This window comes from Acinetobacter sp. UBA3461 (assembly GCF_002381195.1).
GTDB classification, from domain to species: Bacteria; Pseudomonadota; Gammaproteobacteria; order Pseudomonadales; family Moraxellaceae; genus Acinetobacter; species Acinetobacter schindleri.
Map to the genome: position 1 here is coordinate 96,331 of NZ_DFRO01000045.1, position 57,671 is coordinate 154,001.

The following is a 57,671-nucleotide window of genomic DNA, read 5'->3' on the forward strand; positions in this document are numbered from 1 at the left end:
AATAAATATGGTTCTAATAAGAGCCAAAATGATGTCAGTGCTCTTGTGAAGTATCACTTCTAAGAGATGATATCTTAAGAGCAGAACTTCGGTTCTGCTTTTTTATTTCTTTAATTTAATTGATCAATAGGTGCCTCAATGAGTGCAGTTCAGATCCGTGAAGCAAATGTAAACGACCTTGAGAGTATCCGTGATATTTATAATCAGGAAATCCTAAATGGTACTGCGACCTGGAATCATACTGCGATGGCACTGTCGGATATACAGACTTGGTTTAAGGCACTTCAAGATCAGAACAATCCAATACTCGTTGCAGAACATCAACCTACAGGCAAAGTGATTGGCTATGCTAACTATGATGAGTTCCGTAGTATTCAGGGCTTCTATAAAACAATTGAGCATGCTGTCTTTCTACATCATGATTACACTGGCCAAGGAATAGGAAAACAGTTGTTATTACGCTTGATGGAAATTGCCACAAGTCAGGGCATGCATATTATGGTGGCAGCAATTGACTCGGAAAATATAGCTTCAATTTATCTGCATCAAAAACTGGGCTTCATACAAACTGGCTATATGCCGCAGGTTGGAGAAAAATTTGGGCAGTGGCGTGACCTGGTCTTACTTCAACTTAACCTGGATCAAAATTCACTTTAGATTTCCCTATATTCAAAACTGACAGGAATAAGAAAATACAGATATAAAAAAAAAGGGCTTGCGCCCTTCTGCTGATAAATTACCATTATTATTTTATATGCTTATTATCATGAATTTTCATGCAATTTTTAGTCCAAAGGATTGCCAATAATATTACTAATAATACCTTTCATGATATGAGGGCCATTTTCGCGGCGTAATTCTTCATACCATTCCATCGTCACTTCTTTATCTTTCATATGGGTGACATCACAGCGTTTGCGCGCACGAAGCACCAATTCATTCGCACGTTCATTGCGTTTATTCTGATAGCGACGTAACGAGTCCTGCAATCCCAGTGTGTTGATCTGAAGTGCACGAGCCAAATAGATGGCATCTTCCATCGCTTGACATCCACCTTGACCAATATCCGGTGTTGTACTGTGGGCTGCATCACCAACAATGACCACATTGCCTTTATAAAAATCGTCAAATGGTTCAATGTCATGAATCTCGACACGGTTGGTACGCTGCTCATCAATCGCATCAATCAGTTTTTGAACCTGAGGACACCAGCCTTTAAAGTATTCTTTGAGTAGCGTTTTATATTGGCTACGGTCATTTTCCAGACCTACTGGCAACGGCACATCAAAAAAGAAATAGAAACGGTTATTTGCAACCGGCATCAGTGAAGCACGTTTGCCCTCACCGACAAAAGTGGTCCATTGATCAGCAGGGGCTAAATCTTCCGATACCTCAACCAGACCATTCCAGTTCACATAACCGGCATATCGACGCGGTACATTTTCACCAAGCACATAAGCACGGGTCATGGAATGGGTTCCATCGGCACCAACCAGCAAGTCTGTTTGAATTTCTGAACCATCTGCAAAGCTAACGGTGACCTGTTGTCCATCATCATTGAGCGCCACCATTTTTTTACCGAGATGAATATCAGCATGACCAAATTCATCCATCAGCATATTCTGTAATTCGGCACGAGAGACCGGATATGGACGCTGTCCTACTTCTTCAATCAGCGGATAAAGGCTGAACTGGGTCATCACATCGCCAGTCAGACCATCAACATAAGCCAGATTATCCATCTGCCCGCCCAGTTGGGCGACCTGGTCAGTTAAACCTAAATAATTCAGGCATTTCACCCCATTGGACCAGAGAGAAATCGCAGCACCCACGGGCAAAATCTGTTCGGCCTGCTCATAAATGCTGACCTGATGTCCGAACTTCTTTAATGCAATGCCTGTGGTTAAGCCCGCCATCCCGGCGCCAATAATGGTGATATTCATTGTTCCCCCTAAGTTCATAAATGTTGATCCATCTCAGGGAGACAAAGCGAAAAGTGTGCCATTTTCCGAATAGCTTCAAATACCCAGATTTAAGTTGGCACATGCTGTGCATTATTTTTTAAAGTACTGCCTTGTTTTGGGGAGAAAAAAACAGGGCATTGGCTATCTTTAGCCCGTAGAAAATGACAGTTGAATAAATTTAGAATGGAAGATTGATATGGCGACCCTGTTTGCACCTGCTTTTGAAATACCTGCACAGTTACAGCAACTTACTAATCTGGCAGATGAACGTATTGGTGCAAAAGTATTGCAATGTTCAGATGATTTTTTTGCTGAAGCACAGCGCATGCTCCAATTTACAGCACCTATTTTTGTCGAAGATAAGTTCGATGATCATGGCAAATGGATGGATGGTTGGGAAACCCGCCGCAAGCGTCATGCCGGCTATGACTGGGCAATTGTAAAGCTTGGTGTTGCAGGAAAAATTAGTGCACTGGATATTGATACCACTTTTTTTAGTGGCAACTATCCTGCCTCTGCTGCAGTTGAAGCCTGCTATGCACCAGATCAGAACCTGGAGCAGGTTGAATGGCACCAAATTTTACCAAATAGTATATTAGGTCCAAGCCAGCATCATATTTTTCAAATTGCTTCAGAAAACACTTATACCCATTTGCGTTTAAATATCTACCCGGATGGTGGTGTAGCCCGTCTGCGCGTTTATGGAGATGTGCAGATTCAGTTAAAAGACAGCAATGAAACTCTGGATCTGCTGGCACTGGAAAATGGCGGACGTGTGATTGCCTACAGTGATGCGCATTTTGGTCATCCACGTAACCTGATTAACCCAGGCCGTGGCATCAATATGGGCGATGGCTGGGAAACCAAACGTCGCCGTGCTCCAGGTTTTGACTGGTGTATTCTGGCTTTAGGCCAAGCTGGAAAAATTGAAAAAATTGATATTGATACTGCACACTTCAAAGGTAACTATCCAGCAGAAGTCTCCATTCAAGCCGTCTATATAGAAGATGCGACTGATCCGCAACTGATTCCACAAAGTATGTTCTGGCCTTTCCTGCTTGAAGCCCAGCCCATGCAGATGGATCATGTGCATAGCTTTATCAATGAAATTCTGGCACATGAAAAGATTTCACATATCCGTGTGAATATGATTCCTGATGGCGGTATTAGCCGTATCCGTTTATGGGGAAAGGTAGCTGATTAATGCGATTGACCCTCCCTCTCCACAGGATGGTCAATCGAACAGCTGTTTTAACAGATGGCAGTGGACCTGATCTCAGAATCGGGTTCACTGCTAAACTTTATCCATACTTTCTGACAGATCGAATCCGCTCATTTACTTTCTACTCACATTTTCCTCAAAGTATCCTTCTTGTTTACTTAATATACAGGGATAAAATAGCGAGATTAATCAAGAAAGTTTTGTCATAAAAACGCGCGTAAATGGAATGTAAAAGAATGAAAAATACGATTCAGATTCAGCTATTAACCAGTGAAAACTTTGCTCGTTTTGGTGAAGTCATCAGCTGTCAGGGTAATGACTATTTCCATATCAACGATGCACATACCGAGCGTTATCATGCACTGGTGATGACTGAAATTATAGGAGATGCCAAAGCGGGGATCAGTATTTTTAGAAATATTAAAAGTACACAAATTCCTTTTGAAATCTCCATGCTGGAACGACATCCGAATGGTTCTCAAACCTTTATCCCCATGCGGGGACAAAAGTTCCTGATTGTGGTTGCACCAAGTTTGGATACAGATACTCCGGATCTGTCTCAGCTTTGTGCATTTATTACAGATGGGACACAGGGGGTCAATTACCGGGCAGGTACCTGGCATCATCCCCTGCTGACCCTAGAGGCACCCAGTGATTTTGCCGTGGTTGACCGAATTGGTACCGGACATAATTGCGATGTATATCAATTTCCTGAAACTTTCAAAATTGAAGGAAATCTCTTCTAATCACAAGACCAATATTTACTTGAAGTATGCTGTGTGTTTTATTCAGAATAAGAATTAAAACTGAGCAAACCATGTATAAATCTTTAGCTACTATCGCCCTGACTGCTTTGAGTCCTCTTTGTTTTTCAGATACCCCCTTTCAACAGGAATTACGGGCTGGTTGTGCCAAGGTCAAAAGCCATGCAGCCACTGGCAAGCAATTCTATGATCAGAAACAGTATGCTCAGGCCGTTGAACAGTTTGAACAACAGGCAGTATGGTCAAGCTTTTGCAGTATGAATGTAGAAGATGGGGGCATTGCTTTTACCGAGCACGCAATGAGTACTGCGTTTAATAATGTTGGTCTGAGTTATGCCAAACTAGGCAAACCGCAATGGGCACGTGCCTGGTTTTCTGTCTATCCTGACGCTAAAAACAGCCAGTTCAACTTGAAACAGCTTCCTGCCCCAAGGCAAAGTTCTCACCTGTCTGGAAAATATGTACGTTACGCGGGTTTTGGGCAATGGAATACTATTGAAGTGAAACGTACTGCAAAGTCCTATGCAATAGAATTTAATGGCTTATATATGGGAATTCGCAGTCTGATTTATGGACCGAATATCGGTAAATTCCAGACCACCATGCCATTTAATCAAACTCAAACCAGCTATCGTGCAAATGACTGTAAAATTGATTTGGATTTTAAATTTGATTCAAAAGTTGGGCAGCAGCTTCATGTAAAAGAAACTAACATCATGAGTTGTGGTTTTGGTCATAATGTGTCGGCGAGTGGAGTTTATTTGAAAGTTGAATAAATCTTCAATTTTATAAAAATTATCATTTAATATACCGCAGACAATAAAAATAGATTAGAGGGAAACGATGGCAAAATTTTTAAATACCAGCGCAACGAATTTCTTCCTGGAAGAGCTGATTAAGAGTGCAAAAGAACGTTTAATCCTGATTAGTCCATACTTACGTTTGAATGATCGAATTAAAGAGTTATTAGAAGATAAAGATCGGCTAAAAATTGATATTCGCATCGTATATGGGAAGAGCGATCTACATCCAGAAGAGATTAAATGGCTGCAAAAACTTGATTATGTCCGTCTTAGTTTCTGTAAGAACTTACATGCTAAATGCTATCTCAATGAGTCTGAATGTATTATCTCAAGCTTAAATCTCTATGAGTTTAGTCAGGTCAATAATAATGAGATGGGCATTCTGGTTCGCAAATACGAAGATGATATTGTCTTTAAAGAAGCCTACGAGGAAGCTCAGCGGATTATACGTATCAGTGAAGAAGTCCGAATTAGTCTAGATGAAGTGAAAAATGAATCTGTTTCTAAAGAAACTGAGATAGATGAAGAAAGTAATACTTTTTCTAGACTTACCACGTCTAAACTCGCCGCAAAGCACAAAATTAAAACCGCTGATTTACTCGATAAGATGACAGAGAAAGGTTTTCTAAAAATCAATGAAAATGGTAAACACTTTCTAACGGAGCAAGGAAAAGAAATTGGTGGTGAGTTTAGACCAAGTCAGTATGGCGGCTATTTCCTCTGGAATGAAAATACCGAGATCTAAATAAAAATTTTAAGTCCCCTCTCCTTCTAGGAAAGGGTTGGGGTGAGGTCGCAAATCCTCCAAAGATTCCTCTACTAAGGGAAAACTAAGCCACTGCCTGATTCTGACAAGCTGACATGACATGCAATACCGCAGCCGTCCGTGTTTCTACATAGAGCTTTTCAAAGACATGCTCAAGATGCTTGTTCACCGTCCGCGGGCTGAGTTGCAGGATCTCGGCAATATCCCGGTTGGTCTTCCCCATCGTGACCCAATGCATCACTTCTGCTTCACGCGGCGTCAGGTTTGGACAGGCCTGCGCGATTTCCTCTGCGCTCGGCATTTGAGTCTGCTCTTTCAACTGTACCAAAACATGTTTAGAGATATGCCCTGCATACAGTTTGGTGAGCAGGTTAAGTTGTAACTGCTGATGGCCATGACCATACTGACCATGCAGTAAGTGTGCTTGATCTGGCTGCTTGAGCAAGTCCTGTAGCCACTGATTCAAACTGGACTGAAAATGCTGTACATCCACCTGATGATTTTTCAGCAATTCACTGACGATTGGGGTCTGCCAGATAATTTCACCTTCCAGATTCAGCGATAGAATCGCACTGCCGGTTGCATCCAGCATTTGTCGCTGCTGATGCATTAAACGAGCCTGTAACAAATGGGTTTTTACTCGTGCCCGAACTTCATCAATATTTAAAGGCTTAGTGACGTAGTCTACCCCACCGACCTGAAAGCCTTTGAGGATATGTTCGGTTTCTGTCAGCCCGGTCATAAAGATCACTGGAATATGTTCAGTCACTGGACTGGCTTTAAGCTGAGTGCAGGTTTCAAAACCATCCATCTCCGGCATACTGCCATCAAGCAGGATCATGTCAGGCTGAATGCGATGCGCAATTTCAATTGCATCAAATCCATTGGTCGCTACAAGTACCTGATAGCCAGCCTGATCCAGGCTCTCATGCAACAGACTTAGATTTTCAGGTATATCATCCACAATCAAAATACTTTCCAACATGTCCACCTTACCCCTACTTCAGCACATCTGCATGCTCATGAAGTCGCTGAATTGCTCTTTTAAAATCAAATTGTTTTAAATCCTGCTCAATCTGATGCCATATATCGTTATATTGTTCAAAGTGCTGGCCACATTCATGCAGGACATCTTTTGCCCCCCGGATAAAACCAATACTTAAATGCTGTTCCAGCTGAAGGACCGCCTCTGCCACGTTCAACAATGGAATGGATGGGTGCACTTCATTTTTGCTTTCAACCACCACCGTGGGGATCTGGGCTTCCTGATCAGCAGCTTGTTCTTGTTCTGGATTTTGCTCATGCTGATGCAGCCAGCTTAAGCCCAATTTATCACCAATTTTGTTTAATAATAAATTGAGATCGACCGGCTTTACTAAAAAGTCTTCGTTGAGAACATCGGTTTCCGGATTAATCCTCCGCTCATTGGCATCTGCAGAAATAATAATAATCGGTACATTGGTGATTTTATTCTGGCGCAGCAATTTCGCCGTTTCCCAGCCGCCCAGTAAAGGCATACTTAAATCCATCAAAATCAGATCAGGATTAAATTCTGGAACCTGACGCAAACAGGCTAAACCTGATTCTGCCTCTTCTAAAATAAAACCTAAGGGCTTAAGGAAATTCAGAACCAGACCACGGTCAGTCGCTTCATTATCAACAACCAGTATTTTACGGCGTTCTCCGGTATAACCGGTCACGGTATTAGAGGCAACATCCGCGATCGGATGGATCAGGGATTTAGAAGGTAAATACAGTTTTATTTTAAACACTGAACCCTGTTTTAACTGGCTGCTCAGGGTCAGCTCGCCACCGAGAATATCGACTAAGAGCTTCACGATTGGCAGCCCCAAACCCGTGCCAGCAAAGCTGCCCTGTACCACATTACGACCACGCTCAAAAGGCTGGAAGATCCGCTCAACATCCGACTCAGCAATCCCACAACCGGTATCCTGAATTTCAAAATAAGCGGTCTGAAAACGGTAATCGACCTTAAATTTAACTTCCCCCTCCAGAGTAAATTTCAAAGCATTACCCAACAGATTAATCAGTATCTGTTCCAGACGTTTTTTATCAATACGGACATACTGTGGAATCTTGCTACTGATCTCCACATCAAAGTTCAGCTGCTTTTGGGCAAACTGTGGCTCGAATATATGCACGATCTGTTTAAGAAATTTTGGCAGGTCGATATTGGAATTTTCCAAAGAAATCTTGCCAGTTTCAATCCGTGCTAAATCCAGCAGACCATCAATTAGAGAAGTCAGATGCTGACCGCTCCGGCTAATCACGCCCAGGGCAGATTCGCCCTGTTCAGACAGTTTTTCCTGTTTCTGCAGTAGCTGGCTATAACCGAGAATACTGTTCAACGGCGTGCGTAATTCATGACTGATACCAATCACATAACGGCTTTTGGCTTCATTGGCCTTTTCAGCCTGAATGCGGGCATCCTGCAACTGGCGATCAGTAACTTTATGCGCTTCAATCTCATCCATCAGCAATTGAGTCTGGGTATTACTTTCCAGCTGTGCCTGACGTCGGCTTTCATCATTCAGCACTAACCACCAGGCGGCCACACACAGTAGTAAAAACAGTACAGCATAGATTTTGACGAACAGCATTGTCAGCGCATCCTGCTGCTGTGACAAAGCGCCCAAGCTGGCAGATTCCTGTAAATAGATCAGGCTCAGACTGACTGCCAGCACTACGCCTAAGACGAAAATCAGCAGGATATACAGACTCAATCGGGTATTAATATGTTGTACCCAGTATTTCGGCAGGAACCAGGCTGCAAAAACTCTGAGCTGTGAAGACCAGCGTGCATGCGGCTTACACAGGTCATGACAACGTGCTTCAAGCGTGCAGCACAGAGAACAGATCTGACTGCTATAGGCTGGACAACTGGCCATGTCTGCAGTTTCATAATCATGCTCACAGACTACACAGGTTTGGGTTTCGAGCAGCTCCAACTCAGGCTTTTCTTGACGTGCCAAGTAATATTTACCTTTGGTAAACCAAGCAATTAGCGGTACACATAACATCGCCGTACCCAATGCAATAAAACCGGCCAAGGATCGGGCAATCTCTCCAAAAACGCCCCAGTAACACAGCATGGATAAGACCGATGCAATGATCAGGCTACCGACTCCAACCGGATTAATGTCATATAGATAGGCCCGTCGAAATTCAATTCCTTTTGGACTCAATCCCAGTGGTTTACAGATCACCAGATCCGCAACAATGGCACCGATCCAAGCAAGGGCCACATTACTGTACAAGCCAAGTACGCGCTCCACTGCATGGATTACCCCAAGTTCCATCAATAGCAAGGCGATAAAGATATTGAATACCAGCCAGACTACGCGCCCTGGATGGCTATGCGTCAGACGCGCAAAAAAGTTCGACCAGGCCAATGACCCTGCATAGGCATTGGTAACATTAATCTTGATCTGGGCGATGCAGACAAATAAAACCGTCAGAAATAAAGCAATACCGGGATGATTGACCACCTGTTGGTAAGCAATCCAGTACAGATAATTGGGGTTACTCAGTTCAGAATCGGCAACCAGATACTGCATTGCCAGCGCCATAAGTAGCATACCCATGAATATCTTGATAAATCCGCCCAGAATCCAGGCTGGTCCACCTAAAAAGACTGCCCAATTCCATTTACGCTGAATATGTTTTTTATCGGGTAAAAACCGCAGATAATCCGCCTGTTCTCCGATCTGGGTGATCAGGGCAAAGAGCACCGTGCAGGATGCACCAAAAAAAGACAGGTTAAAGGCAGCGCTCTGACTTTTTGCGCCCTCAATCAATGCAAGATTGCTGATCAAATCAGGTTGCTTCACCAACACAAAGCACCATGGTAATAAAAGCAGGAATAACCAGAGTGGTTGGGTGATGGCCTGCACCTTATTGATGAAGCCAATACCTTTGACCACCAATGGCAAAATCACCAGTGCTGAAATCAGGTAGCCAATACTCAGGGGTATCCCTAAGCCTAGCTCCAATGCCAGCGCCATGATGGCGGCTTCAAAGGCGAGAAAGATAAAGGTGAAACTGGCATAAATGACCGAGGTAATGGAGGAGCCAATATAGCCAAATCCGGCACCACGGGTCAGTAAATCAATATCGACATTATAACGGGCAGCATAATAACCAATCGGCCAGCTGGTCAGGAAAATGATAATCGCCACAACCACCAGGGCCCAGAAAGCATTACCGAAACCGTATTGCCAGAGCATGGTGGCTCCAAGTGCCTCCATTGCCAGGAAACTGACGGCCGCAAGCGCCGTATTGGTCACTGTCCATAGTGACCATTTCCGGACGGATTTAGGCGCATAGCGCAGGGCATAATCCTCAATACTTTCATCGACCACCCAGGTATTGTATTTACGCCGGGTATGAATGACGCGCTGCGGTGCCTGACTGGTATTCGCTGTTGGGTCCATACAGATCAAATAAAGCTAAATATCTGCTCTTAAAAGCAATAACTATGCCCAGTCTATCAGTATCTAAAAATAATCCGACTGAATGCTATATACGTAAAGTGACGTATATGCTCATTTTTTAACTCCCCTTAGGCTTAGTTCCATACCAAGCGCAAACCAATCACTAAGCGCATCAGCACATCTAATTCTATAGGGGAACCCGACATGAGCTTGAAATCAAAAGTAAAGACATCTGGATTACTGGCAGGTTTACTTGCTGTTCCATTCCTGCTGGCACCCGCACTGACCAATGCCAGCGTTCCTGCAACAGCAAAGGTCAATACCACCAAACTTAAAGTCGATGACAAGTTTGTGTATGTGGGTCAGTTGCACTCAGCAACCGGCACCATGGCAATTTCTGAAACCGGTTCGATTCAGGCAGAACGTCTGGCCATTGAACAGATCAATAAACAGGGCGGTGTTCTCGGTCGACAAATCAAAATTATTCAGGAAGATGGTGCTTCTGACTGGCCAACCTTTGCAGAAAAAGCACGTAAATTGTCTGAAAAAGACCGTGTTGCTGCAATTTTCGGCTGCTGGACTTCAGCCTCTCGTAAAGCCGTACTGCCGATTATTGAACGCAACAACTCTCTACTTTATTACCCAACCTTCTATGAAGGCTTAGAACAATCTAAAAACGTGATCTACACCGGTCAGGAAGCAACTCAACAGGTACTTGAAGCACTGAACTGGCTGGCAAAAGAGAAAAAAGCCAAAACCTTCTATCTGATTGGTTCTGATTACATCTGGCCACGTACCACCATGAAAATTGCCCGTACCCACATCGAAAAAGTACTGAAAGGTAAAGTGGTTGGTGAAGAATACTATCCATTGGGCCATACACAATTCGGCTCCCTCATCAACAAAACCAAACTGCGTAAACCAGATGCCATCTTTGCAGCAGTTGTGGGCGGTTCGAACGTATCCTTCTACAAACAAATGAAAGCTGCGGGCGTAACAGGCGACAAACAGACACTGCTTACCCTTTCAGTGACTGAAGATGAATTGCTGGGGATTGGCGGCGAAAACATGAAGGGCTTCTACTCTTCAATGAAATATTTCCAAAGCCTGAATAACCCCAATAATGCTGCATTCGTAAAAGCCTTTAAAGCGAAATATGGCCCTAAAGCGGTGGTAGGTGACGTAACACAAGCAGCCTACCTTGGTCCATGGTTATGGAAAGCCGCAGTTGAAAAAGCCGGTAGCTTCGATGTCGCGAAAGTGACTGCCGCATCTAAAGGCCTAGAAATGAAAACTGCACCTGAAGGCTATGTAAAAATTGACCCGAACCACCATTTATGGAGCAAATCACGTATTGGTCAAGTGCAACCAAATGGTCAGTTCAAAGTTGTTTACGAGTCTAAAGGTCTAATCAAACCAAACCCATTCCCTAAAGGTTACTGAGTTAACAGCCACATGATCAGGGGAAGCCATTCTCCTGATCTTTTTATTCCACACAATTTTTTAAAGCTTGGAGGATGATGCGATGGATCTATCATTTGCAGAATTCGGTGCAATATTTGCCATGCAAGGCTTTAATGGTCTCTCTGTGTTCTGTGTGCTGTTATTGATGGCGCTCGGCCTTGCAATTATCTTTGGGCAAATGGGCGTAATTAACATGGCACATGGTGAGTTTCTGACCATTGGTGCATATACGACATTTTTCATTTCCACACTGACTGAAAGTTTTTTCCCTCAACTCCTACCTTACTATTTCCTGATTGCAATCATTGCAGCCTTCCTCACAGCAGGCATTATCGGTTACATGGTGGAACGGCTCATGATCAGCCGGCTCTATCAACGGCCACTCGATACACTTCTTGCAACATGGGGCTTAAGCCTCATCATGCAGCAGCTGTTCCGTTCTATTTTCGGCCCTAAGGAAGTCAGCCCGACTTTACCTGACTGGTTAATGGGTTCTTATCAACCGACGGAAGCCATCGATATTCCAATCAACGGTTTATTCCTGGTGGGCGTCACCCTCTGTGTTACTGCATTTGTCTACTTTCTGATTTACCGTTCACGCTGGGGTTTACAGCTTCGTGCAACCAACCAGAACCGCTTTATGAGTGGTGCTGTCGGGATCAATACCAAACGTGTTGACAGCTTAACCTTTGCCTTGGGTTGTGGGCTTGCAGGTATTGCCGGTGCAGCTTTCACAACCATCGGTTCTACTGGTCCTACAGCCGGTTCGCTGTATATCGTCGATACATTCTTAGTCGTGGTCTTCGGCGGCGCTGCAAGCTTGCTTGGCACCGTTGCCTCCGCATTCAGTATCGCGCAAGCACAATCTATTCTGGAATTCTTCCTTTCTGGTTCTGTCGCTAAAGTCCTCACACTGGCTACAGTCATTATTATCCTGATGCTGCGTCCTCAGGGTCTCTTCTCAATCAAAGTACGTAAATAGGGATTCAGGAGAGATATTATGAAGAATCTAATGAATGCTTTTTTAGGCGGTAAAGAAGGTGCGATTGGTCTGGTGATTCTTGCCGTACTGATCCTGCTGGTCATGCCAATGTTCCTGGATATTTTCCGTCTGAATCTGATGGGTAAATATCTGACTTTTGCTTTTGTCGCAATCGGCCTGGTTCTGTGCTGGGGACACGGTGGTATCTTAAGTTTAGGTCAAGGGATTTTCTTTGGCATTGGCGGCTACTGCATGGCCATGTTCCTGAAACTTGAAGCTTCAGACATGCAATCTACAGCAGCGCAAACCACGCCAGGAATTCCAGACTTTATGGACTGGAACCAGATCACCAGCTTGCCAGGCTTCTGGGAACCTTTCCATAGCTTCGGGTTTACTTTGTTTGCCATCATCATCATTCCAATCTTGCTTGCCTTCATCATCGGTTTCGCGATGTTTACCCGTCGTGTCGGTGATGTGTACTTCTCGATCATCATGCAAGCCATTGTAGCGATCCTGACCATTCTGATTATTGGTCAACAAGGTTTCACTGGCGGCATTAACGGGATTACAGACCTGAAAACCCTGCATGGCTGGGATATCCGTACCGATGAAGCCAAATATGTCCTGTACTACATCAATGCCCTGCTGCTCATTGCAGTGATCATGATCAGCCGTTTTGTCCTCAGTTCTAAACTCGGTCGTCTGCTTTCTGCGATGCGTGACAAAGAAGAACGTGTACGTTTCTCTGGCTATGACGTGGCCATGTACAAAGTCTTCATTTTCTGTTTCGCAGCTGTGGTGTCATCTATTGGTGGTGCGATGTTTACCCTGCAAGTCGGCTTCATGTCACCAACGATTATCGGCATCGTACCTTCGATTGAAATGGTCATTCTGGCTGCAGTCGGTGGTCGTCTGTCACTGATTGGGGCAGTGTATGGTGCTGTTCTGGTGAATCTGGGTAAAACTTACTTCTCTGAAGCCTTCCCTGAAGTATGGCTGTACTTCCTCGGTGCATTGTTCATCGGTGTGGTCATGTTCTTACCGAATGGCTTAGCGGGTCTGTATGAAAAATATGTCCGTCCATTGTTCCTGAAAAAGAAACCGATCGACAGCACTTCGCCACCGCCAAGTAGTGATCCGGATAAAACGATCGATCCAATTGTAGAAGGAGGCGTGAAATGAATAAAGTCGGCGTAGAAATGAATAAACCGGTGCTGGTCATTGAAGATCTCACCGTGTCCTTCGACGGTTTCAAGGCAGTCAGTGATCTCAACTTCTATCTGGATAAAAACGAAGTCCATGTGGTGATCGGTCCCAATGGAGCCGGCAAAACCACAGTGCTGGATCTGATCTGCGGCAAGACCAAAGCAACTTCAGGCACGATCAAATTTAATGATATTGAACTGACCAAACTGAAAGAGTTCGACATTGTCCGTAAAGGGGTTGGGCGTAAATTCCAGAACCCGAATATTTATGAAAATTTGTCGGTCTATGACAACCTGGAAATGTCCTTCCCGCGTGGCCGTAATGTCTTTGGTGCGCTGTTCTTCAGACGCACCAAAGATGTCGATGAGCGTATTCGTGAAGTTGCTGGCAAGATTTTCCTGACCGACCTGCTGGATACCTCCGCCGGTCTGCTCTCTCATGGCCAGAAGCAGTGGCTGGAAATTGGCATGTTACTCATGCAAGACCCAGAGCTGCTCATGCTGGATGAACCTGTCGCAGGGATGAGTGTCTCGGAGCGTGAGCAGACGGCGCAACTGTTGCGGGAGATTAGCAAAGGACGTTCTGTGCTAGTGATTGAACATGACATGGAATTTGTCAAAACCATTGCGGACAAAGTCACGGTACTGCACCAGGGCAAAATTCTGGCAGCAGGCAAAATGGACGATGTGCAAAATGATCCAAAAGTGATTGAAGTTTATCTGGGACACTAAGGAGGCCACTATGAGCGGATTATTAGAAATTAATGCTTTGTGTTCAGGATATAAACAAAGTCAGGTGATTCACGACCTGGAACTGAAGATCCAGCCGAAGGAAATTGTAGCGATCATGGGGCGTAACGGCATGGGTAAAACCACCCTGTTTAAAACCCTGATTGGTGATATTAAAAATACCAAAGGTGAAATCAAGCTGGATGGCAAGAATCTGGAAAAACTGGATCCTTACCAACGTGTAGAAAACGGTGTGGCTTATGTGCCACAAGGCCGGATGATTTTCTCCACCATGTCCGTACTGGAAAATATCCAGACCGGTTTACCGGCTTCTGCCCATGGCAAAGTCCCGGATGACCTGTATGAGCTGTTTCCTGTACTTTGGGATATGCGCAAACGTAAAGGTGGAAACTTATCGGGTGGGCAACAACAGCAATTAGCAATTGCTCGTGCCTTAGCGACTAATCCTAAAGTACTGCTGCTAGATGAACCAACGGAAGGGATTCAGCCCTCTATTATCAAGGACATTGCCAGAACTCTGAAAGAAATTCGTGACCAGCGTGATCTGACCATTGTGGTCTCTGAACAGGTGCTGAGTTTCACCATGGCGATGGCCGATCGCTTCCTGGTGATCGACAAAGGTCGCTTTGCTTATGAAAATGTCCGTGAAAATGTCGATGAGACCACCATCAGTAAATACCTGTCTGTTTAGTCTTCCTGGTTTAATTTGGCTGTAATTTTTCTCTACATCCCCCGATTCGTCGGGGGATTTTTAATTTCTATTTCACTTAATTAATCGGCAGCTGATTTTAATATTTTATTTGATTATTCACATTTAAAAATTCCTTCCAGTCTACGCACCCATATACGCAATTCAACGTATTTTGCTGTAACGCATTTCACGCGACACTCGAATCATAAAGTTGAATTGATAAAAGAGTTGGAGAAATTTGAATGCGTCACGGTGATATCTCAAGCAGCCCAGATACAGTAGGTGTAGCAGTTGTAAACTACAAAATTCCTCGTTTGCATACTAAAGCGGAAGTGCTTGAGAACGCAAAAAAAATTGCTGAGATGCTGAAAGGAATCAAACAGGGTATTCCAGGTATGGACCTGATTGTTTTTCCTGAATACAGCACCATGGGCATTATGTACGACCATGACGAGATGATGGCAACCGCTGCCACCATTCCAGGCGAGGAAACCGCAATTTTCTCGCAAGCCTGTATTGAAGCCAACGTCTGGGGCGTGTTCTCAATTACCGGTGAACAACATGAGGAACATCCAAACAAGGTGCCTTATAACACCTTGATCCTGATTAATAACAAGGGCGAAATCGTTCAGAAATACCGCAAGATTATCCCATGGTGCCCGATTGAAGGCTGGTGCCCAGGTGATACCACCTATGTGACTGAAGGACCGAAGGGCATCAAGATGTCACTGATCATCTGTGATGACGGTAACTATCCAGAAATCTGGCGTGACTGTGCCATGAAAGGCGCTGAACTGGTCGTGCGTTGCCAAGGCTATATGTACCCGGCTGCAGATCAGCAGATCAATATGGCGAAATGCATGGCATGGGCAAATAACGTTTATGTTGCTGTTGCCAACTGTACCGGTTTTGATGGGGTCTACACCTACTTCGGTCACTCAGCAGTAGTCGGCTTCGACGGCCGTACTTTGGGTGAATGTGGTACGGAAGAAAACGGCATCCAATACGCGCAATTGTCACTGCATGAAATTCGTGATGCACGTAAATACGACCAGTCACAAAACCATTTATTTAAATTGCTGCACCGCGGCTATACCGGTGTCTATAACAATGGTGACGGCGATAAAGGCGTTGCGGACTGTCCATTCGACTTCTACAAGACCTGGGTTCTGGATGCTCAAAAAGCGCAAGAGAACGTGGAAAAAATTACCCGCTCTACCATCGGTGTTGCGGAATGCCCAATCGGCAATCTGCCACATGAAGGCTTGGAAAAAGAAGTATCTTAAGTTTGGTCTGAGAGGAGGTATTCGATATGACATTTGCCAGCGACCGCATCAGTGCCAATCAGGAAACCCTGGCCAAACAGCGTTATGAGATGCAGAGCAAAGAACGTATTGCGCGTACCTCTCGCTTTAGCTTTGATCCTGAAAAAGTCATGCAGCATGTCCGTGGTCATATCATTGGGCAGCGTGCCGCACTGGATGAAATTGAAAACATGCTCTTAACCGTCAAGGCAGATTTTAATGCTCCTACCCGGCCACTGGCAGTCACCTTGATGCTCGGACCAACAGGGGTAGGGAAAACTGAAACGGTTCGGCTGATTGCTGAGGCAATCCATGGCAAGCCCGATGCATTCTGCCGGGTCGACATGAACACACTGGCACAGGAACATTATGCTGCAGCACTGACAGGTGCCCCTCCAGGCTATGTCGGCTCTAAAGAAGGCAATACCCTGTTTGATGAAGCCCATATTCAGGGCAGTTTTTCCAAGCCAGGTATTGTGCTGTTTGATGAAATTGAAAAAGCCAGTACCGAAGTCATTCGGGGTCTGCTCAACGTTCTGGAAACCGGAACCTTAAAGCTGACCGCGGGTACCAAAGTATTGGATTTCAAAAACTGCATGATCTTTATGACCAGTAACGTCGGCGCCAAAGATGCTCAGGCACGCTTAAGACAGCTGGCCAAGCTTCCCAAGCCTATTCAGAAACTGGCCCGACTGGCCAAACTGGATGACAGCCAGATTACCGAACGTGCCTTGTACAAGAAATTTGATCCTGAATTTTTGAATCGTATTGAACGTATTCTGCAGTATGAAGCGGTTGAAGCTGATTTCGCGCCAACACTGGTCAGTCTGGAAATCGAGAAACTGAATCAGCGACTCCGTAAGCAGAGCCGCACAGTTGAACTTACACCCGCTGCCACCCAGTTTCTGTCTACCGGACACGATGTTCGCTTCGGTGCACGAGGCTTGAGTCGCCGCTTTCGGGTTCTGGTTGAGCCACAACTCGCCAGGTTTTTTATTCAGCATCCAGAAGCCGGTCAAATCATCATTGATTATGACGGCAAAACGATCCAGGTTCAGTCAGTTCCTGTTGAAAGCGTGATCGAAGATCCGCTGTTCATCATGGATGACACGGGCAATAACATCAAAAACTAGCTTTATTCGACCTCAACACAGGGGATAAAACATGCAACATATTAAAATTAAACCGGGGGTTCCGCTGGCAGAACAGGCGGAAATTGGACATAACCGCTGGCATCCGGATTTGCCATTTCTAACTTCGGTAAAACCGGGTGAAGAAATCCTGATTGAAAGTCTGGATTTCCTGGATGCGCAGATTAAGGATACCGATGACATTTCTGATGTCAAAAATGTCGACCTGACCCGTGCCCATCCATTGACCGGACCTTTCTATGTAGAAGGTGCTGAACCAGGTGACTTGTTGGTAATTGACCTGCTCGACATTCAGCCAATTTCAGATGTCGGTTTCTCTGGCGTATTTGCCAAGGAAAATGGCGGTGGCTTCCTGGCTGACTATTTCCCTGAAGCTGACAAAGCCATCTGGGACTTAAAAGGCTTATTTGCGACTTCACGTCATATTCCGGGCGTGCGTATTGCCGGCTTAAAACACCCAGGTTTAATGGGAACTTTACCTTCTCACGACCTACTCAAAGAATGGAATCGTCGTGAGGCACTACTGGTGCCTAAAGGTCAGGCTAATCCGCCTGATCCACGTACTGCCGTTTTGCGTGGCGTAACAGGTGCTGAATTCGACCGTATGGCAGCTGAAGCGGCACGTACTGTTCCACCGCGTGAACATGGCGGGAATACGGATATTAAAGACCTGGCAGCCGGTAGCCGTATCTATTTCCCTGTTTATCAAAAAGGTGCCGGCTTCTCGATGGGCGATCTGCACTTCTCGCAAGGAGATGGTGAAATCGGTTTCTGTGGCGCGATCGAAATGGATGGTGTTACCCGTGTAGGCTTCGACCTGATCAAGGGCGGTATGGAGAAATATAATATTGATTCTCCAATCTTTGTGCCAAGTAATGTCCGTCCGGCTTATGACCAGTGGCTGACCTTTGAAGGCATCAGCGTTGAAGATGGTGTAAACCATTATCTGGATGCCACTGTGGCATATCGTCAGGCGTGTTTAAAAGCAATCAAATACCTTGAAAACTTCGGCTTTACCGGTTCACAAGCATACATGTTGCTGACTGCGGCACCAGTTGAGGGCCGTATCGGCGGTATCGTGGATATTCCAAATTGTGCATGTACCGTATCTCTGCCAACTTCAATTTTTGAACAGAATATCCTGCCTCAGGGTGCGCTGAACGATGATAAGTTCTGGGGGCATAAACGCTAGATTTTACGATTTATTTTTGTTTTAGCTTCACAACGGGTAGTCATCCAACCTAAAGCCTTCGGCTACCCGTCTTTTTAATTTGAGGCCTTCATGCTACAGGAGTACAGAAATGCCGTTATATGATTTCCGCTGTGAGCATTGCGAGGGAATTTTTGAACAACGTGTTCCAATTGCCCGTATCTCAACCGATACGATTGAATGTAATTATTGCAAACAGCAGACTTTAGCTAAACCGATGATCACCGGTCATCAAAAAATCAATATGAAAAGTAAATGGCGCCCCTCTTCTGGCGCAGAACAACTTGCAGGGTCTCTGGTAGAAGGACCCGGTACCAATAAAAATAGCGCACGTAGCTCGGTTTTACATAATTGCCGCGGCGTTAACTGTTCTTTATGCGATGTCTAATCTTTATTCATAAAAAATCCCGCTCTGGCGGGATTTTTTGATTGCTTAAATTTGATAGTTTAAACCACCAGATCTGCCAGATTACCTTTCTGTTCTAACCAGTCTTTGCGGTCACTGGCACGTTTTTTTGCCAGCAATTTATCCAGTAAACCTGCAGTATGATGAGCATCATCTAAATCTAGTTGCACCAGACGGCGCGTATTTGGATCAAGTGTGGTTTCACGCAACTGGCTGGCATTCATCTCACCCAGTCCCTTGAATCGGGTAATTTGCGGATTCTTGGTTTTGCATTTTTTCAGGATGCTATTCAGCTCGTCTTCATCCAGAGCATAGTGCACATCTTTGTTGTCATCGATTCGGAATAAAGGCGGCATGGCGACATACAGATGCCCTTCTTCGACGAGCGTTGGGAAATGCTTCACAAACAATGCACAAAGCAAAGTCGCGATATGCAGACCATCCGAGTCGGCATCGGCTAGAATACAAATCTTGCCATAGCGCAGTTCAGACAGGTCATCCGAACCCGGATCCACCCCAATCGCAATCGCGATATTATGCACTTCCTGAGACGCCAGCACCTCATCAGAAGAGACCTCCCAGGTATTCAGAATCTTACCTCGAATCGGCATGATGGCCTGGAAGTTCTTATCACGCGCTTGCTTGGCTGAACCGCCTGCAGAATCCCCTTCTACAATAAACAGTTCTGACTGGTCCAGATCATGGCCTACACAGTCGGACAATTTACCCGGCAAAGTTGGACCCGCGACAATTTTCTTACGCTCAACTTTCTTGGCCGCTTTCAGACGGCGTCCTGCTTTGGAAATAGCCATTTCTGCCAGTTGCATGGCGATATCTGAATTCTGGTTCAGCCATAGCGCAAAAGCATCTTTGGCAATATTCTGCACCACCCCGACCGCTTCACGACTCGACAGGCGTTCTTTGGTTTGACCTGAGAATTGCGGTTCCTGGAATTTCAGTGACAGGATATAGTTCACGCCGTCCCAGACATCTTCTGCAGACAGCTTCATATTCCGCGGCAACAGATTACGTAATTCACAGAATTCACGCATCGCATCAGTCACACCCGAACGCAGGCCGTTGACATGCGTACCGCCCTGCGCAGTTGGAATCAGGTTGACGTAGGATTCCTGGATGCTTTCGCCACCTTCAACATTCCAGCAAATGGCAAATTCAGCCCTGGCACGTTCGGCATCACCCGTTGCAACAAAAGCGGGTGCTGGGATGATCTCACGATCTTCCAGCTCATCCATCAGATAGTCGACCAGACCATTTTCAAACTGCCAGGTGATCTTCTCGTCATTAATCTGATCGATATAATTGATCTCTAAACCCGCGGCCAGAACAGCTTTGGCTTTAAGATTATGTTTTAAGGCTTTCAGGGCAAATTTTGGTGAATCGAAGTATTTGGCTTCTGGCCAGAACTGCACCGTAGTCCCAGACGCGCGTTTGGGTGCCTTACCTGCCAGTACTTCAAGTGGTGCAACCGGTTCACCATTTTCAAAGGCCATTTTGTACAGGTTACCCTGACGCTGGACGGCCACTTCGACACGGGTCGACAGCGCATTGACCACTGAAATCCCGACACCATGCAGACCACCAGAGAACTGGTAATTATCGGTACTAAACTTGCCACCGGCATGCAGTTTAGTCAGGATGATTTCAATCCCACTCTGACCATATTCCGGGTGAATATCCACCGGCATACCACGGCCATTGTCTTCGACTGATAACGAGCCATCTTTATAGACTGTCACGGTAATTTTGTTGGCATGTCCAGCCAGTGCCTCATCCACAGCATTGTCAATCACTTCCTGCGCCAGATGGTTTGGACGAGTGGTATCGGTATACATGCCCGGACGACGACGGACCGGGTCCAGACCAGACAGAACTTCAAGAGATTGAGCCGTATATTGAGACACGTTATTCGGTTTCCTTTTTTATGCAGTCCAATAAAAACTGTAACACCAGCGGAATCTTCTCCGCAAAATCATCCATCCCGTGATTGCCATTGGCCTCAGTCATCAGCATCGCCGGAGGATGAGCAGCACTATAATAGCGATGTGCTTCACGATAATCCAAAACTTCATCGCCTTGTTGTAACAGTACCAGTATTTTGTCTGCATCTTGTGCAATTGGCAGTGCTAGTCCTTCCAGCTGGTCAAGATGTGAATCGTCCAGACGCCAGTTCGGATGCACCTGTAACGGCAGCTCATCATCGAACAGTTCGCGGAACAGCTGCCATGGTCGCATGGCCGGATTGATCAGTACAGCCGGCACACTGTACTTGGCGACCAGATGTGTCGCATAAAATCCCCCCAGGCTACTGCCCACCAAGCTTACATTATCCAGTGACTCAATCAGTGCTGACATGTGCTGAATCGTATCCACAGGTGACATGTTCAGATCTGGCAAATGCACCTGAATTTGTGGATTTTTTTCGCAATACTGCCGAAGTAACTGGCCCTTGATCGAGGCAGCGCTGCTTCGAAAGCCGTGTAAGTAAATGACATTCATCAATTATTAATAAAAAACGCCTATATTTTAATCAAAATCTATTTTATATATCAGAGATGGATCATCGTTATCTAATCTGTTTTTGGTGAATTGTCCGACAAAAAACACACCAGTTCTTCACGTTCCTCGGTATTTTAAGAATATTCCCAGAAAAATTAGAAACATCAAAGTTCAGAAGAATTTATACCGCGAACATCTTTAAAAAGAAAGGTCTCAGATATTCGCATTGATGAAAGGAACGGATCCGATGACAAGCTTAACGCCATTGCATGAAACCTATTGCAAGTGGGATCGTACTCCTCCTACCCAGGCAGATGTACTGGAAGGACTTGCTCAGCTTGTTACCATGCGGTTTAATGATGTTGCCCAAGAACTGATCAAGACTATCCAGCGTGAAATCTTATATAGTTTCTTTGGTTTAAGTGAACGTCATTCAGAAAAAATCCAGAACCTGCCTGCCATTGTCCGGCTCTATCAACGTTCCTATGACCTGTTGTTCCACTATGGCAATACCATGGTTGCCCCTGGACTGCGCCGTATCATTACCAAATTTCCACGCCTGCATGACAAGCCGCTGACACCAAGCCTGCATTTTCTGGTAAGTGTATTAAATGGCATTATTGGCGACTATCTGATCAAGCATCAAAATCCGATGGCGTTGCCGATGGTGATTTATGATCATTATACCTCACTACAGCAGGGCGAATTGACGGGTCGAATTACTATCTTCGTGCATGGTTTATGCATGAATCATCTGACCTGGTCCAATCATAAGCATGAAGGCATTGGTGAAAAGCTGCTGACGCAGCGTGATAACAATACCATGTTGTACCTCAACTATAATTCCGGACGCCGTATCTCCGCCAATGGCCGTAGTCTGGCCAATACCCTGCATGACTTGATCACCCGCAATCCCGGCATTACCAGTATTGATCTGATCGGACACAGTATGGGCGGATTAGTTGCTCGTAGTGCCCTGTTCTATGGTAAACAGCATGTCTATGAATGGGTCAATATGGTCGACAATCTGGTCTGCCTCGGCTCACCACATCATGGTGCAGCATTAGAGCGCTTTGGTTTTAGCCTGCAGGATAAATTGGGACGCTTCCCGTTTGGAAAGATTATTGGTCATGTGGTGAATATCCGCAGTAATGGCATTCTGGATCTGCGCCACGGCAGTGTTCGGGATGATGACTGGGAACATAATGAAGTCAGAATTGGCCTAATGGATGATAACCGTAAACCGGCACCGATTCCGTCGCATATCCAGACCTATCTGGTGGCCGGTACAATTGAATATGAAAACCGGCATAACCGCACCCGCAATGTGATTGGGGATTATCTGGTCAGTGTCAAAAGTGCGCTCGGTGAACATCCAAACCCGCGTTTTCAGTTGAAAGTTCCAGACTCCCATAAAGCGATTTTCTATGGATTGAACCATTTTGAAATCCGGTTTCACCCACAAGTGGCTGAACAGATCGTGCGCTGGTTCTATCCGAGTGTGGAGGACAAAGTCTTTGACCAGATCCATGAATATATGATGGATCTGGAAAGTGTTGAAGGCATTGCTCTGACCTGATTCAGTTATAAAAAAAACCCTCAAATGAGGGCTTTTATTTGCATCAGTATTTATCTCTTAGGCGTTTGACTGGCGCCGTCTGATATTTACGGAATAACTGCCATAAACTGACTAGTAACAAGATACAGAAAAATACCAGTGACCAGACTGGTAAAGACTGCCCCAGAAAAGTCCAGTCCACTTTGGCACATTCACCTGAACCGCTGAGTACCTGCTGGAACACCGACTTCATTGGCAAGGTTTCTAGCCAGTAATCCAGACCCGGACCACAACTTGGTACTTTATCCGGCGGCAGGTTTTGCAGCCAGACATGACGTCCTGCTACACCTGCGGACCACAAAATACTCAGTGATCCTAAAAAGGCATACAGGCGTTTCATGCCATTTGCTTTCGGATTATGCAAGAAAGCAATGAAAGAAATAATCCCCAGACCAATCAGGCCAATACGCTGAAAAATACACAACGGGCAAGGCTCAAGGCCCTGCACATGTTCTAGATATAATGCAAATGCCATCCCCATCACGGATGCGGCAAATAACGCACCACTCACGAAGCGGTAACCCCATTTCATGGTCGATCCTCTTGTTTTTTATCGAAATTGAGCGAGATATTCAGCAAAGCTGATGCTGCTATCTTGCTCGAGTTCCTGCTGTTGCTGCAAGGACTTTTGTACTAACTCATCAAAATATGCAGTGGTTTTTTTACTGAGCTGATGCGCTTGATAAACCGCAGCATGCTGCTGTGCCAGCACCTGGCCGAAATGCCACATGCCACCCTGCTTACGGATATCACCCACTACAAGCGCAGAAAGTGTCGCATCGACTTCATCAACACGGATTTGCATGGTTTTCATGGCCGTCGTGTAAAGATTATTGCCATATGCTGCATCCAATAATTCTGCCAGCGGCTGCATGCGCGCCAGATGAACTGCACACCAGTCTTCGATTAGATATTTTTGACCATTTTCCAGAATAGCCGCATTCGGAGCACGACCACGATTGACCACTTCAGCCTGATTCTTTTCGATGATGTCCTGCTCATCGCTCAGCAGTGCCGGGCTGTCCTGCAATAAACAGTACAGTGCAACTACTTCCAGGAAGCCTGCGGTATGTTCATCAATCCCGATCGGGCTGTATGGATTGACATCCACTGCACGCAGTTCCACATAGCCAATACCACGATTTGCCAGTGCCTGTGATGGAGTTTCACCGGCTTCTGGCACCTGCTTTGGACGTACCAGACTGTAATATTCATTTTCGATCTGTAGCACATGATCATTGATCTGGATTGGTTGTCCTGCTGCATCTTCAAGGCCCAGACGGGTAAATTGTTTATATGGTGTTTTAACTGCTTTTTGCAGACCTTCCAGATAGTCCTGCAAGTTATTGTAATGAATACCGAGCTGCTTTTGGGCTGAGTTCTGATAACCGAAACGGCCCATGCGCAATGCAGTTGAATATGGGGTATATAAGGTGCCGCGAGTAAGTGGCAACAGCTGATGGTCACGACCGGTCATAAAGCATTGGCACACTGCCGGGCTAGCACCGACCAGGAACATCACCAATGGTGTCAGTCGGATAAAATTACGGATCAGCCCCATATAACGGTGGCTACGGTAATCCTGCAGGCTTAAGTTACGCAGTGATTCATCACTTTCGTTGGCCTGTAGCGCTTCGAAGAAATGATCCGGGAAAGACAGATTATAATGTACGCCCGAAATGGTCTGCATACGGCGACCATAGCGCACACCTAGACCACGACGGTAAAGTGTCTTGAATAAACCAATATTGGAAGAACCGTACTGCGCCAGTGGAATGCTGTCATCGCTGCTGTCGAGCATGCATGGCATCGACATCGGCCACAGCTTTTCTTCATCTTCCAGTTTGCGATGTACGATGGCATGGATATCCATCAGGTAATCCAAAGCGCCACGAATACTGTCTTTTGGCGGAGTAATAAACTCCATCAAGGCTTCAGAATAGTCAGTGGTGATATGCGGATGAGTCAGGGCTGAACCTAGTGCTACAGGATGCGGCCTTTGCGACAGAAAGCCATTACCTTGCATACGCAGGCTTTCTCGCTCAATTCCGCGCAGCATCCCCTTGATGAGCGACGAATCCACCCAAGTTGGTAATACAGCTTGGCTGGTCGATTCAGGTTGACTCATTACAATCTCGCTTAATGGGCTAAACTATTAAAATAAAATCATCATTTTATAAGAGTATAACGTGATTTTAGATCCGCACATTACACCCTGCCTGCTTTTCAGGCAAACCATTGATTTTAATTCCGCAAATTTTTAACACAAACTTTCTCTATAAGACATGTGAAATTTGTGATTTTATTAACAAATAAATGCTAATGAATTGTAAACCTTATGAATTATCAAGATATTTTGGACTTCTGGTTTAGTGCCGAGAACCAGCCGAACTGGTTTGCCAAAAGCGACCATTTCGACCAAAGTTTGACTGAGCAATTTTCAGAAATTCTGGAACAGGCAAGTCAGGCCGAATTATGGTCCTGGCGTAAAACTGCCGAAGGCCGTCTGGCAGAAATCATTGTTCTGGACCAGTTTTCTCGCAATATTTTTCGGGGTACTGCACGTGCTTTTGCCCAGGATAGCCTGGCTCTAGCTCTGGCACAGGAAGCCATTAGCCTGGATCTGGACAAGCAGCTCAGTCCGGAACAGCGGGCTTTTTTATATATGCCGTTCATGCACAGTGAATCCAGACTGATTCATGAATATGCCTTCAAACTATTTCAACGCCTCGGTAATCCGTCTAATCTCGAATATGAAATCAAGCATAAAATCATTATCGAACGCTTTGGACGCTACCCACATCGCAACCAGATTCTGGGCCGTGAATCTACCGAGGAAGAATTAAGTTTCCTGACCCAGCCGGATAGCAGTTTTTAGGTATTTTCAGGTACTGCTGTCGCTGGATCACCCCATCAGGAGAACGAAGATGAAGAAGACCATCATCGCCTTAGCATTTGCAAGCACTGCCCTGCTTTCAGGCTGTGCAACGACGCCTTCCAAACCACTGACCTTTGATCAGCTCGGCCAGTACAGTACTACACCTCTCAATGCCCAGACTTACCGGATCAGTTTCAAGGCGCGTCCAAACATGAGCTTTGGGACAGCTGAAGAAATTACCTTAGTTAAGGCGGCCCAGACGACTATACAGAATGGTTTCCAGTTCTTTCGGGTGCTGGATGATCCAAGCAACCGTACCCAACGACCTCCGCGTGAAGCAATCGTCTATCCCACACCCATGCCATATCCCTATGGCTATTATCGCCGTCATCCATTTTATTGGCCTGATCCCTTCTATGACATGCCGTATCGTGTCACTGTAGAGCCAGCACAGATTGCCTATATGATTGAATGCTTTAAACAGGGACAGGCGCCCAAAGATGCCTTCGATGCTCGCTTGATTCTACAATCGCTCGGCGCTAAATATGGTCTGAGCCCAACAGGTGAGATACTGCAGCCACAGCCTGTGACTATGACTAAATAGGAGTCTTTATGCAGACAGAGACCAGTTCACCGAGCCTGCAACGCAGTAAACGTTTTGCCACCATTGCCTTAATTGTGGCTGTCGTCACCTGGCTGGCACTGATGGTCGCTGCCAAATTACTGCCAGAATATGTATGGTTGATCCATATCCTGATGCTGTCTGCAGAAGCAGGTGTGGTAGGTGGAATGGCAGACTGGTACGCAATTACCGTTCTGTTCCGCAATCCTTTTGGCAAGTTGCCCATTCCCAGGTTTCTGCGTGACCACACCGAGATCATTCCACGCAATAAGGCCCGTATTGCCGAGTCGATGGGTCGCTTTGTGCAGGAAAACTTCCTGTCTCCACAAATTGTGGAGCGTAGTCTGGCCAGTACCGACCTGAGCCTGGCAGCAGGCCGCTGGCTGGCAAATCCGGAGAATAACCGTCAGGTGACTCAGGTCATCCAGCAGACTGCTCCACGGATCTTTGAATTTGTCGGTCAGGAACAGATTTCCGGCTTTATTCAGAGCAATAGTGTGCAATGGGTGAAAAGCACCCAGATCAATCATCTGGCCAGTGAGATGTTGCGCGCTGTACTGGAAAATGATTTTCATCAGGATGTTCTGCAACGTGGCCTGGATCTGGTACATGCCTGGATGACGTCTCATCCGGAGCAGACCCGTGAACTGACCCGTACCCTGTTTAAGGAAATGGGGGTGTGGAAATTGGCAAAGGGTGCCAGCTGGATCGGGATTGACGTGCAACAGCGCAGTATCGACTCGGTAATTCAGCGCGTCGAAGCCATGCTGGCAGATCCGGATCATCCTTGGCGCTTAAAGATTGAAGAGTCTGCCCATCAGCTGATGCTGCAACTGGCTGACAATGATAGCGATGCCAGTCAGCGTCTAAATTCTGCTAAAGATGCCCTGCTGGACAGCCCACAGGTACTGAACTTCATTAGTGGTGCCGTGGTGATTCTCTGTGATGCGATCAAGGCAGATCTGGAAAAACCGGATTCCGGTATTGCAGAAAATCTACGTATTGCCATTCAGCAAGTGGGTGAAAATATCATTTCCAACAGTTCAGTGCGTGAATTACTGAATAATCGTATGAGTAATATGGCAGTTGACTTAAGTGATCAATACAGCGAGAAAGTCATCCGTTTTATCAGTGAACGGATTCATGAGTGGGATTCACGTGAAATGATTGACAAGATTGAAAATGAGGTCGGTGGCGATCTGCATATGATCCGGGTCAACGGCGTGGTGGTCGGGGCCTTTATCGGCCTGGTACTGGGCATTATCCGGGCCATTGTCGAATATGTGCTTTGATTCTTAGCTTATGCTCAAATCTCATGGATCGAGCTATCATCCAAGTTTCTATTTGCTGGATAAGAACCGTAGGAAACCTTAAGCGTGTTTTAAGCAGTACAAGGTCAGGTGTAGTTCCTGCTAGAACAATCTTGGTAATCCTTTTGTCCTGCTTAATCTCAAAAAACTGGAGATCTTCCGGCTTGCTCTAGTGCAAGCCAGAGTCCTGAAAATTGATCATTCGGGCCAGCTGTATACTTTTCAAAATCGGCAGGTAAATCCACTCAATCAACGCGTGAGTGGTATGCAATCAATAAATCTACTTCGGCAGTTGTGAGCCACTCATATCCACCAACAGGCCAGTGAGCTTACGTACGAATGGCAACAATAGCAGCACGATCGGGAAAGCGAACGCCCAGGAAATCATCCAGTTGTGCAGCCATAAGGAAATAAAACCTTCAATCCAGCCCAAAGTACGCAGCATATTAATGAAAGAAATGATACCGCTCATCAGGCAGGACAGGATGAAAGGGATAATTATCAGCGCCCATTTAGCGGGAAGTTTAGGAATATTGCCAAAGATAACTGGACGTTGTCGCGAATCCACTGCAAGCTCTTTTTGTTATTTCAGTCTGGTTAATATAGGCTATTTTTAGTGATTGAGGATTCATTTTTATAGCAAATTTTGCAACTTGCTTATTACGATATTCTTTATGTGATATACGAACGAATAAATGACAATTTTGTATAAATCTTCCAGCTACCGATCGTATATTTTTTATTCCCCATAAATGGTTTTACCTAAAGAGTCGGAAATTTGCTATATTTGCTGTTTTTCTGCGATATCTATTTTCGACTGATTATGAATACGGCAATCCAAGCAGCTCTCGATCATGCAGTGCAAACCTTACAGGCACAAAACGTACTCCCATCTGACTGGAACAATACAAGTAATTTGACGCGTACCAAAGACCGTAGCCACGGTGACTTTGCATCAAATATTGCCATGATCGCGTCTAAAGCTGCGGGTATGAAGCCGCGTGATTTAGCAGAAAAAATCCTTGCTGCCTTGCCAGAAGTTGCAGATATCAGCAAAGCCGAGATTGCAGGCCCGGGTTTCATTAACTTCTTCCTGAATGCTGACCAGCGTTTCGCAGTTCTAGACCAGATCCAAGCACAACAAACGACCTATGGTCGTACCCAGGCCAATGCGGAAAAACGCATCCAGGTGGAATTCGTTTCTGCGAATCCAACCTCTAGCCTGCATGTGGGTCATGGCCGTGGTGCTGCATATGGTATGACCGTAGCGAACCTGTTAGAAGCAACAGGTGCCAAAGTTGACCGCGAATATTATGTGAATGATGCCGGCCGCCAAATGGATATTCTGGCGACTTCAACTTATTTACGTTATCTGGAATTGACTGGCCAAGAACTGGTATTCCCGAAAAATGCCTATCAAGGTGACTACGTTAAAGAGATCGCACAAAGCATTATCGACCAGGATGGCGATGCCTATGTACGCCCGGTGGCAGATGTCTACAAAGACGTACCTGAAGATGTGCAGTTTGCGGCTGAACCGGATGCTGAAGGCAATAAAGTCATACTTTCAGGCGATAAAGAAAAACATATCGATGGCTTGATATTCAATTCTCAAAGCTTAATTGGCGAAGGTTACCGCGTGTTCCATCAAGCAGCGCTTAAAGCGATTCTTGATGATATTAAAGATGACCTTGGTGAATTTGGTGTAACTTTCAACCAGTGGTTCAGTGAAGCGTCTTTGACAGAAAAAATTGAAGAAGCATTACAAACGCTGGATCAACGTGGTTTCTTATACGAAAAAGATGGCAATATCTGGTTCAAATCAACTGAATTTGGTGATGAAAAAGACCGTGTGGTCAAACGCCGTAATGGTCAAACGACTTATTTCGCATCTGACATTGCATACCATTTAAATAAACTCCAACGTGGCTATACCGATATCATTGATATCTGGGGTTCAGATCACCACGGTTATATCGCACGTGTAAAAGCCGCGATTGATGCACTAGGCTATGACTCGAAGAAACTGACTGTGCTGTTAGTGCAGTTCGTCAGCTTATGGCGTGGTGGTGAGATGGTGCAAATGTCATCTCGTTCAGGTCAGTTCGTGACTTTGCGTGACCTGCGTAAAGAAGTGGGTAATGACGCAGCACGGTTCTACTATGTGATGCGTAAGTCTGAGCAGCACATTGACTTTGACCTTGACCTTGCAGTGTCACAAAGCAAGGACAACGCTGTGTACTATATCCAGTATGCCCATGCACGTATCTGCCGTATGTTAGAAAAGGCGGTCGCGACTGGCGTAAACTTTGATGCTGTGACTGCACGTGGTCTGGCCGCTAAGCTCGAGCTGGATGCTGAAACTGAAATCCTGGCAAAACTGGCAGCCTACCCTGAGATTGTGGTTCGTGCTGCAAACAGCTATGAACCGCACCAGGTGGGTAACTATCTGAAAGAATTGGCTGCATTGTTCCATGGTTGGTACAATGAGAATAAAGTACTCGGTGATGATGCTGAACTGACTCAAGCTCGTTTGCTGTTGTCTGTAAATGTACGTCAAGTGCTCCGTAATGGTCTGGAACTTCTTGGCGTATCAGCTCCTGAGAGCATGTAAGCAAAGCACTGCTTTGCATGCTCGCAAGACGAGAGCTAGGCTCGAAGTGGAAATGTAAAGCACTGCTTTTACATTGACGCAAGACGAAGAACTTTGTTCGAAGTGAGCATGTAAGCAAAGCACTGCTTTGCATGCTCGCAAGACGAGAGCTGGGCTCGAAGTGGAAATGTAAAGCATTGCTTTTACATTTGACGCAAGACGAAGAACTTTGTTCAGAGTAAGCATGCAAGTAGACAGCCAAAACTATGAATTAGATGTCCGATTTGACATCTAGTTCATAAAAATATCCTGTGGAGTGGGTGATTTGTATAATGACATTTGTATTACGATCACATACGATGCAGAGAGTAAGGCATAACACCGGTTATGCCTTTTTCTGTCTGGTAAAATAAATACAAGAGGAAATCCCCAGTGTTTGGAAAAACGCAACGCGGTGTATCTGAACGTCCGAACAAGCCAAAGAAGCCATTGATTCCTGCATGGCTAGGCACACTCGTGATCATTTTAATCGTGTTAAGTTTTCTGGTGGCGCTCATGCTGTGGAAGCCATGGGAACCTGTAAAACCAAACAATGATCAGATCACTTCTCAGCATTATGAAGAGGAAGACACCAACAAGGATTATCGCTTCTATGACCTGTTGCCGAAACAGCAGGTTACTCCAATTCCTGAACAGGCTGTGCCTGAAACCAATAAACAGGATGCTGTGGTCATTGTAGAAGCTCCTCGAACTGAGGAAGCTGCACCTGAAACTGTGAATGAGCCGGGACTGGTAACTGAAGAACCTGTTGCACCAGTAGCGACCTATATTCTACAAGTACGCAGTTTTGATGATCCGGATCAGGCAGATGCACGCCGTGCCGAGATTATCCTGAATGGCCTATCTGCGGATGTGGTCAGAAGTGTTGAAAATGGCAAGGTCTGGTACCGTGTGGTTTCCGGTCCTTATGATTCTGTAGAAGCGGCGGTGATTGCACAACAGACTTTGCAGCATAGTGGTATCGATTCGATTGTTGTGAAGCAATAAATAAATTCTAGATCTAAAAAAGCGCCTGATGGCGCTTTTTTTTGTACCTTTTAATTCCTCCCTTTTCAAAGGAAGGTCGGGAGGAATTTTCTTAAACGGTATGCCCTAAAGCTTCACCCATCAACACTGTTGAATTGGCTTTAAACTTCTCATCCCATTGCATCTTGTTTTCTTCAAACAGAATGACAGCCGTTGAGCCCAGGTAGAAACGGCCAAGTTCTGCACCTTTTTCTAGAAACAGATTATGCTGGTTCAATTCAATCCGGCCTGAAGGTTTTACTTTACCCGTCGCCACGGTTTCAATACCGGCTACAATCATGGCCCCAACAAGCACCACTGCCATACGACCAAGCTCAGTATCAAACAGGCACACCATGCGCTCATTACGTGCAAACAGGCCTGGAATATTTTCTGCTGTCGTCTGATTGACCGAGAACAGTTCACCCGGTACATACAGGGTTTCTGTCAGTGTGCCAGCAAATGGCATATGCACACGGTGATAGTCACGTGGTGACAGATATACTGTGGCAAATTCACCGTTTTTGAATGGCTGCGCTAGTTGTGGATCGGCAATCAGATTTTCAACTGTAAACTTTTGGCCTTTGGCCTGGAACACATCACCATTTTCAATCTTGCCGAGCTGGGAAATGGCACCATCGGCAGGAGAAACAATACTGCCCTGGTCAGCGTCGACCGCACGCACTCCGGTTCTTAGACCACGGGTAAAGAAATCATTAAATGACTTGAACTTCAAGGCATTGGTCTGCTCCGCAATCGACATGTCGATACCGTATTTGGCTTTAAAAGCAGAAATCACCGCAGTTTTTACAACCGGATTTTCACTGGCTGCAATTTTACCTACCACACGAGACAGACGATGCTGTGGCACCACTTTCTGAGCCTGGATAAATAATTGTTGTTTTAAACGCGATGTGATGCTCAAGATGGCAACTCCCCTGTAGCGATTGGACTATCGAGGCGGTTGCCCCATTCACTCCACGCACCGTCATAAGCTTGGATTTTCCAGCCGAGCAGACGTCCTAAGATATAGGCCAGCCCGGAGCGGTGATGTGACTGACAGTACACCACCACAGGCTGCTTAAGATTAAAACCCAGTTGTTCCAGGCGCTGTTGTGTGCGCTGCAAAGGGTGTAATTTTAAATGATTTTCACGGTTAAGGGCAGTACTCCATTCAAAATGACGTGCTCCCGGAATGTGACCGCCGCGTCGTGCTGTCAGACGCAGGCCGGTATATTCATCTTCAGTACGACAATCCCAGAGCTGGATCTGCCCTTGCTCGACCTGCTGACGTAGGGCTTCATAGTCAATCCGTACTGCATTTTCCTGGTTAAGGTTGATCTGCACCAGTTGTTCGACTGGCTCCAGCTTCACCGGATCAGAGGAAGTCGGCAGCCCAGCCGCTAACCAGGCATGAATACCACCATTAAGTAAGCTGGTGTTCTCAAATCCTAAACAATGTAAGTTCCATAACAGACGCCCTGCCCAAGCCCCACCTTCATCATCATAAGCCACGACATGATGCTCAGGAGAAATGTTCAGATAACCAACCAGTGCTTCTAGGCCTTCTTGATCCGGTAATAAACCCAAAGCTTGCTCTTCCTGACGAACCAGCATTTTTGGCTGTAAATGGAGTGCATGTGGAATATGCAACTGTTCATAAACAGAGGCACGGCTCAGGTCAACAATACGGAGTTTTTCATTGCCCAGATGCGGCACCAAGTCTTCTGTTTCTATCAGTAGACCCAAATTAAAAGCTGAAGCTGTCATCGTTATCATAGGTATTCTGGTTCAAATCAGTCTGATCTTAGCACAGCTCATTTTCACAATTATGCGGTTTTTATTGGGTTATTTATCACAATTTATGCTAATGACCCTAGCAGACAGGACATTGCATAAAAAAACCGTCTCAGGTTGGAGACGGCTGATTGAGATTACTGTTCAGCGACTTCGCTGATGTCAAATACCTGACGCAGATACGCAAGGAAGGTATCATTGTCGGTCATGGTTTTTCCTGGACTGTCAGAAATTTTCGCGACTGACTGACGGTTACATTCCACCAGTTTCAGCACGATATTCAGCGGTGTCTGCCCCATGTCATTGGTCAAATTCGTTCCGATCCCGAAGCTGACCTGGAAGCGATCTTTGAAGTACTGATGCAGTTTCCAGGCTTTTTCCAGATTCAGGCCATCACTGAAAGTCAGCATCTTGGTTTTGCTGTCTATTTTCAGTTTTTTATAGTGGGCATAGGCTTTATCGCCCCATTCGTAAGGATCGCCACTGTCATGACGCAGGCCATCAAACAGCTTGGCAAAATACAGGTCGAAATCACGTAAGAAGGCATCCATCCCGACCACATCAGTCAGGGCAATTCCCAGATCACCACGATATTCCTGCACCCAGGTTTCAAGTGCTGCTTTCTGGAAATCACGCAGGCGTACATCCAGTGCCTGGAAAGCTTGCAGAAATTCATGCGCCATCGTACCAATTGGCGTAATACCCAATTCTTTGGCTAATAGTACATTACTGGTTCCACGGAAGACTTGTGGCGCTGCCTTATTAAATTCTTCCACCACATGCTTTTGCCACTCGAAGCTGTAACGGCGGCGGGTACCAAAATCAGATACCAGAAATGGCGGATCATTTGAATCCTGCGAAGCATCGTACTGTTTCAGTAGTTGCATTTTGGCCTGCAGCCGACGTTTACCTTCTATCAGCACTTCTGGGGTACGGATCCGGCTGAAATACAGTTCGTTGACAATCGCCAGGACAAAGATTTCAAACATCATGGCCTGAACCATTGGGCCTTCAACGGTAATGTCTAAACGACCTTCACTGTCGATGGTCGCCTTGATAAAGCGGCGTTTGAGCTGGAACAGCTCCAGATAATCCACAAAATCACTTTTGATAAAACGCAAGCTGCGTAAATACTGCAGTTCATCTTCTTTAAATTTCAGCTGGCAGAGCAGATCAAGCTGATGGTTCAGATCATCCAGGATATCCGTGAGTGGATAAACCGTATCTTCAAGATTACGGCAACGGAAATGATAAAGACTGTGCGTTTGCGGAAACTTGTGTAATACCACTTGTAACATGGTGAATTTGTACAAGTCAGTATCAAGCAGGGATTGGATGATTGGCGCCATAACTTAGGAAATATCGCTGTGCTTATCTTTGCATTAAAGCATAAAAAGCCCTGCAATATTGCAGCAATTACATACAGCCAGGAGAAATATAGACCAAAGTACTGCTGTAAATAACAGCCTATTTGTCTGCTTTTGCTTTAAGTTTTTCTGCTTCCTGAATGATTTTTTGTAGCTTTTTTTCCTGGCCAATCACTTTAGCAAATTCAGCCGTGGTTTTTTGTCCGGCCTTTTTGGCTTGGGCATCACAATCCACCTGACGCAGCTGCTTGGCAATGGCAAATTCCATTTTGAATAAGGCACCCATTAAAGCCGTGTTGCCGCGGTTGTCTCGGGCACAACGGTCTGCACCATGTTTCAGCAAGGTTGTAACAATACTCTGGTGACCATAATAGGTCGCCATCATCAACGGGGTATAACCGTCTTTATTGCGCACATCGACCGGAAAGTCATGTTTTAAAAATTCGTTGATGACTTCGCTATTGCCAATTTTGGCGGCAGCGAAGAACAGGTCGACTAATTCCTGTTGTGAGGTCATCTGAACGCTTGTCGCAGTTTTTGCAGGGGAGACATTCTTCGCTTCAGCAGCAGTTGCGAATGCGGAACTGAAGGCAAGAATACTGGCTAAAAATGCTTCTGGCATAACTTTCATGATGAACTCCAACAGAAATCAAAAAGAAAATTTCAGTCACTCAGGATTCAATTCACCTGAGATGAGATAGAAACGGAGTGCCTGTAAAACTCCCCCTAGGGTGCAGGAAAGGTTTGGAGTTTTACAGGACTTTTCGGAGGTGATGCGCTATGCCCTAGTCACCAGTTCCTCAAGACCAATCGGGATTAGTCTTTTAATTTTGCAGCTTTGGCTTTAACCGTCGCCAGGTTACCGTTCACCGCTTTGGTCATACGGGTACCGTAGTCTGCATCTGCTTTATAGAAATAAGACAACATGATGTGCTTGGTTTCTGAATCTTTGACATTGCCCAGGTCAGCAGCAAGGTTCATGATCAGGTCATCTTTCTCTTTAGCTGTGTATGAGCGGTAAAGTTCACCAGCCTGCTTGAAGTTCTGCTCTTTCACGCCAATTTGCTGTACATGACCAGATAATGGTGTTTGTACCGCACGTGCTTTTTCAGTGGCAGCTTTTGGCTCTTTACGGCTTGGCTCATAGTTCACGTCCGAGTCACGCTCAGAGACATTCATGTAGCCATCCTGGTTGTTGTTATTCACATTTACCACTGGACGGTTGACCGGAATCTGCTGGTGGTTTGCACCCAGACGGTACATTTGTGTATCTGAGTAAGAGAAGATTCGACCTTGTAGCAGACGGTCTTCTGATGGCTCGATACCTGGAACCAGGTTACCTGGCGCAAATGCCGACTGTTCAGTCTCGTTGAAGAAGTTCTTCGGCATACGGTTCAGGGTCAAGGTACCGACTTTAGTTTCTGGAACCAGCTCAGTTGGCCAGATTTTAGTTGGATCTAGCGGATCGAAATCAAACTTGCCCAGGTCTTTAGGATCAATCACCTGAATATACAGATCCCATTTCGGGAAGTTACCTGCATAGATGTTGTTATAAAGATCATTGGTCAAATGGTTGAAATCTTTACCTTGCTGCTCAGCCGCTTCTTTCACGTTCAAGCCCTTCACGCCTTGTTTAGAACGGAAGTTGAATTTCACGTACTTGTATTCGCCTTTGTCGTTATACAGTTTGTAAGCGTGAACACCAAAACCGTCCTGTTCGCGGTAGCTGGTTGGAACACCTTGCTTGCCGTATACATAGGTCAGCATGTTGGTTGCCCATGGCTGGCTCGACAAGAAATCAAACACACGGTTGGCATCTTGTACGTTAGTCACCGGGCTTGGCTTCATGGCATGAATGAAGTCTGGGAATTTGATCGCATCACGGATAAAGAAGACTGGTGTCTGGTTACCGACCAAGTCCCAGTTACCTTCTTGTGTGTAGAACTTCACTGCGAAACCGTGCGGGTCACGTAAAGTCTCTGGTGAACCTTTACCATGAATTACGGTAGAGAAGCGTAAGAAAACTGGAGTTTTAGTACCGGCTTTGAACAATGAAGCAAGGGTCAGATCAGACAGGTCTTTGGTTGCAACGAATTCACCATATGCCCCTGTACCACGCGCATGTACCACACGCTCAGGAATACGCTCACGACCAAAACGTTGTAATTTTTGAACTAATTGTACATCTTGAAGTAAAACGGAACCTTTTGGACCAGCAGTGATCGAGTTCTGGTTATCCCCCACTGGCGCGCCGTTATCTTTAGTTAATGGGGCAGCTTGTGCGGCTGTGACAGTTGCAAGCATTGCAACCAGTAATGAACGCTTAAACATTTCTAAATCTCTCAATTTATTACCTTTCCTGCATGGGCTAAGATACTCGAGATTAAAAAATAGATAAAACAGATAATTTTTATAAATTCAATCGTGTTTTTAGATTTTTTAAAATATTATCAAATATAGTCAATAGATTAGAATACATTTTAAGCAGAGCTAATCTGCAGACTTGCTGCGGTTCTTGTACAATGCACATAATTTTCAGTTTTTGAGTCAAATATGCGCGCATTATTACAGCGAGTGCTAGAAGCCAAAGTCGTTGTTGAGGGTGAAACAACCGGAGAAATTCAGCACGGTATCTTGGTCTTTTTAGGGATTGGTAAGGAAGATACCTTAGAAAAAGGCCAGAAGCTGATTGATAAAATTCTGAAATACCGTTTCTTTGATGATGAACAGGGAAAAATGGGCTGGAACGTTGCCCAGGCGGGCGGTGGTTTATTGCTGGTTTCACAGTTTACCCTGATGGCCCAAACCCAAAAAGGTTTACGTCCTGACTTCGGTCCGGCCATGCCACCGGCTGAAGCAAAAGACTTGTATGAACAGCTAGTTGAATATGCACAAAGCCAGTTCGATCATGTACAAACTGGTATTTTTGCCGCCGATATGAAAGTTCATCTGGTCAATGATGGACCTGTAACGTTTAATCTGGAAGTTGAATAATAAGCTCTCAGATACTTTTTTCTCGAAGTTTTTTCTTTATAAATTATTCTTTTAGATCAGTCTTTATTACTTTGGTTTTGCCTGAATGAGAAGTGGAGCTTCGCAAGGGAGGCATCTTGCGAAGCAATGCTCCTCACCGCAAAACTCGTCAGGTCTGATCAATGAATATATGTCTCGCAGAAACAATCTCTTTTAGCTCTAGTCTTGCCTGAAACAATTGCGGATGATATTTCATGTGTCCAATATTTTCTAAGCTCGAAAAAAATGCTAACCAATTATTTAATTGACTAGCATTCCAGATCTTTTAAAAAATTTAAATCTTATTTACCAGTTTTCTCTTTAATGAACTGACGTACCAGCTTCACTTTTTCTTTTACCGGTTTTGGCAATTTTGGTGGAAGCATTTTCGCCACTTGGTTAAACCAGACCAACAAACCGAAGTCACCTTCCATTTTGATAGTGCCGTTTTGCATGCCGGTCATAAATGCGGTTGGGTCACCTTTCATCAAAGTTTTAACACCCTGCTCGCTGTCTGCAAACTGCAATACAAAATCTGCCGGCTCAGCATTACCTGATACAGTATCAATATCGCCGTTATTGACAATAATCTGGCGCGCCAGACCTTCATCTGTACCGATCTGAATACGGAACTGACGCTCATGGACCAATTCAATAAATTTCGGACTGGTACGTGCCAACTGCTTCATACGCAAAGCCAAGCCTGCAACCAGTAAATCAAGCGGGTCGGTACTGAGATCGACCAAAGGAAGTTTCAGGACAGGAATTGACGACAGTTTCATGAGTTATGCCTATTGTAATTGTACGAAAATTGATAGCTATCCTAGCATAAATTACAAGGAGGTTAAGCATGCAGTTTGTAGATGATCGTTAACAAAAAATGCACCCGAAGGTGCATTTGTTTTTATTGTTTTTAATAGCGCAATTATCGGCTGGATAACTGCTGCTGGTCATCTTCATAAACAGGTGTATGTTCGATGCAGCGGCGCTTGGCCAGTGCGCGCTCGGCACGACGATCTTCACGTAGCAACAATAGAGTTACTATGACCATCACGCTCGATAACGCCGCTAAATAACCATAGGTCATTGGCAGTTCAAATAGTGTCTGTGTTCCCAGGCGAATGACTTCAATCAGCCCCCAGGTAAACATTCCAGCCACCATAAAACTTAACCAGCGACGATACGGCGAGAAGAACACAACAAGTACAGCAGCGGCTACCAGACTAAAGCCCACAATTGTTGCTAAATTCGCTGTTACCATAAAATCCCCTCCGTCCAACCCCAGATCATGCAAGTAATGCAGCGGTTCTCATGGTTGAATGTCGTAAAATCCACTTCGTGGAATATATTGATTTGTCTATCTATGCCAGCATTATGATGAGTTTTTTGACTAAAAAAAGTCCTTTATTTCTGTTCAACGACATATTCTGTCGCGATATTATTTTGTCATTACATTTTTTATTTTTAGAGTTTTTCCGAAACATTTGCCCCATCGATGCTGGCGTGTCATTACAAAATAAACGCCGTTTTTCTGGACTGAAAAAATTATTTTTCCGTTTAAGATGATCGGTATATTTCTATATAGTTCCCTCTACTACTCTTCAGCGCGTGATCAATCAGCATAAAAAAAACGCGGCCATTTGACCGCGTTTCTATCTTAAAAATCGCTAATCTCAGGCACGGCTGAGGTCTTTGTCATGTACACCAAGCAGGTACAGTACGCCATCCAGACCGACACTAGAAATCGCCTGATTGGCATTCTGACGGACCAGTGGCTTGGCACGGAATGCCACGCCTAAACCGGCAATCGATAGCATTGGTAGGTCATTGGCACCATCACCCACGGCAATTGCCTGTTCCAGGGAAATACCCATCTCTTCAGCAATCGTCATTAACAGATGCGCCTTACGCGCACCATCAACAATATGACCTTTGACTTCACCTGTCACAATCCCATCCTCAACATCGAGGACATTGGCATGGACCTCATCAATGCCTAGCTTGGCTTGCAGATGCTCAGCAAAGTACTGGAAGCCGCCAGAAAGAATTGCGGTGCGATAACCCAGTGCTTTCAAGGTAGAGATCAGACGTTCTGCACCTTCAGTAATGGTCAGACGTTCTGCGATCTTCGGCAGCACAGATGCATCCATGCCTTTTAGTAGTGCTACACGTGCACGGAAGCTTTGCTGGAAGTCTAACTCGCCCTGCATGGCACGTTCGGTGATTTCAGCCACCTGTGCACCGACACCTGCTTCAATTGCCAGCTCGTCAATCACTTCCTGCTCGATCAGGGTCGAGTCCATATCAAAGCAGACTAGACGACGGTTACGGCGATAAACATTGTCTTCCTGAACTGCAACATCGACATTCAGTGCCGTAGACAGGCTTAGGCAGGCTGTACGCATTGCTGCGGCATCCAGCATCTGACCTTTCAGGCTGAACTGTACACAGGCACGTTTTGGTCCAGCCTCCGTATCATCATCGTCCAGTACCGGACGACCGGAGAGTCGGGTTACAGTTTCAATATTAAAGCCTTGACTGGACACGATCTGGGTCACGGCTTGCAAGTGGGAAGCCTTTAATTCCGGGGCCAATGCGGTCACGATATAACGGGTCTGACCGCCTTCTTTGACCCATTGATTGTATTCTGTGACAGAGATCGGTTTAAAGCGCACTGTTAACCCGATATCATGTGCTAGAATCAGGATTTCCTTCATGGCTAATGCGGTAGCGGTCTGGTCGTCCGAAGATACAACAATACCTAAGGTCAACTGGTTATGAATAACCGCTTGTCCAACATCCAGGATCTGTAAGGAATGAGCGGACAAAACCTGCATTAATCGTGTAAATTGATTAGGCTGGTCGGGTCCTAAGAATGATATAAGAATGATTTCTCGCATGAATTGACTCGGGTCTGAGCTACAACTATTGTTAGAATCATAATCGAATTTGAATAGAATTGCCTTGGAAGTTTACGTTGAATGCGCCTAGACAAGGGCTATTTGCTAGCCTACTGATTATAAGTTTTGCCCTTCATACCTTCTTACTGGTATTGGCAACCACTCACCAGCTGAATGAAAACCGTGCCAGCCAAGGTCAGCTCATGACCAGTCAACTGGTGACAGACAGCCTAGCTGAGCTGGATCCAGCCAATCGTGTTTCATTGGCTTTACTGGCAAATCGTTATTCCACTAACCCAAGTGTTGCCTCAATTCGCATCCTGGATGCAAATGCTCAGGTTTTAGCCACTGGTGGTCTGACGAAAACCCGAGATGGTGAGGTTTTTGTCCGCGAAGCATTACTTAACGAGAAAAAAGTCGGTTCAGTTGAGATTACTTTGATTGAGCCAAGTATCGGTGAAATTCTGCGTACCCAGTGGACAGCGATTTTATTCTCTTTCATTCTGCATAGTTTATTATGGTTAGCTTATCGCGCCATTGCCCGTCCAAGCCGCAGTGAATACCTGGCGCGCATCAATAATGAATCACGTCTGAAATTTGAAATTCAAACGCTGACTCAGGCACTGGAACAGGAAAAACACAATGCGGCTTTGGCAATTGCTCAGGCACAGCAAGCGGTTCACAATAAGCCAAAGGAAAAAGACAGCACGCCGGCTGTAGTCGAAAAAGATACCCTGTCGCTGAATATCCAGTTCTATGATCCCAAACAGCTGCTGGATTCGGTCAACAAGACTGTGTCTGTGCCTTATTTCAACTTGTGTCAGATCTTCCTAAATAAGGCCACTGAACTGTGCGTACAACATTATAAACTGAACAGTTCGGATGTCTGGACGGTACACAAGTTTGATGAAAAAGGTGCAACACTGAGTATTGCCGCAGACAAGCCCAATGCCCTCGCCTGCCTCACCCTGATCAGCTATGTCTTCCAGTTACTTTCTGAAGTGCTGTACAAACGCTATCGTGAAGATAAACGTTTTGTCTTGCAGACACGCAGCGCGATCGCTTCAAAAGTGGATGAAATGCAGCTGAATTCAACTCAAGCGGCTGAACGTCTGGCACAGCAACTGATAGCGCGTGAAAGTGCGGTACATGTCCCGAATTTCTTACTTAAATCTATTTCTGATCACTATGAACTGGTCAGCATGCCAAATCCAACCAATGTCCTGACCCGTCATGCTTTCGTGATGAATGGGATGGATGCCGAGATGGCAGAACTGGCGCAAAGCTTCCGAACCGATATCCTGAAATCGAAACAGTCCAAAGCCTCCTAATAAATTTTGAAGAGTAAAAAGCCCGATCTTAGCATCGGGCTTTTTTTATTCCTTGTTTCTGCTGGCATCAGTTCTGCTGATCCGTCTCAGCGGGTTTTCTAGCTGCCCAATAAGTAGCCAAGGCTGGTCCAGAAATATTGTGCCATAAGCTAAAAATGGCACTCGGTACGGCTGTGATGGGAGATGCAGCAAAATGGGTTGCAGCCAAAGCCACACCTAGCCCTGAGTTCTGCATCCCCACTTCAATCGACACCGCACGGCAGTCAATTTCAGCCAGTTTGAAGATTCTGCTAGCCCAATAACCAAGCAAATAACCCAGGCCATTGTGTAAGGCGACAATGCCTAAAATCATTAGTCCGGATTCCAGAATCTGAGTTTTACTGCCAGCAATAATTGCGGCGACAATTGCGACAATCGCAATCACCGAGATCAGTGGCATTACCTGGATATAAGCCTCAACTTTAGCCTTTAAAATGGCACGGATAATCAGGCCCAAAATAATCGGAAATAATACCACTTGCAGAATTGATACCAGCATTGACCAGGCATTGATCTCAATCCACTGACTGGCCAGCAGATAGAAAATAGCCGGGGTTAAAACAGGTGCCAGCAAAGTTGAAACCGAAGTACAGGCCACAGACAGGGCGGTATTGCCTTTGGCCATGTAGGTAATCACATTGGATGCAGTTCCACCCGGGCAGCAACCCACCAGGATTACCCCTATCGCAATTTCAGCCGGGAGCTGGAACAGCTGACATAGGAGAAAAGCCAGCCCTGGCATCACCATAAACTGGGCCACCACCCCAATTGCCACTGCTTTTGGACTCTGTAACACACTTTTAAAATCGCCTACTGTCATGGTCATGCCCATACCTAGCATGATCAGGCCCAACATCCAGGGAATATAGGCACGTAGCCAGACAAAAAGCTCCGGTAGTATCAGGGCAATAGCAGAAAACAGAATCACCCACAAAGCAAAGGTCTTTTGGACAAACTGGCTAAATTGAAGGAGTGCTGACATGGGGAAATCCGGGGGCATTTAAAAGGAAATCGAGGCATCGTTTGATGCCTCAAAATATATAAATATATCAACTCGTCTGAAAGCAGATCAGCTCAAAAATAATAAAGCCAGCGTTTAGGCCACATCGATTATATCTTTCAGATAAATCCTTTTTACTCCTTGAGCCAGCATATCCTGCCAGGCATGTTGCAGTGAACCATTTAGGTCAATGCCTTTAGTAGCATCCGCAATTACATAGGACTTAAAACCCAGTTTGCAGGCATCCATCGCTGTCCACGCCACACAGAAATCGGTGGCAATTCCAACAATAAATACCGTATCGATACCACGTTCTCGCAGATAACCTGCCAGACCGGTACTGGTTTTCCGGTCTGCTTCCATAAAAGCAGAGTAACTGTCGATATTTTGATGAAAGCCTTTGCGAATAATCAGCTGCGCTTGTGGCAGATCCAATTCTGGATGCAGTTCAGCATCCGCAGTGCCCTGCACACAGTGGCTTGGCCAGAGCACCTGAGGGCCATACTCTAGCTGGATCGTGTCATAGGTAACTTTGTCAGGATGATGAGCTGCAAAGGAAATGTGATTTTCTGGATGCCAGTCCTGGGTCAGTACAATATTACTAAAGTATTGTCCTAGTTGATTGATATTCGGAATAATCTGATCCGCACCTGCGACTGCCAGATTACCTCCCGGGGTAAATCCCTTCTGAACATCCACAACAATCAACGCGGCATTCTGCTGCATACGCTCTCATTCCTTGAAATCTTGATGATGCCCAAGCATAGCCTAAAAACCATGCTGTTTTTTAGTCCCGGTGACAAAAATAGAATGACTGCGCATTCTGACAAAAATCATATTCGGGCAATTCTTGGGCCAAATGGCGCACAAAACGTAAGTAGATTTTGGCTTTACCTGGCATTATGGTACGAAAGTAAAAATAAGCCAGTGTATGACGTCGTATATAGCCAATCAAAATATTCCGGCATTGCATCATTAGCTTAAAGACATTGATCTATAGATTGACATCATCATACGCGCTTGATCTTCAAAGCTGAGCTATGCCCGTCCAGAAAGAGTGTGTTTGAGTTTCAAGGAGATGAGGTAACTCAAGCTCAATTTCGTCCTGAATGATTCATAGCGTATAGTTTTGATGTGGTTGTAGGAAATGCGCAATACGTAGTTTTTGAGCCAAGCACTCTTTCTTATTTGTAATTATTTTTTAGTGTAATCATGACAAATGTGGCTGAATTTGAATAGCGACATAGGTTTTAAGACGTTCATTTATGTCGTTTGAATCATCCTTTGAGGCATAAAAAAACCCGCATCCTGCGGGTTTTTTTATTCAGTTTCGCTTATGCCACACTGTTCATTTTACGAACCAAGAACAACATGAATACTGCTGAGATAATAATACATGGGATCGCTGCTGAGATTACACCCGCCGCACCGAAGCCTGCAGTTAACAGACTACCTGCAATTGCTGGTCCAAGCATTGCACCAATACGGCCTACTGCTGATGCAACACCAACACCCGTACCACGAACTTCTGTTGGGTAAACAATACCACCGAAGGCATACAATACACCTTGACAGCCAATAACGAATGCACCCACTAGCGCTGATGCCATGTACATTTGTGTTAATGAACCTGCGGCGTTTAGCGCCAATAGACCTGCCAAGATACCGCCGTACATTAATAGAATGACGTATGCTTTCTTCCAGCGGTCAGTTAACACCCCTAGAATCACTGTACCTACAGTCGCACTTAGCATGAAGTAGAACTGAGCAGTAGCACCTTCTTTACGTGTGAAGCCAAGTTCTTGGAATAGAGATGGCAACCAGCTCAGCATGATGTATACCACCATCAATGTGAAGAAGTAGCTTACCCAGATGAACATGGTACGTAGCAGGTTTTGTGAGTTAAACAGGTCTTTAAACGCACCTTTAGGCGCAGCATCAGCAGGTGCATTTTCTGCTAGATCTTTCGCTTTTAAGTACTCTTTAGACTCAGGCAATAAGAACATCATCACTGGAATCACGATGATTGGTAATAATCCCCCGAGGTAAAAAATGTTTTTCCAGTTTGCACCAAATTCAGTCGCTGCAATCAGTGACAGAATTGCTGCACCGACTGGCATACCACAGTACATCAAGCCGACTGCACGACCACGATTTGCAGGTGTTACAGCTTCAGATGCAAGCGTAATTAAGATTGGCATTGCCGCCCCGAGACCCGCACCTGCCAAGAAACGTACAGCCAATAATGAGTTAAAGCTATTGACCCATACTGTACAAAGTGTGAATACAGCGAACACCGCTGTAGACCAGATCAAAACAGTCTTACGGCCAATACGGTCCGCAATACGACCACCGACCAGTGCACCAGGCAATAGGCCCAGAATCCCTGCACTGAAAAATACACCCAATTGTGAGCTATCGAGACCAAAATGCTCACGAATACCCGCTGCTGCAATACCTGCAGCCTGAATATCTAAGCCTTCAATCACTGCAATCAGAAAACAGATCGCGACCGTGACGATAGCATGCTTATTATCTGATTTTTCCATTGGATTATCCTTGTTCAATCAGCGTTCAAATAGAGCCGTCATCATCTATGAGACCGAAGTCGGATTTAACTACCAATAAGTTGAATGTTTTAGTGGGATATACAGATACAGGGATCGGTGCTGTTGTTTGAGATAGAATCCTTAGAAAGTCGCAAAAACAATTATTGTCATTGCCAGAAAATTCCTGTTTAAGGATTTAAGGCTTACAGATCAGCTAAAAAAATCCAACATTCAATAAATATCTAAAGATTCATTAATATCTAAAAAGAATTAGTACAGGGATTTCAATGCATTTTTAACCATGTCTATCCTTGTATTATTGATATGTTTTAGCTATTGGATAATCATTTATAAATCTTAAATAATCGCTTAACTATTTGAATTTTCAATGTAATAACTTACTTAAACAGTCATTTATATGACAATTTTATTTAAGTGTCCAATTATCCAGACCATGTGAAAATACTCTTCTCTTTTTATCGTTTTACAAGAAGCTTCATTCTTTTTATTGCTTGCTTGTTGTTACAGAGCTTTGTATAAAGAATTGAGTGGCTTTCAGCAAAGCATATTGTTCTTATGCTGCTGATCAGTCATAATTTGCATACGCAATATTCAATTCGGCGCAAATGCATTGAATTTGCTACAAATCAAAATACAAACCCATCCCAAATATGTTTTCTCATTCTCTTCGGATGGACAAATAGGATAGTTTTTTAAAATGACTCAGCAAGCACAGACCATTCAGGGTTCCATTGTCGCAATCGTCACCCCTATGTTTGAAGATGGCAGCGTAGATTGGAAGGGTCTCGAGAAGCTGGTTGAGTGGCACATTGCAGAGGGCACCAACAGTATTGTCGCGGTTGGTACAACAGGTGAAGCATCTACACTCAGCATGAGTGAACACACGCAAGTGATCAAAGAAATCATTCGTGTCGCGAACAAACGCATTCCAATCATCGCCGGCACAGGCGCAAACTCAACACGTGAAGCCATTGAGCTGACCCAGGAAGCCAAAGACCTGGGCGCAGATGCTGCACTTCTAGTCACTCCGTATTATAACAAGCCAACTCAAGAAGGCCTGTATCAGCACTATAAAGCGATTGCTGAAGCCGTAGATCTGCCGCAAATCCTGTACAACGTACCAGGTCGTACCGGTGTGGACATGTTAAACGAAACAGTGATTCGTCTGGCAGATATCCCGCAAATTGTCGGGATTAAAGATGCGACAGGTGATGTTGAACGCGGTGCTGCACTGATTGCTGGCTTACAAGGCAAAGACATGACCGTGTATTCTGGTGATGATGCAACGGCATATCAGCTGATGGCACATGGTGCAAAAGGGAACATTTCTGTAACTGCCAACATTGCACCAAAAGTCATGAGCGAAGTGTGTGCCGCTGCGATTAGCGGTGATGATGCTCACGCTGAAGCGCTTAACGCTCAGGTTGCAAATTTACACAATATTTTATTTTGCGAATCGAATCCAATTCCTGTGAAATGGGCACTCCATGACATGGGCCTCATCGGTACAGGTATTCGCCTGCCGTTAACACCACTTGCAGAACAATATCGCGCTCCGCTTCATGAAGCACTTGCTGCAGCGGGCGTCATTAAATAAGAGCACAATACTATGCAATTACGTTTAGGACTTATCCTTGCCCTTTCAGCATTCAGTTTAGCGGGTTGTAGTTCAATGGCCTTTAAAAATGGCACTTTGGATTACAAGGACACCACTACGCTAGAGCCTCTGCAATACCCTGAAGGTGCTATGGTTCGTCCTGCAACGCCATTGTATCCTGCTCCGACAGTAGATCCGCTTGCGATTGAACATGCACCAAAACTGGAAAATGAACGTGGCAACCGTTTTGCCCTGCCACGCCCTTCTGCTGAGCCAGTTCGTTCAACTCAAGCTGATGAAACTGTTACAGATATAACGGGAAAGCCGCAACTGGTGATGGATGGAAATCAAAATCCGTTGCTCAAAATTGATGGAAATGCTGCTACAATATGGCAATACACTCTTGCCACGCTCAGCAGCCTTAACCATTCCATCGCTGGTCAAAGCAAAGATCGTTACCAGGTAACGATTAAGGTCGATCAGCAGACCTATGTTTTAAGACTCTCTCCTGCAGGTTCGAGTAACACCCTGGCTGTGTTTAATCCTGATAACAGTTTTGCCGATCGCGAAAAAGCAGCAGAACTGTTAAACCAGATTTACCAAAATTGGCCAGCCTAGACATTTTCTAGGCATTTTTTTTTGTAGAAGGTTCCCTCATGTTAAAACAAACCTTGCTCTATACTGGTAAAGCGAAATCTGTCTATACCACAGACAGTGAAGACCACCTGATTTTAGTTTTTCGTGACGATGCGTCAGCATTCAATGGCGAAAAGATCGAACAACTGGATCGTAAAGGTAAGGTGAATAACCGTTTTAACGCCTTCATCATGGAAAAGCTGGCTGCTGCTGGTATTGAAACTCATTTTGAGAAGCTACTAACGCCAAACGAAGTATTGGTAAAAAAACTCAAAATGATTCCAGTAGAGTGTGTTGTACGTAACTATGCTGCGGGTTCTTTATGCCGTCGTCTTGGTGTTGAAGAAGGTAAAGAGTTAACACCTCCTACATTCGAATTGTTCTTTAAAGATGACGCCCTTGGCGATCCAATGGTGAACGAATCTCAAGCGATTGCTCTGGGTTGGGCAACTGCTGAACAACTGGCAAAAATGAAAGAACTGACTTACCAAGTGAACGAAGTGCTTAAAGCATTATTCGAAGCGGGTAATATGCTTCTGGTTGACTTCAAACTTGAATTCGGTGTGTTCCACGACCGTATCGTACTGGGTGATGAATTCTCTCCAGACGGTTGCCGTCTATGGGACAAAGATACCAAGAAAAAACTAGACAAAGACCGTTTCCGCCAAGGCCTGGGCGGTGTGGTTGAAGCGTATGAAGAAGTTGCTGCACGTTTAGGTATTGATTTAGACAATATCTGATCTGTTATCGACAGATTCAAAAAACCGGGCTGAATGGCTCGGTTTTTTATTTTTATGCTTTTGCAAATCATCAGTTTAAATATCATTTCCATGTCAGCACATGAAATTTTTCTTATTTTTAGGTAGCATTAACCCATCTGTCCATTTCGCCATCGGCCTAGGATGAGATCCCTCGACTTATCAGGAACATTACATGATGTATAAAATTGATGAACTTACCCGTCTGGGCCAAGGATGCTCAAAAATTGTTTTTCAGCACCCCGAGCAAGACGATAAGATTATCAAGATCATGAATCCGGATCGTGTAGATATTGATGGGGGCTGGAAAGGTCATGGCAAGATCAAGCGCCAGTTGTCTCAAGGGGCGTATAAACAGTTCCGCCGTGAGTTATTGCAATACCTGCAATTATGCAAGAACAACTATCAATATAACCAGTTTGAGTTCCCCGTTGAAACTCCGTATGGCTTTGTTCAGACCGATAAAGGTTTGGGGCTAGTCGTTGAAAAAATTATCAGCCCAAATGGCAGAGGAATTACCCTGCACGAGCTTTGTCGTGAAAAACAATTTACCGAGAAGCATGCACAGGCTTTGGATCTCTTCTTTGACCAGTGTTGTGACCTGCATATTGTCTATGGTGAAGTGAATATTGCCGGCATCATGTATACCGAACAGCGGCATAATAAACCTGAATTTGTTCTGGTCGATGGTATGGGTGAAAAACTGCTTATTCCATTACGTGCCATGAGCAAGCGTATTAATGCTAAAAATGTGCGTAAAGTTGAGGCTAAAATTAAAGCGCAGATGCAGAAGCTGCTCGAAGCTTAATTTACAATTTTTTGAGCTGAACCACTCAGTTATTTGATTTATTTCTCAAGCGGTTACCATCGTGTACTCCTTTCACCAAGGGTATAGGTGGGCTTTTTCGTGTATTTTATGTTACATTACGGTTAAAAATTCTCCCATTTATTTTATTCAGGTCTTCATGATGTATCAACTTAATGATCTTACCCTTCTAGGTAAAGGCGGTTATAAACTGGTTTATCAGCATCCGACTGATGAAAGTAAAGCCATTAAAGTGATGAACCCAAACCGCATCAATGATAACGGTGAATGGGCACATCTCGGCCGTTTTAAACGTGGGCATGCTCAAGGTGTATATAAGCAGTTTCGCCGTGAAGTATTGCAATACCTACAGCTGTGTAAAAATCATTATAAGCACAACATTTTTAGTTTCCCGATTGAAACACCCTATGGCTTTGTGGAAACAGATCAGGGCTTAGGGCTGGTTGTCGAGAAAATTATCAGTCCAAATGGCAACGGCATTACCCTGCACGAACTCTGCCGTACTGGCGAGTTTAATGACACACATGCCAAAGCACTGGATGAATTTTTTGATGCCTGCTGCGATCTGCATATTGTTTATGGGGAAGTGAATATTGCCGGCATCATGTACAGTGAAAAGCGCAGTGGTAAACCGGAGTTTGTCCTGGTTGATGGTATGGGAGATAAACTGTTTATCCCGCTACGTGCCATGAGTAAATCTCTGAATGCCAAGAATGTACGCAAAATTGAAGGTCGAATTCGCCATAAAATGGATGAATTGCTGCAATCTGCTCAGCAGAATCAAATCGAAAACCGGGCTGCCTAGCTCGGTTTTTTATTGCCTTCTACAATCATCGAAAAAATGAATTCTATTAATAAAAATAATCGGTTTTACATCTCTAATCAAAGCTCTTAAAATTATTTCTATAGCAGGCGAGGTCATGGTGTTAGAAGTTATTTTCGCCAGACTTGCCGACCAGAATTTTTTCTACCCTCTAGGATGTATCTCCCCCAAGGACATCCTATTTTCAGCCCGGTTCTCCCTGAACTGGGCTTTTTTTTTGCACACCGTTTTAAGTTTCTAAAAAAGTAATGGACTTGCGACTGAGTTCAGCTTGAGTTGATCGTACAGCTTTTGGCAGGAAAACCAATAAAAATAGACACCTAAAAAGATAAACCGTAGATATCCGTAGAAATTTTTATTGCTGCTGTTGCTGTTGTTGCCAGCGGCGTTGCTGTAAGCGTTCTCCTTCAACCTCACGTTTATTCCGTGCTGACTCATACAACCTGGTTCCTTTCAGTTCCGGCGGCATGTAATCCTGTAGTACAAAATGTTCTGGATAATTATGTGGATATAGATAGTCCACACCATAGCCCTGCTCTTTCATCAGCTTGGTCGGTGCATTACGTAAATGTAATGGTACGGGCAGATGAGAAGTTTTATCTGCCAGCTCCATGGCTTTATTGATGGCCAGATAGGTGCTATTGCTCTTGGCACTGGTGGCCAAATAAACTGCACATTGTCCTAAAATAATCCGGCATTCCGGCATTCCAACGACCTGAACAGAACGGAAGCATTCTCCCGCCAGTAACAATGCATTGGGATTGGAATTGCCAATATCTTCAGATGCTGCAATCAGCATACGGCGTGCAATAAAGACTGGATCTTCACCACCCTTTAACATCCGTGCCATCCAATATAGTGCTGCGTCCGGATCACTGCCACGAATCGATTTGATAAAGGCTGAGACCAGATCATAGTGCTGCTCACCAGACTTATCGTAGCGGGCAATATTTTGCTGCGCTACCTTTACCACCACCGCGTTGGTGATGATATTTTCCATATCCGGTTCAAAGGTGCTGGCAACCAGATCTAACAGATTAAGTGCTTTACGTGCATCTCCTGCTGCAAACTGGATCAGGGCATCGAATTCTTCAATTTGAATATGACGTTCTTGTAAGAAACGATCAGACTGAATCGCCTGAGTCAATAAAGTCTCAATTGCCTCGGTACTTAAAGCATTTAAACTATAAACCTGACAGCGTGACAACAAGGCACTGTTGACTTCAAAAGATGGGTTTTCGGTGGTGGCACCAATCAGGGTAATCTTGCCTTTTTCGACCGCATTTAACAAAGCATCCTGCTGAGACTTATTAAAACGGTGAATCTCGTCAATAAACACCACGGGGGTCAGCAGATCACCACCGTCCGCAATGACTTCACGAAGTTCTTTCACCCCGGTATTTAGTGCAGACAGACTGACAAAGGGCCGGTCCACTGCCTGTGCCAGTAAAAGTGCAATTGTGGTTTTGCCTACACCGGGTGGACCCCAGAAAATGATAGACGGTAAATGCCCCTGATCAATCATCTGACGTAAAGGTGCATTTTCACCGAGCAGGTGATCCTGTCCAATAATTTCCCTGAGGTCACGTGGCCTCAAACGTTCAGGAAGAGGGATATGGCTGTCTGACATTTTATAATGGGCTCACTTTTAATCTGTTTGCATTCTAGCATTAGCTGTTTTTAATTCCGAATATGAAGTTTGTCTAGCTTCTGTCTCTGTACCGACGTATGACAATATTTTTTATCATTTCAAGTGAATTAGACCTTGCATCTTCATACAAATTTGATCATATTCTTTTTAGATCAGCTAGCGCTGAATGAATGTTCTTTTATTCTAATAATAGATAAGTGGGTCCGGGGTTAGATCAAATAAAACCTCTGTATCGGTGAATACATGGAATTTGATAAGCAGAATTTGGACACTTTTGCCCGGTTTGAATCACCGGATTCATTACCGTCAGATACTTTCAGGTCGACCACTGGCCCAGAGCTGACATGTATCCAGGATTTTGCTGATGCCCTCCCTCAACCAATGTGGTTGCAGACTCGGGATGAGATTGAATATTTTAATACGGCCATGCAGGACTATCTCGGGATTGACCTGAATGAGTACGGTCGGGAATACTGGCAACAATTTATTCATCCTGATGATTTATCTAATTTTATTAGCGAATGGCATACTGCACTGAATAAACGTCAGAATGCAGAACTGCAATGCCGGATCCAGAAACTGGATCACGGTTATCGTATGTGTTTGCTGAACATGAAGTTTCATTATGAAACGGGTAGCCTGCTGCACTGGGCTATCACCCTGACCGATGTGCATGATTATTTTGAAATCCAGCAGCAACTCTCTCAGATCATTGCTACCCAGCAAAATATGCTGGATGCAAGCTTAGACTGCATAAAAATCATGACGCCTGATGGTAAATTGAGTCATGTAAACCGTTCTGGCCGACAGGCTTTGGGACTGTCCGAAACCGAACAGCATTTTGGTATGTCCTGGCTGAATCTGCTGCCTGCCGAGGTCCGTCCATCTGGCAGGCGTGCGCTAAAGCGTGCTGCCCAAGGCATGAATGCCCGTTTTTCTGGCACTAGCCAGCTACAGGGTCGAGCACCAGAGTATTGGGATAATTTACTCACTCCAATCGTGGATGAACACAATGTGACTCGACAGATTCTGTGTGTTTCACGTAATGTCAGCCAGCAAAAACAGGTGGAAACCCGGCTGAAAACAGTCACAGAAATTGATGAGCTGACTGGACTATATAATCGCGGCACTTTCTATAAACAGTTTAAACGCGTCCTGTTCAGAGCACGGCAACAACAGAGCCAAGCCGGGCTGCTCCTGATTGACCTAGACTATTTCAAGCATATCAATGACACCTTGGGGCATATTGCCGGTGACCATCTTTTACATGTCCTGGGGGAACGTTTCAAGAACAATCTTGGACCTGAAGCCATCGTCTCCCGTTTAGGGGGTGATGAATTTGCTGTCTTGGTCCAAAATCTTGAGCATGAATCACAGCTGTTAGAGGTGGCTAAAAAGGTCTGTCAGCAGATGGAAATACCGATCAGTTATGCCGGTAGAAGTATTAATAGTGGCATCAGTGTTGGTGGTGCCATTTATCCCCGTGATGCCATCAACAGTTCCAACTTATTAAAATGTGCCGATATCGCACTCAATGATCTGAAAAACAGTGGTCGCGGTGGCATCCGCATGTTCAGTCAGGAAATGTTTGAATCGCTGGACAAGATGACCCGTCAACTAATTTTGGCGCGTAAAATTATCAATTCAAACCAGATTATTCCTTACTATCAACCCAAGGTACGCCTGTCCGATGGTGCGGTGATTGGTTTTGAAGCACTGCTGCGCTGGAAAGATCAGCACCACCAGGTTCAGCTGCCATCCCGTATTTTCTGTGCTTTTCAGGACTATGAACTGGCCTCAAGAATCAGCGAAACCATGCAGCTGAAAGTCTTTGAAGATATGACCCAATGGCAGGAACAAGGCTTAGAAGTTCTGCCAATCTCGATCAACGCAGCGCCTGTCGAATTCCTACGTGACGATTATGCTGAAAAGTTATTAGAACGGCTGTCTCGCTTTGATATTTCGGCAGACAAGGTTGAACTGGAAATTACCGAACAAAGTCTGTCAGAACGGGGAGCTAATTATGTCATTCGTGCACTGAACTTGTTAAAACAGGCGGGCATTCATATTTCTTTAGATGATTTCGGTACCGGCCATTCTTCCCTGACCCGTTTACAGGAATATCCGGTGGACTGTATCAAAATTGACCGTAACTTTGTGGAACGCCTGAATACTGATCCCTCGGCACTAGCAATTGTCAAAGCCATTACCCAGATCGGGTCCAGTATTGAGCTTGATGTGCTGGTAGAAGGTATTGAAAATACTGAGCAACTTTCTACCCTGATCAATTGTGACTGCCAGATCGGACAAGGTTTTTATTTCTATCGGCCAATGGCGGGTAGTGCAGCACAGCAATTACTGCATAGCACTGTGTGTTAGAACGAAATTTCTAGCGCACCCAGCGCACAATATGATCTTCCATTTCGTCTTCATCGACTTCGAGCTCACTCAGACAGCGGCCTGCGGCTGACTTGCGCGCTTTAATGACACTTTCACGTGAACCGCTGATCAGGTAATGCCAAGACGGCAAGTGTTTTCCTTCAGCCACCCGGCGATAGGCACAACTGGCTGGTAACCAGTGAATAGCCGCCAATTTTTCAGGCGTGAGCTGAATACAGTCAGGCACGAATTGTAAACGGTTGGGATAATCTGAACAGCGCGCGGTCTGACAGTCAAGCAGTTTACAGGCAACGCGTGTATAGGTGACTTCCTGAGTATCTTCATCTTCAAATTTAATGAGACAGCAGAGCCCGCAGCCATCACACAATGCTTCCCACTCCTGAGGCTTCAGCTCGTTCAGGGTATAGTGTTTCCAGAATTCAGGACGCAAAGTATCAGTCATAACAGCAGGCAGAGATGAGACAGGAGCAATCTATTATAGCAGCCCTGCACAAAATAAACGTACTGTAAGCATCTGATAACTATACTCACACGATTACTAACTATTAGACAGATTATCAACAAAAGGTTAACAGTTTGAAGAGCTTATTGTCCCTATACTAATTTTGAGAATAAAAACACATGGAGATTCAAAGATGTTTCGTTGGGCTATTATATTCGCTGTTATTGCATTGATTGCCAGTTTACTGGGTTTTGGTGGAGTAGCCGGTCTGTCTAAGGATTTCGCGATTATTCTGTTGGTAATTGCGGTTATTCTTGCAATTGTTGGTTTCTTGTCCCGCGGTAAGGTCTAGAGTAACGGATCTTGTCCTGATTCAAGACCATCTACCGATGGAATAAGAAGTAAAAAATAAGAGCCTCATGGCTCTTATTTTTTTGCATGAATTTTATGGTTTCAGATGTCGTGGTCGGAAACCGGTCAATACCAATGCGAGCAAATAAACTGTGACTCCGACAATGCACAGCCCGATGACTTCAGCCACACGGATCCATTGCGATACCTCACCATTATACCAGGTCAATGCATATGCCAGCGCTGCGATCATGGCAAAGTTGGCAAAACCAAACTGCAACATGAGCTTTTTCCAGTGGCCACCAAAGCGGAAAATATCACGCTTGTGCAGATAGAAATATAGCATTCCGGCATTGACCAAAGCTGAACCTGAAGAAGCTAAAGCCAATGCCATGTGTTCTGCATGCCAGTCGATCAGCTTGAAGAATCCAATAAAAATGACGTTCAGAATCGCGTTAGCCGCTACTGCAATTAAACCGACACGTACCGGTGTTTTGGTATCTTGCTGGGCATAAAAACCTGGTGCAAAAACTTTAATCAACATGAATGAAATCACGCCAGCACTCATACACTGGAGCGCCATTGCTGTCATCTGGGTATCTTCCAGATCAAACTGACCACGCTGGAACAGTGCCTGAATGATCGGCGTAGAAAGCATGAACAGTGCAATACTGGCCGGTAGGCCGACCATTACAATCACTTTCGCCGCCCAGTCGATCATGCTACGGAATTTCACCTGATCCTGTTCGGCATGACGTGCCGATAAAGATGGCAGAATCACGGTACCAATTGCCACGCCAATCAAGCCCAATGGCAACTCCGTCATACGTTCAGCACTATAAAGCCAGGATACCGAACCATCCTGCATAAAGGATGCCCAGATCGTATTCAGCAACAGGTTGATCTGCGTCACTGAAACACCAAACAGGGCTGGCAGCATCAGTTTCATGATGCGGTCTACGCCTTCATGCTTGAAGTCGATTTTGGGTGGAATCAGCAGTTTCTTGCGCCACAGTTCCGGAATCTGAATCGCCAGTTGCAAAGCACCCGCAATCAATACTGCCCAACCCAATGCCATGATCGGTTCGGCCATATACGGGGTAAGCCACAAGGCGCCGGCAATCATTGCCACATTCAAAAGCACAGGTGCAAAAGCGGGTGTAGTGAATGAACCGTAGCTGTTCAGGATACTGCTGGCAAAAGCCGTCAATGACATGAACAGCAGATAAGGAATGGTCAGGCGGAACATGTCCGATGCCAATGCGAACTTCTCTGGATCTGCATGGAAGCCAGGTGCATAGACATAAATAATGGCGGGTGCAGCCACCATGGCCACGAAGGTCAGCAGGCTCATGACGGTAGACAGACAGCCAAATACCCTACTAATCAGGATCTGTACCTCGGCATGCGTCCGTGTGGTTTTATATTCGGTCAATACCGGAATAAAAGCCTGTGAAAAAGCTCCTTCCGCAAACAGACGCCGGAAGAAATTGGGAATACGGAATGCGACCACGAAGGTATCGAAGTCCTTGCCTGCACCAAAGACATTGAGCAGTACAATATCCCGGACCAGACCCAGTACCCGTGACAACATGGTCATCGCACTGACAATGACGGTCGAACGCCACAGCGCCATACTGTTCACCTAATGTTTAAATTTTGCCTATTGTAATGAAACTTCTGGCAGAAGTTCATTGCTTTATCACATTCCTATTCAGGTATTGATGTATTTTTATAATGATGTAATTGTTCACGGAATGCGACCCAGTTGAAATGTAGGCCTGGATCAGTTTTACGTCCCGAAGCAATATCAGAATGTCCGGCAATGTGTTGCTGGATTTTTGGATAATGGGCTTGCAGACAGGCAGTCACCTGTACCAGTGCATCGTACTGTGCCTGTTCAAAGGGAAGGTCATCGCTGCCTTCAAGCTCAATCCCGATAGAATAATCATTGCATTCTTTCTTAGCGAGATAGGTCGAACGACCCGCATGCCAGGCCCGGTCATTAAAATTGACAAACTGCAGCACTTCCCCGCTACGCAGAATCAACAGATGGGTGGACACTTGCATGCCCTGAATGGTCTGAAAATAAGGATGTACTGACCAATCCAGCTGATTCTGGAAAAACTGCTCAATATAACCACCGCCAAATTGCGAGGGCGGCAGGCTGATGTTATGCACCACGATCAGTTGAATCTCGGTATTTTCCGGACGCTGGTTAAAGTTGGGTGAGGGAATCTGGCGTGCACCGATGAGTTGTCCATCCTTCACATGAAACGCAGGTGCTTGTTGCATAAAAACTTTCCTATCCCCAATCAAAATGACTGCTGCGCAATGTAGCTGGCTTAATGCTAAAACTTTCGTATCCAAATCTCAATTCAGCTGTGATGACTGTACGAAAAATCGCTCATTTTTATGTAACAGTGCTAATA

At 45.2% G+C, this 57,671-nt stretch carries 52 protein-coding genes; 29 read left to right on the forward strand and 23 right to left on the reverse strand.

What is annotated here, in order from left to right:
* Positions 1-138: 138 nt before the first annotated feature.
* Positions 139-657 carry a GNAT family N-acetyltransferase gene (locus B3D47_RS13015; RefSeq protein ID WP_004890836.1) on the forward strand — a complete coding sequence of 173 codons (519 nt, stop codon included), beginning with the start codon at positions 139-141 and terminating at the stop codon, positions 655-657.
* Positions 658-785: 128 nt separating this feature from the next.
* On the opposite strand, the gene hpxO is transcribed toward B3D47_RS13015, so the two are convergent.
* Entirely contained in the window at positions 786-1,943 is a 1,158-nt protein-coding gene (gene hpxO / locus B3D47_RS13020) for an FAD-dependent urate hydroxylase HpxO (protein WP_004890838.1), read from the reverse strand.
* A gap of 217 nt (positions 1,944-2,160) precedes the next feature.
* Here hpxO and alc point away from each other — a divergent pair, with 217 nt between their 5' ends.
* The 4 genes from alc (at position 2,161) to B3D47_RS13040 (ending at position 5,498) form a co-directional block, all read left to right on the forward strand.
* Positions 2,161-3,168, forward strand: coding sequence for an allantoicase (gene alc, locus B3D47_RS13025; RefSeq protein ID WP_262478648.1), 1,008 nt, complete (start codon positions 2,161-2,163; stop codon positions 3,166-3,168).
* A gap of 254 nt (positions 3,169-3,422) precedes the next feature.
* Complete coding sequence (locus B3D47_RS13030; protein WP_286862384.1) at positions 3,423-3,932, forward strand: ureidoglycolate lyase; 510 nt, start codon at positions 3,423-3,425, stop codon at positions 3,930-3,932.
* Positions 3,933-4,003: 71 nt separating this feature from the next.
* Positions 4,004-4,726, forward strand: a complete 723-nt coding sequence (locus B3D47_RS13035) for a hypothetical protein (protein WP_286862386.1) — start codon at positions 4,004-4,006, stop codon at positions 4,724-4,726.
* 67 nt (positions 4,727-4,793) lie between these two features.
* On the forward strand, positions 4,794-5,498 hold the full coding sequence (locus B3D47_RS13040) for a phospholipase D family protein (protein WP_076752868.1): 705 nt from the start codon (positions 4,794-4,796) through the stop codon (positions 5,496-5,498).
* 85 nt (positions 5,499-5,583) lie between these two features.
* On the opposite strand, the gene B3D47_RS13045 is transcribed toward B3D47_RS13040, so the two are convergent.
* Both B3D47_RS13045 and B3D47_RS13050 read right to left on the reverse strand, forming a co-directional pair.
* Positions 5,584-6,504: a response regulator gene (locus tag B3D47_RS13045; protein WP_005220520.1), complete on the reverse strand. Its 921-nt coding sequence runs from the start codon at positions 6,502-6,504 to the stop codon at positions 5,584-5,586.
* A gap of 13 nt (positions 6,505-6,517) precedes the next feature.
* A complete protein-coding gene (locus B3D47_RS13050) occupies positions 6,518-9,973 on the reverse strand; it encodes a hybrid sensor histidine kinase/response regulator (RefSeq protein WP_286862390.1) in 3,456 nt (1,151 codons plus the stop codon).
* A gap of 204 nt (positions 9,974-10,177) precedes the next feature.
* Between B3D47_RS13050 and urtA the strand changes: the two genes are divergently transcribed.
* From urtA to B3D47_RS13095, 9 genes are all read left to right on the forward strand, one after another.
* The gene (gene urtA, locus B3D47_RS13055; protein ID WP_004813834.1) at positions 10,178-11,416 is read left to right on the forward strand and encodes an urea ABC transporter substrate-binding protein; all 1,239 of its coding nucleotides are present in this window, start codon (positions 10,178-10,180) and stop codon (positions 11,414-11,416) included.
* Positions 11,417-11,498: 82 nt separating this feature from the next.
* Positions 11,499-12,419 carry an urea ABC transporter permease subunit UrtB gene (gene urtB / locus B3D47_RS13060; protein ID WP_000365952.1) on the forward strand — a complete coding sequence of 307 codons (921 nt, stop codon included), beginning with the start codon at positions 11,499-11,501 and terminating at the stop codon, positions 12,417-12,419.
* Between the two features lie 18 nt (positions 12,420-12,437).
* Complete coding sequence (gene urtC / locus B3D47_RS13065) at positions 12,438-13,601, forward strand: urea ABC transporter permease subunit UrtC (RefSeq protein WP_004813838.1); 1,164 nt, start codon at positions 12,438-12,440, stop codon at positions 13,599-13,601.
* Positions 13,598-14,356, forward strand: coding sequence for an urea ABC transporter ATP-binding protein UrtD (urtD, locus tag B3D47_RS13070; RefSeq protein ID WP_048882155.1), 759 nt, complete (start codon positions 13,598-13,600; stop codon positions 14,354-14,356). The genes urtC and urtD overlap by 4 nt, the downstream gene beginning before the upstream one ends.
* Before the next feature lie 10 nt (positions 14,357-14,366).
* Complete coding sequence (gene urtE, locus B3D47_RS13075; protein WP_004756673.1) at positions 14,367-15,065, forward strand: urea ABC transporter ATP-binding subunit UrtE; 699 nt, start codon at positions 14,367-14,369, stop codon at positions 15,063-15,065.
* 242 nt (positions 15,066-15,307) lie between these two features.
* Positions 15,308-16,351, forward strand: a complete 1,044-nt coding sequence (locus B3D47_RS13080; protein WP_180185311.1) for an aliphatic amidase — start codon at positions 15,308-15,310, stop codon at positions 16,349-16,351.
* 26 nt (positions 16,352-16,377) lie between these two features.
* Entirely contained in the window at positions 16,378-17,502 is a 1,125-nt protein-coding gene (locus B3D47_RS13085) for an AAA family ATPase (protein ID WP_286862394.1), read from the forward strand.
* A gap of 31 nt (positions 17,503-17,533) precedes the next feature.
* On the forward strand, positions 17,534-18,712 hold the full coding sequence (gene fmdA, locus B3D47_RS13090) for a formamidase (protein ID WP_001163819.1): 1,179 nt from the start codon (positions 17,534-17,536) through the stop codon (positions 18,710-18,712).
* 109 nt (positions 18,713-18,821) lie between these two features.
* On the forward strand, positions 18,822-19,118 hold the full coding sequence (locus B3D47_RS13095; RefSeq protein ID WP_286862396.1) for an FmdB family zinc ribbon protein: 297 nt from the start codon (positions 18,822-18,824) through the stop codon (positions 19,116-19,118).
* A gap of 59 nt (positions 19,119-19,177) precedes the next feature.
* Here the strand turns inward: B3D47_RS13095 and parE are convergent, their stop codons facing one another.
* Together parE and B3D47_RS13105 are read right to left on the reverse strand one after the other, a co-directional pair.
* On the reverse strand, positions 19,178-21,058 hold the full coding sequence (parE, locus tag B3D47_RS13100; RefSeq protein ID WP_286862398.1) for a DNA topoisomerase IV subunit B: 1,881 nt from the start codon (positions 21,056-21,058) through the stop codon (positions 19,178-19,180).
* 1 nt (position 21,059) lies between these two features.
* Entirely contained in the window at positions 21,060-21,653 is a 594-nt protein-coding gene (locus B3D47_RS13105; RefSeq protein WP_004813847.1) for a YqiA/YcfP family alpha/beta fold hydrolase, read from the reverse strand.
* 247 nt (positions 21,654-21,900) lie between these two features.
* Here B3D47_RS13105 and B3D47_RS13110 point away from each other — a divergent pair, with 247 nt between their 5' ends.
* Entirely contained in the window at positions 21,901-23,232 is a 1,332-nt protein-coding gene (locus tag B3D47_RS13110) for a hypothetical protein (RefSeq protein WP_004813848.1), read from the forward strand.
* 43 nt (positions 23,233-23,275) lie between these two features.
* Here B3D47_RS13110 and B3D47_RS13115 read toward each other — a convergent pair whose 3' ends face one another.
* Both B3D47_RS13115 and gshA read right to left on the reverse strand, forming a co-directional pair.
* Positions 23,276-23,803: a disulfide bond formation protein B gene (locus B3D47_RS13115; RefSeq protein ID WP_071320130.1), complete on the reverse strand. Its 528-nt coding sequence runs from the start codon at positions 23,801-23,803 to the stop codon at positions 23,276-23,278.
* An 18-nt stretch (positions 23,804-23,821) separates the two neighbouring features.
* On the reverse strand, positions 23,822-25,399 hold the full coding sequence (gene gshA, locus B3D47_RS13120) for a glutamate--cysteine ligase (protein ID WP_004890871.1): 1,578 nt from the start codon (positions 25,397-25,399) through the stop codon (positions 23,822-23,824).
* A 210-nt stretch (positions 25,400-25,609) separates the two neighbouring features.
* Here gshA and B3D47_RS13125 point away from each other — a divergent pair, with 210 nt between their 5' ends.
* The 3 genes from B3D47_RS13125 to B3D47_RS13135 are packed head-to-tail and all read left to right on the forward strand — an operon-like array spanning position 25,610 to position 28,063.
* A complete protein-coding gene (locus B3D47_RS13125) occupies positions 25,610-26,149 on the forward strand; it encodes a DUF924 family protein (RefSeq protein WP_004890874.1) in 540 nt (179 codons plus the stop codon).
* A gap of 49 nt (positions 26,150-26,198) precedes the next feature.
* A complete protein-coding gene (locus B3D47_RS13130; protein ID WP_286862402.1) occupies positions 26,199-26,753 on the forward strand; it encodes a CC0125/CC1285 family lipoprotein in 555 nt (184 codons plus the stop codon).
* An 8-nt stretch (positions 26,754-26,761) separates the two neighbouring features.
* Complete coding sequence (locus B3D47_RS13135) at positions 26,762-28,063, forward strand: DUF445 domain-containing protein (RefSeq protein WP_004890880.1); 1,302 nt, start codon at positions 26,762-26,764, stop codon at positions 28,061-28,063.
* A 298-nt stretch (positions 28,064-28,361) separates the two neighbouring features.
* Here B3D47_RS13135 and B3D47_RS13140 read toward each other — a convergent pair whose 3' ends face one another.
* The gene (locus tag B3D47_RS13140; RefSeq protein ID WP_286862404.1) at positions 28,362-28,649 is read right to left on the reverse strand and encodes a DUF2798 domain-containing protein; all 288 of its coding nucleotides are present in this window, start codon (positions 28,647-28,649) and stop codon (positions 28,362-28,364) included.
* Between the two features lie 255 nt (positions 28,650-28,904).
* On the opposite strand from B3D47_RS13140, the gene argS reads away from it, so the two are divergent.
* Positions 28,905-30,695 (forward strand): arginine--tRNA ligase, encoded by a 1,791-nt coding sequence (gene argS, locus B3D47_RS13145; RefSeq protein ID WP_286862405.1) that lies wholly within the window; start codon positions 28,905-28,907, stop codon positions 30,693-30,695.
* Positions 30,696-31,106: 411 nt separating this feature from the next.
* On the forward strand, positions 31,107-31,721 hold the full coding sequence (locus B3D47_RS13150) for an SPOR domain-containing protein (protein ID WP_004813862.1): 615 nt from the start codon (positions 31,107-31,109) through the stop codon (positions 31,719-31,721).
* A 91-nt stretch (positions 31,722-31,812) separates the two neighbouring features.
* Here the strand turns inward: B3D47_RS13150 and asd are convergent, their stop codons facing one another.
* The 5 genes from asd to B3D47_RS13175 form a co-directional block, all read right to left on the reverse strand.
* Positions 31,813-32,664, reverse strand: a complete 852-nt coding sequence (asd, locus tag B3D47_RS13155) for an archaetidylserine decarboxylase (RefSeq protein WP_004813864.1) — start codon at positions 32,662-32,664, stop codon at positions 31,813-31,815.
* Positions 32,661-33,509 (reverse strand): sulfurtransferase, encoded by an 849-nt coding sequence (locus B3D47_RS13160; RefSeq protein WP_286862408.1) that lies wholly within the window; start codon positions 33,507-33,509, stop codon positions 32,661-32,663. Before B3D47_RS13160 ends, asd begins: the two co-directional genes overlap by 4 nt.
* A 164-nt stretch (positions 33,510-33,673) precedes the next feature.
* On the reverse strand, positions 33,674-34,885 hold the full coding sequence (gene pncB / locus B3D47_RS13165; RefSeq protein WP_253170334.1) for a nicotinate phosphoribosyltransferase: 1,212 nt from the start codon (positions 34,883-34,885) through the stop codon (positions 33,674-33,676).
* A 118-nt stretch (positions 34,886-35,003) separates the two neighbouring features.
* The gene (locus tag B3D47_RS13170) at positions 35,004-35,534 is read right to left on the reverse strand and encodes an ankyrin repeat domain-containing protein (protein ID WP_286862411.1); all 531 of its coding nucleotides are present in this window, start codon (positions 35,532-35,534) and stop codon (positions 35,004-35,006) included.
* Between the two features lie 185 nt (positions 35,535-35,719).
* Complete coding sequence (locus tag B3D47_RS13175; protein ID WP_286862413.1) at positions 35,720-37,234, reverse strand: catalase; 1,515 nt, start codon at positions 37,232-37,234, stop codon at positions 35,720-35,722.
* 222 nt (positions 37,235-37,456) lie between these two features.
* Here B3D47_RS13175 and dtd point away from each other — a divergent pair, with 222 nt between their 5' ends.
* Positions 37,457-37,897 (forward strand): D-aminoacyl-tRNA deacylase, encoded by a 441-nt coding sequence (dtd, locus tag B3D47_RS13180; RefSeq protein ID WP_163167620.1) that lies wholly within the window; start codon positions 37,457-37,459, stop codon positions 37,895-37,897.
* A gap of 320 nt (positions 37,898-38,217) precedes the next feature.
* Here dtd and B3D47_RS13185 read toward each other — a convergent pair whose 3' ends face one another.
* The 3 genes from B3D47_RS13185 to serB all read right to left on the reverse strand — a co-directional run bounded on the left by B3D47_RS13185 (position 38,218) and on the right by serB (position 40,815).
* Positions 38,218-38,697, reverse strand: coding sequence for a hypothetical protein (locus B3D47_RS13185; RefSeq protein WP_004813874.1), 480 nt, complete (start codon positions 38,695-38,697; stop codon positions 38,218-38,220).
* Between the two features lie 143 nt (positions 38,698-38,840).
* Complete coding sequence (gene aciT / locus B3D47_RS13190) at positions 38,841-39,176, reverse strand: ciprofloxacin tolerance protein AciT (protein WP_004890907.1); 336 nt, start codon at positions 39,174-39,176, stop codon at positions 38,841-38,843.
* 412 nt (positions 39,177-39,588) lie between these two features.
* Positions 39,589-40,815, reverse strand: a complete 1,227-nt coding sequence (gene serB, locus B3D47_RS13195) for a phosphoserine phosphatase SerB (RefSeq protein WP_004890910.1) — start codon at positions 40,813-40,815, stop codon at positions 39,589-39,591.
* A 77-nt stretch (positions 40,816-40,892) separates the two neighbouring features.
* Between serB and B3D47_RS13200 the strand changes: the two genes are divergently transcribed.
* Positions 40,893-42,146, forward strand: coding sequence for a hypothetical protein (locus tag B3D47_RS13200; protein ID WP_004890913.1), 1,254 nt, complete (start codon positions 40,893-40,895; stop codon positions 42,144-42,146).
* 67 nt (positions 42,147-42,213) lie between these two features.
* Here the strand turns inward: B3D47_RS13200 and B3D47_RS13205 are convergent, their stop codons facing one another.
* From B3D47_RS13205 to mhpT, 3 genes are all read right to left on the reverse strand, one after another.
* Positions 42,214-43,167, reverse strand: a complete 954-nt coding sequence (locus tag B3D47_RS13205; protein WP_253170338.1) for a bile acid:sodium symporter family protein — start codon at positions 43,165-43,167, stop codon at positions 42,214-42,216.
* Between the two features lie 114 nt (positions 43,168-43,281).
* Complete coding sequence (gene pncA / locus B3D47_RS13210; RefSeq protein ID WP_286862418.1) at positions 43,282-43,911, reverse strand: bifunctional nicotinamidase/pyrazinamidase; 630 nt, start codon at positions 43,909-43,911, stop codon at positions 43,282-43,284.
* 608 nt (positions 43,912-44,519) lie between these two features.
* On the reverse strand, positions 44,520-45,734 hold the full coding sequence (gene mhpT / locus B3D47_RS13215; protein ID WP_163172565.1) for a 3-(3-hydroxy-phenyl)propionate transporter MhpT: 1,215 nt from the start codon (positions 45,732-45,734) through the stop codon (positions 44,520-44,522).
* Between the two features lie 718 nt (positions 45,735-46,452).
* Here mhpT and dapA point away from each other — a divergent pair.
* From dapA to B3D47_RS13240, 5 genes are all read left to right on the forward strand, one after another.
* The gene (gene dapA / locus B3D47_RS13220; protein ID WP_278364647.1) at positions 46,453-47,352 is read left to right on the forward strand and encodes a 4-hydroxy-tetrahydrodipicolinate synthase; all 900 of its coding nucleotides are present in this window, start codon (positions 46,453-46,455) and stop codon (positions 47,350-47,352) included.
* A gap of 12 nt (positions 47,353-47,364) precedes the next feature.
* On the forward strand, positions 47,365-47,970 hold the full coding sequence (locus B3D47_RS13225) for a lipoprotein-34 precursor (NlpB) (RefSeq protein WP_286862421.1): 606 nt from the start codon (positions 47,365-47,367) through the stop codon (positions 47,968-47,970).
* A 38-nt stretch (positions 47,971-48,008) separates the two neighbouring features.
* Complete coding sequence (purC, locus tag B3D47_RS13230) at positions 48,009-48,728, forward strand: phosphoribosylaminoimidazolesuccinocarboxamide synthase (RefSeq protein WP_005220503.1); 720 nt, start codon at positions 48,009-48,011, stop codon at positions 48,726-48,728.
* Between the two features lie 193 nt (positions 48,729-48,921).
* Complete coding sequence (locus B3D47_RS13235) at positions 48,922-49,554, forward strand: YrbL family protein (RefSeq protein ID WP_048882133.1); 633 nt, start codon at positions 48,922-48,924, stop codon at positions 49,552-49,554.
* Between the two features lie 157 nt (positions 49,555-49,711).
* Positions 49,712-50,377 carry a YrbL family protein gene (locus B3D47_RS13240; protein WP_163167631.1) on the forward strand — a complete coding sequence of 222 codons (666 nt, stop codon included), beginning with the start codon at positions 49,712-49,714 and terminating at the stop codon, positions 50,375-50,377.
* 373 nt (positions 50,378-50,750) lie between these two features.
* Here the strand turns inward: B3D47_RS13240 and B3D47_RS13245 are convergent, their stop codons facing one another.
* Positions 50,751-52,025, reverse strand: coding sequence for a replication-associated recombination protein A (locus B3D47_RS13245; protein ID WP_180185299.1), 1,275 nt, complete (start codon positions 52,023-52,025; stop codon positions 50,751-50,753).
* A 264-nt stretch (positions 52,026-52,289) separates the two neighbouring features.
* On the opposite strand from B3D47_RS13245, the gene B3D47_RS13250 reads away from it, so the two are divergent.
* Positions 52,290-54,425, forward strand: coding sequence for a putative bifunctional diguanylate cyclase/phosphodiesterase (locus tag B3D47_RS13250; RefSeq protein ID WP_286862423.1), 2,136 nt, complete (start codon positions 52,290-52,292; stop codon positions 54,423-54,425).
* A gap of 10 nt (positions 54,426-54,435) precedes the next feature.
* Here B3D47_RS13250 and B3D47_RS13255 read toward each other — a convergent pair whose 3' ends face one another.
* The gene (locus B3D47_RS13255) at positions 54,436-54,888 is read right to left on the reverse strand and encodes a YcgN family cysteine cluster protein (protein ID WP_005220481.1); all 453 of its coding nucleotides are present in this window, start codon (positions 54,886-54,888) and stop codon (positions 54,436-54,438) included.
* 193 nt (positions 54,889-55,081) lie between these two features.
* Here B3D47_RS13255 and B3D47_RS13260 point away from each other — a divergent pair, with 193 nt between their 5' ends.
* Positions 55,082-55,240, forward strand: a complete 159-nt coding sequence (locus B3D47_RS13260) for a DUF1328 domain-containing protein (protein WP_004647174.1) — start codon at positions 55,082-55,084, stop codon at positions 55,238-55,240.
* 93 nt (positions 55,241-55,333) lie between these two features.
* Here the strand turns inward: B3D47_RS13260 and murJ are convergent, their stop codons facing one another.
* Together murJ and ampD are read right to left on the reverse strand one after the other, a co-directional pair.
* Positions 55,334-56,884 carry a murein biosynthesis integral membrane protein MurJ gene (gene murJ / locus B3D47_RS13265; protein ID WP_171063854.1) on the reverse strand — a complete coding sequence of 517 codons (1,551 nt, stop codon included), beginning with the start codon at positions 56,882-56,884 and terminating at the stop codon, positions 55,334-55,336.
* 65 nt (positions 56,885-56,949) lie between these two features.
* Positions 56,950-57,534, reverse strand: coding sequence for a 1,6-anhydro-N-acetylmuramyl-L-alanine amidase AmpD (gene ampD, locus B3D47_RS13270; protein ID WP_286862427.1), 585 nt, complete (start codon positions 57,532-57,534; stop codon positions 56,950-56,952).
* Between the last annotated feature and the right edge of the window lie 137 nt (positions 57,535-57,671).

Coding starts and splice junctions, on each gene's coding strand:
- B3D47_RS13015 (WP_004890836.1), top strand. CDS start 139: ATGAGTGCAGTTCAGATCCGTGAAGCAAATGTAAACGACCTTGAGAGT.
- hpxO (WP_004890838.1), bottom strand. CDS start 1,943: ATGAATATCACCATTATTGGCGCCGGGATGGCGGGCTTAACCACAGGC.
- alc (WP_262478648.1), top strand. CDS start 2,161: ATGGCGACCCTGTTTGCACCTGCTTTTGAAATACCTGCACAGTTACAG.
- B3D47_RS13030 (WP_286862384.1), top strand. CDS start 3,423: ATGAAAAATACGATTCAGATTCAGCTATTAACCAGTGAAAACTTTGCT.
- B3D47_RS13035 (WP_286862386.1), top strand. CDS start 4,004: ATGTATAAATCTTTAGCTACTATCGCCCTGACTGCTTTGAGTCCTCTT.
- B3D47_RS13040 (WP_076752868.1), top strand. CDS start 4,794: ATGGCAAAATTTTTAAATACCAGCGCAACGAATTTCTTCCTGGAAGAG.
- B3D47_RS13045 (WP_005220520.1), bottom strand. CDS start 6,504: ATGTTGGAAAGTATTTTGATTGTGGATGATATACCTGAAAATCTAAGT.
- B3D47_RS13050 (WP_286862390.1), bottom strand. CDS start 9,973: ATGGACCCAACAGCGAATACCAGTCAGGCACCGCAGCGCGTCATTCAT.
- urtA (WP_004813834.1), top strand. CDS start 10,178: ATGAGCTTGAAATCAAAAGTAAAGACATCTGGATTACTGGCAGGTTTA.
- urtB (WP_000365952.1), top strand. CDS start 11,499: ATGGATCTATCATTTGCAGAATTCGGTGCAATATTTGCCATGCAAGGC.
- urtC (WP_004813838.1), top strand. CDS start 12,438: ATGAAGAATCTAATGAATGCTTTTTTAGGCGGTAAAGAAGGTGCGATT.
- urtD (WP_048882155.1), top strand. CDS start 13,598: ATGAATAAAGTCGGCGTAGAAATGAATAAACCGGTGCTGGTCATTGAA.
- urtE (WP_004756673.1), top strand. CDS start 14,367: ATGAGCGGATTATTAGAAATTAATGCTTTGTGTTCAGGATATAAACAA.
- B3D47_RS13080 (WP_180185311.1), top strand. CDS start 15,308: ATGCGTCACGGTGATATCTCAAGCAGCCCAGATACAGTAGGTGTAGCA.
- B3D47_RS13085 (WP_286862394.1), top strand. CDS start 16,378: ATGACATTTGCCAGCGACCGCATCAGTGCCAATCAGGAAACCCTGGCC.
- fmdA (WP_001163819.1), top strand. CDS start 17,534: ATGCAACATATTAAAATTAAACCGGGGGTTCCGCTGGCAGAACAGGCG.
- B3D47_RS13095 (WP_286862396.1), top strand. CDS start 18,822: ATGCCGTTATATGATTTCCGCTGTGAGCATTGCGAGGGAATTTTTGAA.
- B3D47_RS13105 (WP_004813847.1), bottom strand. CDS start 21,653: ATGAATGTCATTTACTTACACGGCTTTCGAAGCAGCGCTGCCTCGATC.
- B3D47_RS13110 (WP_004813848.1), top strand. CDS start 21,901: ATGACAAGCTTAACGCCATTGCATGAAACCTATTGCAAGTGGGATCGT.
- B3D47_RS13115 (WP_071320130.1), bottom strand. CDS start 23,803: ATGAAATGGGGTTACCGCTTCGTGAGTGGTGCGTTATTTGCCGCATCC.
- gshA (WP_004890871.1), bottom strand. CDS start 25,399: ATGAGTCAACCTGAATCGACCAGCCAAGCTGTATTACCAACTTGGGTG.
- B3D47_RS13125 (WP_004890874.1), top strand. CDS start 25,610: ATGAATTATCAAGATATTTTGGACTTCTGGTTTAGTGCCGAGAACCAG.
- B3D47_RS13130 (WP_286862402.1), top strand. CDS start 26,199: ATGAAGAAGACCATCATCGCCTTAGCATTTGCAAGCACTGCCCTGCTT.
- B3D47_RS13135 (WP_004890880.1), top strand. CDS start 26,762: ATGCAGACAGAGACCAGTTCACCGAGCCTGCAACGCAGTAAACGTTTT.
- argS (WP_286862405.1), top strand. CDS start 28,905: ATGAATACGGCAATCCAAGCAGCTCTCGATCATGCAGTGCAAACCTTA.
- B3D47_RS13160 (WP_286862408.1), bottom strand. CDS start 33,509: ATGACAGCTTCAGCTTTTAATTTGGGTCTACTGATAGAAACAGAAGAC.
- pncB (WP_253170334.1), bottom strand. CDS start 34,885: ATGGCGCCAATCATCCAATCCCTGCTTGATACTGACTTGTACAAATTC.
- B3D47_RS13170 (WP_286862411.1), bottom strand. CDS start 35,534: ATGAAAGTTATGCCAGAAGCATTTTTAGCCAGTATTCTTGCCTTCAGT.
- B3D47_RS13175 (WP_286862413.1), bottom strand. CDS start 37,234: ATGTTTAAGCGTTCATTACTGGTTGCAATGCTTGCAACTGTCACAGCC.
- dtd (WP_163167620.1), top strand. CDS start 37,457: ATGCGCGCATTATTACAGCGAGTGCTAGAAGCCAAAGTCGTTGTTGAG.
- B3D47_RS13185 (WP_004813874.1), bottom strand. CDS start 38,697: ATGAAACTGTCGTCAATTCCTGTCCTGAAACTTCCTTTGGTCGATCTC.
- aciT (WP_004890907.1), bottom strand. CDS start 39,176: ATGGTAACAGCGAATTTAGCAACAATTGTGGGCTTTAGTCTGGTAGCC.
- serB (WP_004890910.1), bottom strand. CDS start 40,815: ATGCGAGAAATCATTCTTATATCATTCTTAGGACCCGACCAGCCTAAT.
- B3D47_RS13205 (WP_253170338.1), bottom strand. CDS start 43,167: ATGTCAGCACTCCTTCAATTTAGCCAGTTTGTCCAAAAGACCTTTGCT.
- pncA (WP_286862418.1), bottom strand. CDS start 43,911: ATGCAGCAGAATGCCGCGTTGATTGTTGTGGATGTTCAGAAGGGATTT.
- mhpT (WP_163172565.1), bottom strand. CDS start 45,734: ATGGAAAAATCAGATAATAAGCATGCTATCGTCACGGTCGCGATCTGT.
- dapA (WP_278364647.1), top strand. CDS start 46,453: ATGACTCAGCAAGCACAGACCATTCAGGGTTCCATTGTCGCAATCGTC.
- B3D47_RS13225 (WP_286862421.1), top strand. CDS start 47,365: ATGCAATTACGTTTAGGACTTATCCTTGCCCTTTCAGCATTCAGTTTA.
- purC (WP_005220503.1), top strand. CDS start 48,009: ATGTTAAAACAAACCTTGCTCTATACTGGTAAAGCGAAATCTGTCTAT.
- B3D47_RS13235 (WP_048882133.1), top strand. CDS start 48,922: ATGATGTATAAAATTGATGAACTTACCCGTCTGGGCCAAGGATGCTCA.
- B3D47_RS13240 (WP_163167631.1), top strand. CDS start 49,712: ATGATGTATCAACTTAATGATCTTACCCTTCTAGGTAAAGGCGGTTAT.
- B3D47_RS13245 (WP_180185299.1), bottom strand. CDS start 52,025: ATGTCAGACAGCCATATCCCTCTTCCTGAACGTTTGAGGCCACGTGAC.
- B3D47_RS13250 (WP_286862423.1), top strand. CDS start 52,290: ATGGAATTTGATAAGCAGAATTTGGACACTTTTGCCCGGTTTGAATCA.
- B3D47_RS13255 (WP_005220481.1), bottom strand. CDS start 54,888: ATGACTGATACTTTGCGTCCTGAATTCTGGAAACACTATACCCTGAAC.
- B3D47_RS13260 (WP_004647174.1), top strand. CDS start 55,082: ATGTTTCGTTGGGCTATTATATTCGCTGTTATTGCATTGATTGCCAGT.
- ampD (WP_286862427.1), bottom strand. CDS start 57,534: ATGCAACAAGCACCTGCGTTTCATGTGAAGGATGGACAACTCATCGGT.